At 45.0% G+C, this 51,702-nt stretch carries 47 protein-coding genes and 1 pseudogene; 36 read left to right on the top strand and 12 right to left on the bottom strand.

Annotated features, from left to right (window positions below):
* From R7190_RS23265 to R7190_RS23250, 4 genes and pseudogenes are all read left to right on the top strand, one after another.
* A pseudogene (locus R7190_RS23265) lies at positions 1-71 on the top strand (elongation factor Tu); the annotation flags it as partial.
* Positions 72-402: 331 nt separating this feature from the next.
* Positions 403-591 carry a (2Fe-2S)-binding protein gene (locus tag R7190_RS23260; RefSeq protein WP_005381360.1) on the top strand — a complete coding sequence of 63 codons (189 nt, stop codon included), beginning with the start codon at positions 403-405 and terminating at the stop codon, positions 589-591.
* 93 nt (positions 592-684) lie between these two features.
* Positions 685-1,161, top strand: coding sequence for a bacterioferritin (gene bfr / locus R7190_RS23255; RefSeq protein ID WP_005381359.1), 477 nt, complete (start codon positions 685-687; stop codon positions 1,159-1,161).
* 206 nt (positions 1,162-1,367) lie between these two features.
* The gene (locus tag R7190_RS23250; protein WP_005381358.1) at positions 1,368-2,645 is read left to right on the top strand and encodes a malic enzyme-like NAD(P)-binding protein; all 1,278 of its coding nucleotides are present in this window, start codon (positions 1,368-1,370) and stop codon (positions 2,643-2,645) included.
* Positions 2,646-2,757: 112 nt separating this feature from the next.
* Here the strand turns inward: R7190_RS23250 and metJ are convergent, their stop codons facing one another.
* Positions 2,758-3,078, bottom strand: a complete 321-nt coding sequence (metJ, locus tag R7190_RS23245) for a met regulon transcriptional regulator MetJ (protein WP_005381353.1) — start codon at positions 3,076-3,078, stop codon at positions 2,758-2,760.
* A gap of 225 nt (positions 3,079-3,303) precedes the next feature.
* Here metJ and R7190_RS23240 point away from each other — a divergent pair, with 225 nt between their 5' ends.
* The 3 genes from R7190_RS23240 to metF all read left to right on the top strand — a co-directional run bounded on the left by R7190_RS23240 (position 3,304) and on the right by metF (position 8,053).
* Entirely contained in the window at positions 3,304-4,464 is a 1,161-nt protein-coding gene (locus tag R7190_RS23240; protein ID WP_005381350.1) for an O-succinylhomoserine (thiol)-lyase, read from the top strand.
* Between the two features lie 15 nt (positions 4,465-4,479).
* On the top strand, positions 4,480-6,888 hold the full coding sequence (locus R7190_RS23235; protein WP_186584614.1) for a bifunctional aspartate kinase/homoserine dehydrogenase II: 2,409 nt from the start codon (positions 4,480-4,482) through the stop codon (positions 6,886-6,888).
* Between the two features lie 262 nt (positions 6,889-7,150).
* Positions 7,151-8,053 (top strand): methylenetetrahydrofolate reductase, encoded by a 903-nt coding sequence (metF, locus tag R7190_RS23230; RefSeq protein ID WP_005381345.1) that lies wholly within the window; start codon positions 7,151-7,153, stop codon positions 8,051-8,053.
* Between the two features lie 70 nt (positions 8,054-8,123).
* Here the strand turns inward: metF and R7190_RS23225 are convergent, their stop codons facing one another.
* From R7190_RS23225 to argE, 3 genes are all read right to left on the bottom strand, one after another.
* Entirely contained in the window at positions 8,124-8,663 is a 540-nt protein-coding gene (locus R7190_RS23225; protein WP_005382791.1) for a PadR family transcriptional regulator, read from the bottom strand.
* Positions 8,664-9,088: 425 nt separating this feature from the next.
* The gene (gene ppc, locus R7190_RS23220; RefSeq protein WP_005381336.1) at positions 9,089-11,722 is read right to left on the bottom strand and encodes a phosphoenolpyruvate carboxylase; all 2,634 of its coding nucleotides are present in this window, start codon (positions 11,720-11,722) and stop codon (positions 9,089-9,091) included.
* Between the two features lie 272 nt (positions 11,723-11,994).
* The gene (gene argE / locus R7190_RS23215; RefSeq protein WP_005381335.1) at positions 11,995-13,131 is read right to left on the bottom strand and encodes an acetylornithine deacetylase; all 1,137 of its coding nucleotides are present in this window, start codon (positions 13,129-13,131) and stop codon (positions 11,995-11,997) included.
* 144 nt (positions 13,132-13,275) lie between these two features.
* On the opposite strand from argE, the gene argC reads away from it, so the two are divergent.
* From argC to argH, 4 genes are all read left to right on the top strand, one after another.
* Complete coding sequence (gene argC / locus R7190_RS23210) at positions 13,276-14,280, top strand: N-acetyl-gamma-glutamyl-phosphate reductase (protein WP_149191986.1); 1,005 nt, start codon at positions 13,276-13,278, stop codon at positions 14,278-14,280.
* Between the two features lie 21 nt (positions 14,281-14,301).
* The gene (argB, locus tag R7190_RS23205) at positions 14,302-15,093 is read left to right on the top strand and encodes an acetylglutamate kinase (RefSeq protein WP_149191987.1); all 792 of its coding nucleotides are present in this window, start codon (positions 14,302-14,304) and stop codon (positions 15,091-15,093) included.
* Between the two features lie 84 nt (positions 15,094-15,177).
* Positions 15,178-16,392, top strand: coding sequence for an argininosuccinate synthase (locus R7190_RS23200; protein ID WP_017821738.1), 1,215 nt, complete (start codon positions 15,178-15,180; stop codon positions 16,390-16,392).
* A gap of 242 nt (positions 16,393-16,634) precedes the next feature.
* Complete coding sequence (argH, locus tag R7190_RS23195; protein WP_186584616.1) at positions 16,635-18,509, top strand: argininosuccinate lyase; 1,875 nt, start codon at positions 16,635-16,637, stop codon at positions 18,507-18,509.
* Between the two features lie 194 nt (positions 18,510-18,703).
* Here argH and R7190_RS23190 read toward each other — a convergent pair whose 3' ends face one another.
* The 3 genes from R7190_RS23190 to R7190_RS23180 all read right to left on the bottom strand — a co-directional run bounded on the left by R7190_RS23190 (position 18,704) and on the right by R7190_RS23180 (position 21,750).
* On the bottom strand, positions 18,704-18,985 hold the full coding sequence (locus tag R7190_RS23190) for a DUF3624 domain-containing protein (protein WP_025768083.1): 282 nt from the start codon (positions 18,983-18,985) through the stop codon (positions 18,704-18,706).
* 372 nt (positions 18,986-19,357) lie between these two features.
* On the bottom strand, positions 19,358-20,830 hold the full coding sequence (locus R7190_RS23185; RefSeq protein WP_086047069.1) for a dihydrolipoyl dehydrogenase: 1,473 nt from the start codon (positions 20,828-20,830) through the stop codon (positions 19,358-19,360).
* 191 nt (positions 20,831-21,021) lie between these two features.
* On the bottom strand, positions 21,022-21,750 hold the full coding sequence (locus R7190_RS23180) for a redoxin family protein (RefSeq protein WP_005382781.1): 729 nt from the start codon (positions 21,748-21,750) through the stop codon (positions 21,022-21,024).
* A 169-nt stretch (positions 21,751-21,919) separates the two neighbouring features.
* On the opposite strand from R7190_RS23180, the gene oxyR reads away from it, so the two are divergent.
* Positions 21,920-22,831: a DNA-binding transcriptional regulator OxyR gene (gene oxyR, locus R7190_RS23175; RefSeq protein WP_005381326.1), complete on the top strand. Its 912-nt coding sequence runs from the start codon at positions 21,920-21,922 to the stop codon at positions 22,829-22,831.
* A 52-nt stretch (positions 22,832-22,883) separates the two neighbouring features.
* On the opposite strand, the gene R7190_RS23170 is transcribed toward oxyR, so the two are convergent.
* On the bottom strand, positions 22,884-25,445 hold the full coding sequence (locus R7190_RS23170) for a penicillin-binding protein 1A (protein ID WP_085570127.1): 2,562 nt from the start codon (positions 25,443-25,445) through the stop codon (positions 22,884-22,886).
* Positions 25,446-25,589: 144 nt separating this feature from the next.
* On the opposite strand from R7190_RS23170, the gene pilM reads away from it, so the two are divergent.
* The 14 genes from pilM to rplI all read left to right on the top strand — a co-directional run bounded on the left by pilM (position 25,590) and on the right by rplI (position 36,778).
* The gene (gene pilM, locus R7190_RS23165; protein ID WP_017821733.1) at positions 25,590-26,606 is read left to right on the top strand and encodes a type IV pilus biogenesis protein PilM; all 1,017 of its coding nucleotides are present in this window, start codon (positions 25,590-25,592) and stop codon (positions 26,604-26,606) included.
* Positions 26,590-27,165: a PilN domain-containing protein gene (locus R7190_RS23160; RefSeq protein WP_054577259.1), complete on the top strand. Its 576-nt coding sequence runs from the start codon at positions 26,590-26,592 to the stop codon at positions 27,163-27,165. Before pilM ends, R7190_RS23160 begins: the two co-directional genes overlap by 17 nt.
* On the top strand, positions 27,158-27,751 hold the full coding sequence (locus tag R7190_RS23155; RefSeq protein ID WP_033907305.1) for a type 4a pilus biogenesis protein PilO: 594 nt from the start codon (positions 27,158-27,160) through the stop codon (positions 27,749-27,751). The genes R7190_RS23160 and R7190_RS23155 overlap by 8 nt, the downstream gene beginning before the upstream one ends.
* Positions 27,741-28,256 (top strand): pilus assembly protein PilP, encoded by a 516-nt coding sequence (locus R7190_RS23150; RefSeq protein WP_005382766.1) that lies wholly within the window; start codon positions 27,741-27,743, stop codon positions 28,254-28,256. Before R7190_RS23155 ends, R7190_RS23150 begins: the two co-directional genes overlap by 11 nt.
* A 25-nt stretch (positions 28,257-28,281) precedes the next feature.
* On the top strand, positions 28,282-30,027 hold the full coding sequence (locus R7190_RS23145) for a type IV pilus secretin PilQ (protein WP_005382765.1): 1,746 nt from the start codon (positions 28,282-28,284) through the stop codon (positions 30,025-30,027).
* 187 nt (positions 30,028-30,214) lie between these two features.
* A complete protein-coding gene (gene aroK / locus R7190_RS23140) occupies positions 30,215-30,733 on the top strand; it encodes a shikimate kinase AroK (protein WP_005381319.1) in 519 nt (172 codons plus the stop codon).
* Positions 30,734-30,765: 32 nt separating this feature from the next.
* A complete protein-coding gene (gene aroB / locus R7190_RS23135) occupies positions 30,766-31,866 on the top strand; it encodes a 3-dehydroquinate synthase (RefSeq protein WP_005381318.1) in 1,101 nt (366 codons plus the stop codon).
* 52 nt (positions 31,867-31,918) lie between these two features.
* Positions 31,919-33,430 (top strand): SPOR domain-containing protein, encoded by a 1,512-nt coding sequence (locus R7190_RS23130; protein WP_115386332.1) that lies wholly within the window; start codon positions 31,919-31,921, stop codon positions 33,428-33,430.
* A gap of 69 nt (positions 33,431-33,499) precedes the next feature.
* On the top strand, positions 33,500-34,339 hold the full coding sequence (locus R7190_RS23125) for a Dam family site-specific DNA-(adenine-N6)-methyltransferase (RefSeq protein ID WP_005381301.1): 840 nt from the start codon (positions 33,500-33,502) through the stop codon (positions 34,337-34,339).
* Positions 34,340-34,431: 92 nt separating this feature from the next.
* Entirely contained in the window at positions 34,432-35,103 is a 672-nt protein-coding gene (gene rpe, locus R7190_RS23120) for a ribulose-phosphate 3-epimerase (protein WP_005381300.1), read from the top strand.
* Positions 35,104-35,347: 244 nt separating this feature from the next.
* On the top strand, positions 35,348-35,737 hold the full coding sequence (rpsF, locus tag R7190_RS23115; RefSeq protein ID WP_005381299.1) for a 30S ribosomal protein S6: 390 nt from the start codon (positions 35,348-35,350) through the stop codon (positions 35,735-35,737).
* 8 nt (positions 35,738-35,745) lie between these two features.
* Positions 35,746-36,048, top strand: coding sequence for a primosomal replication protein N (priB, locus tag R7190_RS23110; protein ID WP_005381298.1), 303 nt, complete (start codon positions 35,746-35,748; stop codon positions 36,046-36,048).
* 16 nt (positions 36,049-36,064) lie between these two features.
* Positions 36,065-36,292, top strand: coding sequence for a 30S ribosomal protein S18 (gene rpsR / locus R7190_RS23105; RefSeq protein ID WP_000090472.1), 228 nt, complete (start codon positions 36,065-36,067; stop codon positions 36,290-36,292).
* A 33-nt stretch (positions 36,293-36,325) separates the two neighbouring features.
* Positions 36,326-36,778, top strand: coding sequence for a 50S ribosomal protein L9 (rplI, locus tag R7190_RS23100; RefSeq protein WP_005382760.1), 453 nt, complete (start codon positions 36,326-36,328; stop codon positions 36,776-36,778).
* 77 nt (positions 36,779-36,855) lie between these two features.
* On the opposite strand, the gene R7190_RS23095 is transcribed toward rplI, so the two are convergent.
* Positions 36,856-37,620, bottom strand: coding sequence for a DUF481 domain-containing protein (locus tag R7190_RS23095; RefSeq protein WP_186584618.1), 765 nt, complete (start codon positions 37,618-37,620; stop codon positions 36,856-36,858).
* A gap of 221 nt (positions 37,621-37,841) precedes the next feature.
* Here R7190_RS23095 and R7190_RS23090 point away from each other — a divergent pair, with 221 nt between their 5' ends.
* Positions 37,842-39,242: a replicative DNA helicase gene (locus tag R7190_RS23090; RefSeq protein ID WP_005382759.1), complete on the top strand. Its 1,401-nt coding sequence runs from the start codon at positions 37,842-37,844 to the stop codon at positions 39,240-39,242.
* A gap of 13 nt (positions 39,243-39,255) precedes the next feature.
* Complete coding sequence (alr, locus tag R7190_RS23085; RefSeq protein WP_005381272.1) at positions 39,256-40,332, top strand: alanine racemase; 1,077 nt, start codon at positions 39,256-39,258, stop codon at positions 40,330-40,332.
* A 38-nt stretch (positions 40,333-40,370) separates the two neighbouring features.
* Here the strand turns inward: alr and R7190_RS23080 are convergent, their stop codons facing one another.
* A complete protein-coding gene (locus R7190_RS23080) occupies positions 40,371-40,790 on the bottom strand; it encodes a secondary thiamine-phosphate synthase enzyme YjbQ (RefSeq protein WP_005381271.1) in 420 nt (139 codons plus the stop codon).
* 306 nt (positions 40,791-41,096) lie between these two features.
* Here R7190_RS23080 and pgi point away from each other — a divergent pair, with 306 nt between their 5' ends.
* A complete protein-coding gene (gene pgi, locus R7190_RS23075) occupies positions 41,097-42,749 on the top strand; it encodes a glucose-6-phosphate isomerase (protein WP_005381270.1) in 1,653 nt (550 codons plus the stop codon).
* Positions 42,750-42,848: 99 nt separating this feature from the next.
* Here pgi and R7190_RS23070 read toward each other — a convergent pair whose 3' ends face one another.
* Together R7190_RS23070 and zur are read right to left on the bottom strand one after the other, a co-directional pair.
* Positions 42,849-43,310 (bottom strand): chemotaxis protein CheX, encoded by a 462-nt coding sequence (locus R7190_RS23070; RefSeq protein WP_005381269.1) that lies wholly within the window; start codon positions 43,308-43,310, stop codon positions 42,849-42,851.
* A 9-nt stretch (positions 43,311-43,319) separates the two neighbouring features.
* Positions 43,320-43,784, bottom strand: a complete 465-nt coding sequence (gene zur, locus R7190_RS23065; protein ID WP_005381268.1) for a zinc uptake transcriptional repressor Zur — start codon at positions 43,782-43,784, stop codon at positions 43,320-43,322.
* Between the two features lie 321 nt (positions 43,785-44,105).
* Between zur and dusA the strand changes: the two genes are divergently transcribed.
* The 7 genes from dusA to R7190_RS23030 all read left to right on the top strand — a co-directional run bounded on the left by dusA (position 44,106) and on the right by R7190_RS23030 (position 51,109).
* A complete protein-coding gene (gene dusA, locus R7190_RS23060; protein ID WP_186584620.1) occupies positions 44,106-45,086 on the top strand; it encodes a tRNA dihydrouridine(20/20a) synthase DusA in 981 nt (326 codons plus the stop codon).
* A gap of 164 nt (positions 45,087-45,250) precedes the next feature.
* Complete coding sequence (pspG, locus tag R7190_RS23055) at positions 45,251-45,466, top strand: envelope stress response protein PspG (protein ID WP_005381266.1); 216 nt, start codon at positions 45,251-45,253, stop codon at positions 45,464-45,466.
* 98 nt (positions 45,467-45,564) lie between these two features.
* Positions 45,565-46,224 (top strand): TIGR04219 family outer membrane beta-barrel protein, encoded by a 660-nt coding sequence (locus R7190_RS23050; protein WP_130545458.1) that lies wholly within the window; start codon positions 45,565-45,567, stop codon positions 46,222-46,224.
* 157 nt (positions 46,225-46,381) lie between these two features.
* Positions 46,382-46,612 (top strand): hypothetical protein, encoded by a 231-nt coding sequence (locus tag R7190_RS23045; protein ID WP_005381264.1) that lies wholly within the window; start codon positions 46,382-46,384, stop codon positions 46,610-46,612.
* Between the two features lie 117 nt (positions 46,613-46,729).
* A complete protein-coding gene (locus tag R7190_RS23040; RefSeq protein WP_005381262.1) occupies positions 46,730-48,601 on the top strand; it encodes an assimilatory sulfite reductase (NADPH) flavoprotein subunit in 1,872 nt (623 codons plus the stop codon).
* Positions 48,601-50,337 (top strand): assimilatory sulfite reductase (NADPH) hemoprotein subunit, encoded by a 1,737-nt coding sequence (cysI, locus tag R7190_RS23035; protein ID WP_186584628.1) that lies wholly within the window; start codon positions 48,601-48,603, stop codon positions 50,335-50,337. Before R7190_RS23040 ends, cysI begins: the two co-directional genes overlap by 1 nt.
* Positions 50,330-51,109 carry a phosphoadenylyl-sulfate reductase gene (locus R7190_RS23030; RefSeq protein ID WP_005382748.1) on the top strand — a complete coding sequence of 260 codons (780 nt, stop codon included), beginning with the start codon at positions 50,330-50,332 and terminating at the stop codon, positions 51,107-51,109. The genes cysI and R7190_RS23030 overlap by 8 nt, the downstream gene beginning before the upstream one ends.
* Positions 51,110-51,702 lie beyond the last annotated feature (593 nt).

The raw sequence follows: 51,702 nt of genomic DNA, 5'->3' as shown, positions 1-51,702 counted from the left end.
GTCTACGTTTCGCGATCCGTGAAGGTGGCCGTACAGTAGGTGCTGGTGTTGTTGCTAAGATCTTCGACTAATTCATAACGAATTAAACGAAATCTTGCACTGTTCTTCTTTTTGAAGAAAGCGCATCGAAAAGGGAAGCTTAGGCTTCCCTTTTTCATTTCTAGATTACATTTAGTTATAAGTGTTGAAATAAAAGACGTCACTTTTTCGATTTAAAAACAGAGTTTTACCGGCTTTGTTTCTTAACGCTTTTACTCACCCCTCTTAACCCTTTGATCTTTTCCTGCAGCGGTAAAATCTTTATAACCAAATATTCTGAGCGGACACCATAATGCGACTGGTAACAAGAACTATTCTTGTTTATATTGTTTGTCACAGATTAGTTTTATAGGTTTTTTGAGTATGTACGTTTGTCTTTGCCATGGTGTCTCCGACAAAAAAATTAGGAAGTTGGCGATAGATGAAGGCGTAACAGATATTAAAGGAATCAAAAAGTGCACGGCATTGGGCAGCCAATGTGGTAAGTGCATCAGACAGGCCAAGGAAATTTTAGCGGAAACTAGTTACACGGAATTTAAACAAGCCAGCTAATTGCTGTAAGTATGCAGTAATTATTTGCCTTACATTTTGACACCTTCTCATTTGCTTCTACATTTAAATGAAGCCAAAGAGGAGGGTTTTGTCATGAAAGGCGATCCAATCATCATTCAACATCTCAATAAAGTGCTCGGTAACGAGCTCGTCGCTATTAATCAGTATTTTCTTCACGCCCGAATGTATAAAGACTGGGGCTTAAAGCACCTAGCAGACAAGGAATATCACGAATCTATCGATGAGATGAAGCATGCCGATCATCTAATTGAGCGTATTTTGTTCCTTGAAGGCCTACCGAACCTACAAGATTTAGGTAAGTTGATGATTGGTGAAGATACCAAGGAAATGCTCGAGTGTGACTTAAAGCTTGAAATGGCGGCTATTCCAGATTTAAAAGATGCGATTGCCTACGCTGAAGACATTCGAGATTATGTGTCTCGAGATCTCTTCCAAGATATTCTTGAAGATGAAGAAGAACATGTTGATTGGCTAGAGACGCAACTTGGCTTGATTGAAATGTCTGGTATTGAGAATTATCTCCAAGCGCAATACGTGGACGAAGAGTAACGATACTTTCTGAGTTTGCATACTCCAATAATAGTAAGAAGAAAGAGCACCTGACTCGAAAATCAGGTGCTTAACCCCGTTATCTGGTCTAATCTCTTTTATTATCGGCTTTTTAAGGATATTGCTCGCAATCTTGCCTATGAAGTTTGATTTCTATCCGATAGAATTTATGCCCCCTTACCTAAAAATAAAAAAGAGAAACGTCCATGTCTGAAGACAACCACCAAGCAGCCACTCCAGAAGAAGAACATCGCCAAAAAGCATTGGATTACCATGCTTATCCAACTCCAGGAAAGATTGCTGTCGAACTTACAAAGCCTGCGGAAACGGCGGGTGATCTTGCCCTTGCTTACAGCCCTGGTGTTGCAGAGCCAGTGCGTGAAATCGCACAAAACCCGGATAACGTGTACAAGTACACTGCAAAAGGGAACATGGTTGCTGTTATTTCTAACGGTACCGCTATTCTAGGTCTAGGTAACCTAGGTCCACTTGCATCTAAGCCAGTGATGGAAGGTAAAGCGTTACTGTTTAAGCGTTTCGCAGGTCTTGACTCTATTGATATTGAAGTTAAGCACCGCACGATCGATGAATTTGTTGATACTGTTGCGAGCATTGCAGACACTTTTGGCGGTATCAACCTTGAAGATATTAAAGCACCAGACTGTTTTGAGATTGAAAAGCGTCTGATTGAGCGTTGTGATGTACCAGTATTCCACGATGATCAACATGGTACTGCTATTGTAACGGCAGCGGGTATGCTGAATGCAATCGAACTTCAAGGTAAGAAACTTGAAGATTCAACAATTGTTTGTCTTGGCGCTGGCGCTGCCGCTGTAGCGTGTATGGAGCTTCTGATCAAATGCGGTGCAATGCGCGAAAAAATCTACATGCTAGATCGCAAAGGTGTGATTCACACTCGTCGTGATGACCTTAATGAATATAAGCAGTTATTTGCGAACAATACAGATAAGCGCACACTAGAAGACGTAATTGAAGGTGCAGATCTGTTCCTAGGTGTATCTGGTCCAAACCTGTTGCCAGCGGAAGCGTTGAAGTTGATGGCTGATAAGCCAATCGTATTCGCATGTTCTAACCCGGATCCTGAAATCAAGCCGGAACTTGCTCACGCAGTTCGTGATGACTTGATCATGGGTACTGGCCGTAGTGATTATCCTAACCAAGTTAACAACGTATTGTGTTTCCCATTCATTTTCCGTGGTGCTCTTGATGTGCGTGCAAGTGAAATCAATGATGAAATGAAACTTGCAGCCGTTGAGGCGATTCGCGAGCTAGCAAAAGAGCCTGTACCTGAAGCCGTATTGAAGGCTGCCGGTGTTGATAAGCTAGAGTTTGGTGCGGACTATATTATTCCAAAACCAATGGATTCACGTTTGCTACCACGTGTTGCAAAAGCGGTTGCTCAGGCGGCGGTTAATTCAGGTGTAGCTCGTATCGAGATGCCTGAAAACTACATGGCAGAGTAATATATCTTTCAGATGTGATACACAAAAATGGGACGCTATTGCGTCCCATTTTTTATGTCATTCATTTGGCTCGAGGCAAGAGTTATTACCTGAAACCTCTTATCAGGCTTTTTTATTCTTCGTCGAATGACTCAAATTCGATGCCCATTTCCGTCATCAGCGCTTTTACTTCTGTTGGAATATCATCAGGACGGTCTTTACGAAGGTCTTCATCTGTCGGAAGTGGCTGACCTGTGTACGCGTGCAAAAATGCCTCGCATAGCAATTCACTATTGGTTGCATGGCGTAAGTTATTGATCTGACGGCGAGTACGCTCATCAGTTAGCACCTTTAAAACTTTTAGCGGGATAGAGACGGTAATTTTTTTTACTTGTTCGCTTTTTTTGCCGTGCTCTGCATATGGGCTAATGTATTCGCCATTCCAGTCAGCCATTGCACACCTTCATTTATGTAATCGGTTAAAAATAATTTAGGTGCTGATTTTAGCTGCATTTACCGCCATAAGCAAAGACATATAGACGTCTAGAAGTGTTGACGTCTCATTTTTTGACGAGTAAAGTGAACATAACAGCAAAGGAAGCGTGTTGATCACTTTATGTTACTCATTAGATATAGCGCATTCCTATTTAGAAGTCATTACCCGTGAAAGGATACACCCATGAGCACTCGCAAACCTGCGACCATTGCAGTACGCACTGGTATTGAATCAGACAGCCAATATCATGCTGTCGTTCCACCTATTTATCTTTCCACTAACTATGGTTTTCCTGCTTTTGGTGAAGTGCCCAAGTATGATTACACACGATCTGGTAATCCAAACCGCGGACTGTTGGAAAGTGCGCTATCTGAACTTGAGTCTGGAAAAGGAGCGGTTGTTACTAACTGCGGTACGTCGGCATTAAATTTATGGGTTTCCGCTTTTCTCGGCCCAGATGATCTCATTATTGCTCCTCACGATTGTTATGGTGGTACCTATCGTCTTTTTAATACCCGAGCTAACAAAGGCGATTTTAAGGTTCAGTTTGTCGATCAATCAGACGAACAGGCTTTAGATGCTGCATTGGCACAAAAACCAAAACTCATTTTGCTAGAAACTCCGTCAAACCCTCTGGTTCGCGTAGTGGATATTGCAGCTACTTGTGAAAAAGCGAAACAAGTCGGCGCGTTAGTTGCGGTGGACAATACCTTTTTGACACCCGTGTACCAAAAACCTTTAGAGCTAGGTGCGGATTTTGTTATCCACTCCACAACAAAGTACATCAACGGTCATTCGGACGTAATTGGTGGGGTAATCATCACCAACACAGAAGCGCATGCAGAAGAGCTTGCATGGTGGGGCAATTGTATTGGTGCAACGGGCACACCTTTCGATAGTTACATGACACTGCGAGGTATTCGTACGCTTGGTGCTCGTATGAAAGTACATGAAGAGAGCTCACAGCAGGTACTGGCTTACCTACAGAAACAAGCGTTAGTTAAAACTATCTATCATCCAAGCCTGCCGGAACATCCAGGTCATGACATCGCTAAAAAGCAGCAAACGGGCTTTGGCTCTATGTTGAGTTTTGAGTTTGCTGGTTCGTTTGAGCAGTTAAAGGTGTTTGTGAAAGAGCTCCAACTGTTTTCATTAGCTGAATCATTAGGTGGTGTAGAAAGTTTGATTTGCCACCCAGCATCCATGACGCACCGTGCAATGGGTGAGGAGGCGCTGGCGGAGGCTGGGGTCTCTCATCAACTATTGCGTTTGTCTGTCGGTTTGGAAGATGCACAAGACCTCATCACAGATTTAGAACAAGCGTTCGCTAAAGCTACCCAGTAATAGGAGACGATAACAATGACTGTACAACGTCAGCTGCATAAGTTTGGTGGCAGTAGCTTAGCAAACCCAGAATGCTACTTACGCGTTGTGGGTATTCTCAAGGAGTATTCGACAGAAAATGATCTTGTGGTCGTCTCAGCCGCAGGAAAAACCACTAACCGCTTGATTGAGTTTTTGGAAGGGTTAAATAAAGATGGCCGAATTGCGCATGAAGCGCTTCAAAGCTTAAGACAGTTTCAAACTGAGCTAATAGAAAGCTTGTTGGAGAGTGAAGCAAAAGAAGAGCTGTTAGCTTTATTACATGATGAGTTCAGTACTCTCTCGGAGCTGACTGCACCACTCACTAATGCGCAAAAAGCCGCGGTACTGGGGCACGGAGAAGTATGGTCTGCTCGCCTATTGGCCGCGTTATTATCTCAACGTTCTATCCCTGCGGTTGCACAAGATGCACGAGCGTTTTTACGTGCAGAAGCGGGAACTCAACCAGAGGTTGATCGCGCTCGTTCACACCCTTTAATTAAAGAGATCCTCGCGCAGCATAACCATAAACGTGTGGTAATTACTGGCTTTATGGCTCAGAACGAGGCAGGAGAAACCATCCTACTTGGTCGTAACGGCTCTGACTATTCTGCAACGGTCATAGGCGCGCTTGCTGAAGTCAGTACTGTCACGATTTGGAGTGATGTTGCTGGTGTCTATAGTGCTGATCCACGTTTGGTGTCTGACGCTTGTTTATTACCGTTACTTCGATTGGATGAAGCCAGTGAACTTGCTCGCTTAGCTGCCCCAGTGCTACACAGTCGTACGCTTCAGCCTGTGGCGCAAAGTACCATGGACCTTAATCTCAAGTGTAGCTATCTGCCAGAGTCGGGTTCTACTCGTATTGAGCGTGTATTGGCATCTGGTCGTGGCGCTAAAATTATTACTTCATTGGATGATGTTTTATTGGTGCAGTTGTCTTTCATGCATGGGCACGACTTCGAAAAAACACAGAGTGATGTATTACAAGCGTTGCAGCGCGCGCAATTAGAGCCATTGGCATTTGAAGCTCAATCCGATCAGCATACGCTACGCTTGGCTTACACCGCAGAAATCGCCGGTGGTGCATTGAAACACTTGCAAGAGCTTGCGGTAGAGGCAGAAATTAAGCTAAAAGAAGGTTACTCGCTCTTAGCTGCGGTAGGTGCAGGCGTTACGAAAAACGCCAATCATTGCTTTGGCTTTTATCAGAAGCTAAAGCACTCTCCGGTAGAATTTATCTCTGAAACAGACTCAGGGCTGAGCCTAGTCGCTGTTTTGCGCCGTACTGATACCGAGGCGTTGGTTCAAACGATTCATAGCCAGTTGTTCCAAGCGCAAAAACGCGTGGCAGTGGCTTTATGTGGCAAGGGTAATATTGGTTCTAGTTGGTTAAATTTATTTGCGACGCAAAAAAGTGAGCTCGAAAAACGTCATGGTATGAGCTTTGATCTTGTCGCGGTTGTGGATAGCCAAACCTATTGGTTCGATGAGCAAGGTATTGAGGCGGTGAGTGTTGCTGAACGATTTGATGATGAAAGCATAGCAAACAATGGGGATTGGCTGGCACGTTTGGGAGCGCTTAAAAGCTACGATGAAGCCGTCGTGCTTGATGTTACCGCGAGTAAAGATTTGGCTCAGCGCTACGTAGAAATCGCACAGCAAGGCATTCATTTGATTTCCGCCAACAAAGTGGCCGGTTCCGCAGATAGTCAGTACTACCATCAGGTTCAAGATGCATTCGCTAAAATTGGTCGTCATTGGCTATACAACGCAACGGTTGGTGCTGGGTTACCGATAAACCATACCGTGCGAGATCTTCGTGAAAGTGGGGATGAAATCGTCGCTCTATCGGGTATTTTCTCGGGGACGCTATCATGGCTGTTCCAACAGTTTGATGGTTCTGTGCCATTTAATGATTTAGTCGATCTTGCTTGGCAGCAAGGGTTAACCGAACCTGACCCTCGTTCTGATTTAGATGGCTCCGATGTAATGCGTAAGTTAGTCATCTTGGCTCGAGAATCGGGCCTAGATATAGAACCAGACAGCGTTAAAGTTGAGTCTTTGGTGCCAGAAGAATTAAGAGAACTGAGCTTAGATGATTTCTTCGATAATGGAGCGTTGTTGAGTGAAATACTTCAAGAGCGTCTGACAAAAGCACAGAGAAACGATCAAGTGCTTCGCTATGTGGCGCGTTTAGAAAAAAATGGTAAAGCAACGGTGGGAGTCGAAGCGTTATCTCGTGAGCACGCGCTCGCCAACTTATTGCCATGCGATAACATTTTTGCCATAGAGAGCAAGTGGTACAAAGATAACCCTCTGGTCATTCGAGGACCAGGCGCAGGCAGAGAAGTGACAGCCGGCGCTATTCAATCCGACCTCAACCGATTGGCTGGTTTATTTTAAAGTTGCGATTGACCTAAAAACCCTGGAATTAATCCAGGGTTTTTTATTCCCCTATCAGTGCCATACTGAAGTCATAACCCGTGCAAAATGGCGAGATGATGCTCAAGTAGAAACTTGAACTATCTTCATTATTAACTTGAGAAAAATTCATAATTACAAGGTTGACATTAAATCGTATTCAATACATTCTGTAGACATATAGACGTCTAAACGTCGATTTTAAGGATTTGTTTTCGTGGCGGAGTGCCGCAGGGAGAGTAAGATGGGATATACGCACGCAGGCCATATCGACGCCTTGAACCAGAATATTGCTGAGTTATCAGATAACATCAATGTATCGTTTGAGTTTTTTCCGCCAAGCAGCGCTAAGATGGAAGAAACACTTTGGAATTCAGTGCACCGTCTTAAAACGCTTCAACCTAAATTTGTTTCTGTGACTTACGGTGCGAACTCCGGCGAGCGTGACAGAACACACTCCATCATTAAAGAAATTAAAGCAACAACCGGATTGGTTGCCGCTCCCCATCTCACTTGTATTGATGCGACTCGTGAAGAGTTGATTAATATTGCCGATGATTATTGGAACAATGGTATTGAAAATATCGTCGCTTTGCGTGGTGATATTCCTCCAGGTGGCGGTGCGCCTGATATGTATGCCTCGGATTTGGTTGAGCTGCTGAAATCACGCCACGATTTCGATATCTCCGTTGCAGCATTCCCTGAGGTTCACCCTGAAGCTAAAAGCGCACAGTCTGACTTATTGAACCTAAAACGTAAGGTAGATGCAGGTGCAAACCGTGCTATTACTCAGTTCTTTTTTGACGTTGAGTCTTACCTGCGATTCCGTGACCGTTGTGTAGCGGCAGGAATTGACGTAGAAATTGTGCCAGGAATTTTGCCTGTATCGAACTTTAAGCAAGCGTCTCGCTTTGCGGCACAGAACAACGTGAAAGTACCAGGATGGATGAGCAAACAATTCGATGGCTTGGATGATGATCCGGTGACTCGCCAGCTTGTAGGAGCTAGCCAAGCTATTGATATGGTGCGTGTACTGAGTCGTGAAGGAGTTAAGGATTTTCACTTCTACACACTAAACCGTGCAGAGATGACTTACGCGTTATGCCATACGTTGGGTGTTCGTCCTCGCGCAGTAGTCGGTGCGTAAATCTGGTTTCAAAAAGATAAAAGGCTTGCCAAGTGGCAAGCCTTTTTCGTTTTATCAAAGCAAAAGGAGTTTAACCAATCACTTCAAGTTCAGTTAGAACTTCTTCTGCCCAAGTGATCCAAGTTTCACGTAACAGAAGGTTACGGCGAAGCGTTAGACGTTCTAGGCGAGCTTGTTTATCTAAAGTTGACGGCGTTGCGTAGTAAGCCGCTTCAATTTCTTTGTAGTGAGAAACCAGTTTGCGAGACTCTTCAACTAGCTCGGCGAGTTGGTCACGGAATGGAGCCGCAGGTTGAACGGCACATGCCATCAATTTCGCTGAAAACTCATCACGAACTGTTGGGTGTGCAGTTGGTTGATCAAACCACTCTCCTAAAGCGCTGCGACCAGCGTCTGTAATGGAGTAAACCTTGCGGTCTGGTTTGCCTTCTTGGGGTTCTAATACGCAAGTAACCAGTTCTTTCTCAGCCATTTTGTTGAGTTCACGGTACACCTGTTGGTGGCTTGCTTTCCAGAAGTAACCGATGCTAGCAGAGAATTCTTTAGTGATATCGTAACCGGTTGCGTCGCGAGTGCTAAGAACAGTTAAGATTACGTGTGGTAATGACATGTCTTCAATCCAAATGGTCAATAAACTTGTAAACAAGCTACTTATACTTTCAGCTGCGCTCTTACTGGCACTTGAGTTTTTTAATGTATAAGTAGCACCAACAATGTTGGTCCTGTCACCTTAAAGCCGTTTATCACCTAGAGAGATGGGGAGTCCCATCAAGGCTGGAGCAGGTATGATTGGATTTATGAGCTCTCAGCAGGCAAGTAGTATATAAATAATAAGCATGAAGTGGAATAGTAGGACAAAATTACCCTAAAAAACTAACATAATAATCAATAGTGTTAACTTGTGGTTTTTTGTTCTTTTATTTTGGTATTTTTTGGGTCTATTATGGTTTATTTGACTGCTTTTGTTTTGGTGAGATTATCCTGTGATAAAAAAAAGCTGAGCATTTGCCCAGCTTTTTATTAAAAATGAAATGATTAGCCTGTGTTACGCATACCAGCAGCAATACCAGCAATCGTCACCATCAACGCTTCTTCCAAGTTTGCAGAAGCTTCTTCGGTTTGACGCGTGCGGTATAGTAGCTCTGCTTGTAGCATATTCAATGGCTCAACGTAGATATTGCGTAAGCGAATCGACTCGAGTCCCCAAGGGTCATGCTGCATCAAGTTTTCGTTGTTCTCTACATTCAGTACCGCTTTGATGTCTTCTTGAAGCTGAGCACGAAGTTTTTCACCGAGTGGACGGAGCGACTCATCCACCAATCGCTCATCGTAGTAGCGAGAGATATCAATATTACACTTCGAGTACACCATCTCTAGCATGCCGAGACGAGTAGAGAAAAACGGCCATTCGCGGCACATCTCTTCGAGCAATGCTTGGTGGCCTTTATCGATCGAGTATTGAATCGCTTCACCTGCGCCTAGCCATGCAGGAAGTACCAAACGGTTTTGACTCCATGAGAAGATCCACGGGATTGCACGTAAGCTCTCTACTCCGCCCTTAGGGTTTCGTTTTGCAGGACGAGAACCAAGTGGCAACTTGCCGAGTTCGAGTTCTGGTGTTGCTTGGCGGAAGTAAGGCACGAAATCTGGCTCGCCACGAACCACATTTCGGTAAGACTCACAGCTTACTTCTGATAGCACTTCCATCAAGTCGCGCCATTCTTGTTTTGGCTCTGGTGGCGGTAACAAGTTGGCTTCCAGAATCGCACTTGCATATAGGTTAAAGCTGTTTACTGCGACATCTGGGAGTCCCAGTTTAAAGCGGATCATCTCGCCTTGCTCTGTTACACGTAAACCGCCTTTCAAGCTTTTTGGTGGTTGCGACAAAAGCGCAGCATGCGCAGGCGCACCACCGCGACCGACTGTGCCCCCACGACCATGGAATAGAGTTAGCTCAACGCCTTCTTCTTCAGCCACTTTAACTAACGATTCCATCGCATGATACTGAGCCCAACCTGCAGACATAACACCTGCATCTTTCGCTGAGTCAGAGTAACCAATCATGACCATCTGGTGGTTTTGGATAAAACCACGGTAAAGGTCAATCCCCATAAGCTGCTTGATGACCGATTCTGCGTTGTTCAAATCGTCTAGCGTTTCGAACAGAGGACACACATCCATGCGGTAAGGGCAACCAGCTTCTTGTAGCAGTAGATGAACGGCTAGTACGTCAGAGGCGGTACGTGCCATTGAAATAACGTAAGCGCCAAACGCTTCACGCGGTTGTGCTGCAACAATCTTACAGGTATCCAAAACCTCTTTGACGGGTTCAGACGGTTCCCAATCACGAGGGAGAAGCGGACGTTTAGATGCCAGCTCGTTAGTTAGAAAAGCAATCTTATCTTGCTCACTCCATTGTTCGTAATCACCAATACCTAAGTAGCGAGTTAGTTCAGACAAGACGTCTGAGTGACGCGTGCTCTCTTGGCGGATATCAAGACGTACAAGATGGATACCAAATGCTTTTACGCGGCGTAGTGTATCCAGTAGTGAGCCGTTGGCTATTACACCCATGCCACATTCGTTTAGTGACTGGTAGCAGGCATACAGCGGTTCCCAAAGTTGCTCGACTTTTTGCAGTGGTGCTTTAACGGCCAGTTTTTGACCGTGGATCTTAGCATCGAGAATATCTTTGGTTTCATTGAGCAGAGTGCGTAATTGCTTCAGGATCGCACGGTATGGTTCGTGCTGATCTTCGCCAGCAAGTTCACGGACTTGATCGTTTGAAACTGTCATAGACAGCTCGCTGATCAACTCGTTGATGTCATTGAGATAAAGATCGGCGGCTTTCCAACGAGACAATAGTAAGACTTCACGCGTAACGTTGTGAGTAACAAACGGGTTACCGTCACGGTCACCGCCCATCCAAGAGGAGAAGTGCACTGGGCGAGCATCAATGGGTAAACCTTCTCCAAGGTAAGATTTTAGACGGTCATTCATCTCACGTAGGAAGTCCGGTACTGCTTCCCATAGCGAGTTTTCAACGACCGCAAAGCCCCACTTTGCTTCATCCAACGGAGTAGGGCGTTGTTGTCGAATCACGTCTGAATGCCAGCCTTGGGCAATCAGTTGCTCTAGGCGGCGTTCGGTTTTTCTGCGCTCTTTAGAAGAAAGATCGCTTAGCTCCAACTTTGATAAGCACTCGTTTATCTTGACCAGTTTGTTGATCATCGTACGGCGCGTAATTTCTGTTGGGTGAGCCGTCAATACCAATTCAATATTTAGATCACGAACCGCTTGGGCAGTGTCCAGTTTGCTCACATCGTTTTGTACCAGTTTAGAAAACAGCGAGTTAATCGCGTCTGGTTCACAAATGTGCTCTTCACAATGGCGTGAAATCGTGTGGTATTGCTCAGCGATATTGGTGAGGTTTAGAAATTGGTTAAACGCGCGAGTAACGGGCGTTAGCTGCTCATCAGGTAGATGTTTGATTTCTTCGATCAAGCTGTCCCTGTCTGCTTGATTCCCTGCTTGAGCTGATTTGGATAATTTACGAATGGTTTCCACTTTCTCGAAGATTTCTTCGCCATGGGCATCGCGAATGGTGTTACCCAATAAGTGGCCTAACATGCGCACATTACTTTTGAGTGCGGCGTATTTCTCGTTCATTGTCGTCCTGCCTCGTAAAAAAACTACATCCATTGTCCTTGTTAAGACTCCAATCTAGCGAAAAGCACCAGTTATAGTCAAATAAAGCAGACTAAGTTTGCAATTATTCCGCTGTCTCCTGATTTAGAGCAAATTTACGGCAGCCATAGAGTAAGAAGTGAAAATTAATTACAAAATAACAAGTTAAATAAGTGTTAAGACTAGCGCTAAATTGTGAAGATAAAAAGATGCAGCTCAATCGAGCTGCACAGACTTTCGAGCTTAAACGCGTATTAACAGCAGTACTTGACCATCGCCTTTGAAAGCACATCAATTGTGGGGTCGATAAAGTCGAAGGATAGAAACTCATCCGGTTGATGGGCTTGGTCGATTGACCCAGGGCCGAGCACCAAGGTTGGACACAACTGTTGTAGAAATGGTGCTTCAGTACAGTAGTTCACGGTTTCTGAACTGGTTTGGCAGATCTCTTCAACACCACCGATAAATGGGTGGTCATGTTGGCATTCGTAACCCGGAATAGGCTCATGCAATGGAATAATCTCCAGTCTCCCAGGCCATTTCGCTTCGACTTCTTTTAATGCTCCGCGCAACATGTTCTCTAAACCATCAAGGCTAATGCCGGGAAGAGGACGCACGTCGTAATGCAGCTCACAGCAACCACAAATACGGTTAGCGCTGTCACCACCGTGAATGTGTCCAAGATTTAGGGTAGGGCTTGGAATGGCAAAACCCGGATGGTGATATTCTTTAATCAATTTGTCACGCAGTTGCATCATGGCGAACATGACTTCATGCATGATCTCAATAGCGTTAACGCCAAGCGCTGGGTCCGATGAGTGACCGGACTTGCCTGTTACGCGAATGGCATTTGCCACATGCCCTTTATGACCTCGAATTGGTACAAGGCTGGTGGGTTCACCAATGATGCAGTAATCCGGCTTAAATGGGGCGTTTGCTGTGAAATGTCGCGCGCCCAACATGGTGGTCTCTTCGTCACAAGTGGCTAATACGTAAAGTGGTTTGCTCTGCTTGCTCCAATCGACTTTCTTCACTGCTTCATAAATAAAGGCGAAAAAGCCTTTCATGTCTGCTGTGCCTAAACCGTAGAAGCGGTTGTCTTTTTCCGTCAGTTTATGCGGATCAAAATTCCATCGCCCTTGATCGAATGGCACGGTATCACTATGGCCAGCAAGTAAAAGGCCACCTTCTCCCTCTCCCATACGTGCGATCATATTGTGCTTGCCTGGCTCGACTTCGATCACTTCAACGCTAAAACCCAGATCTTTAAACCAAGATGCGAGTTTTTCGATGACTTTTGCATTGCCCTGATCCCAGCTCGGATCCGTGGAGCTGATAGAAGAGGTGCTGATGAGTCCTTCATAGACCTCTAGAAAAGTTGGTAATTGCATGGATTCTTCAAATCTCCTGTTGACAGACAGACCACAAAAATGTAAAACACATATTAAATCATATTTAATGAATAAAAAATCAAAATAAAGCAAAAATTAAATATGAATAGTCATTTGAGCCTTTAAGTATATGGATGTCACACAATGCTAAAAACCACGATTATTGGAGCCAGCGGTTACACCGGCGCAGAGTTAGCGTTAATGGTTAATAAACACCCACAACTCACGCTATCAGGTTTATACGTTTCCGCCAACAGTGTTGATGCGGGAAAGAGCATCGCGCAGCTACACGGTAAGCTAGCGGGCATCATTGATATGCCAGTTTTACCACTAACGGATCCACTGCAAATCGCTCAAGAATCGGACGTGGTGTTTTTGGCAACGGCTCACGAAGTCAGCCATGATTTAGCCCCAACTTTCTTGGAGGCAGGCTGTGAGGTATTCGATTTATCGGGTGCATTCCGTGTGAAAAGTGAAGGCTTTTACGACACTTTTTATGGCTTCGCACATCAACATAACAACTGGCTAGATAAAGCAGCATACGGCTTAGCAGAGTGGAACCAAGAATCAATAAAAACCACTCCTTTGATTGCAGTAGCAGGTTGCTACCCAACCGCTTCACAGCTTGCAATCAAACCTTTATTAGAACATGCGTTGCTCGATACCAACCAATGGCCAGTGATCAACGCAACCAGTGGTGTATCTGGTGCAGGGCGTAAAGCCTCCATGGTTAACAGCTTCTGTGAAGTGAGCTTGCAACCTTATGGTGTATTTAACCATCGTCACCAGCCAGAGATTGCTCAGCACTTGGGTTGCGATGTGATTTTTACTCCGCACCTCGGCAACTTTAAACGCGGCATTCTTGCCACTATCACCATGAAGCTTGCGCAAGGTGTGACAGAAGCACAAGTGGCACAGGCGTTTGAACAAGCTTATCAAGGCAAGCCTGCGGTGCGTCTTAAAGGCGACGGTATTCCACGTATTCAGGATGTCGAAAATACCCCTTTCTGTGATATCGGCTGGAAGGTACAAGGCGAACACATCATTGTGATTTCAGCTATCGACAACCTACTTAAAGGTGCATCGAGTCAAGCGATGCAATGTCTCAATATTCATTACGGTTACCCAGAACTGACAGCGTTGCTGTAGTCGTTGAAAGAGGGAAATGCGATGACGCAAACCAATCAAGCTCCTTTAGTCATTAAGCTAGGTGGTGCAGCTCTATCATGCACTCAAACCTTAAGCCAACTTTTTGGTGCCATTGCGGCTTACCAAAAATCGGCACAGCGACAAATCGCCATCGTTCATGGCGGTGGCTACCTAGTTGATGAGTTGATGGCAAAGCTTCAGCTTGAAACCGTTAAGAAAAACGGTTTACGCGTAACGCCTTACGATCAAATTCCTGTGATTGCAGGCGCGCTTGCAGGCACTGCGAATAAGTTACTTCAAGGTCAAGCGATTGCGGACGGTCTTAACGCTGTGGGCCTTAGCCTTGCGGATGGTGGTTTGTGTCTTGTTGAAGAACTTGACCCAGAACTCGGCGCGGTAGGCAAAGCATCACCGGGTGACTCAGCACTATTACAAGCGGTGCTAAACACAGGTGCACTGCCGATCATCAGTTCAATTGGTTTAACCAAAGATGGCCAGATGATGAATGTGAATGCTGATCAAGCAGCAGTCGCGGTTGCGGGCGCATTAGATGCGGAGTTAGTCCTGTTATCAGACGTGAGTGGTGTATTAGATGGAAAAGGCCATTTGATCAAAACCCTGTCAGAGCAGCAAGCTAACTCGTTGATCGATGGACATGTGATCACCGATGGCATGATCGTCAAAGTTAAAGCCGCTTTGGACGCCGCCAATGATCTTGGCCGTCCAATTGAAGTCGCGACCTGGCGTTACCCAGAAAAATTAGCACAGTTATTCGCTGGTGAAAGTATTGGTACTCAATTCTTGCCTCAATAAGCATCAGCAAAAGAATTCAATATTAGGAAGTCGTAGTTGGCACTGACCGCCGAGCGCAGCGCCAGTTAAGTTTGGAGAAAAAACATGAGCAAAGTGAACGTAAATAAAGTGGTAGTCGCATACTCAGGCGGTCTAGATACTTCAGTAATTATCCCGTGGCTAAAAGAGAACTACGATTGTGAAGTAGTGGCTTTCGTTGCCGATGTTGGTCAAGGTGCCGAAGAGCTAGAAGGCATTGAAGCGAAAGCAAAAGCCTCCGGTGCTTCTGAATGCTACATCGCTGACCTGAAAGAAGAAATGGTCGCAGACTACATTTACCCAACGCTAAAAACCGGCGCGTACTACGAAGGTAAGTACCTGCTAGGTACATCAATGGCGCGTCCAATCATTGCTAAAGCGCAGGTTGAAGTGGCACGTAAAGTGGGCGCGGATGCACTGTGTCATGGCTGTACAGGTAAAGGTAACGACCAAGTGCGTTTCGAAGGTGCATTCGCAGCACTAGCACCGGACTTACAAGTGATTGCACCTTGGCGTGAGTGGGACCTAGTGAGCCGTGAAGAGTGTTTGGATTACCTCGCTGAGCGTAACATTCCTTGCTCTGCGTCTCTTACTAAGATCTATTCACGTGATGCAAACGCATGGCACATTTCGACGGAAGGCGGCGTTTTAGAAGATACGTGGAACGCACCAAACGAAGACTGCTGGGTGTGGACTGTCGACCCAGAGCAAGCGCCAAATGAAGCGGAATACGTCACGCTGAAAGTAGAAAAAGGTGAAGTGGTCGAAGTTGATGGTGAAGCGATGACACCATACAACGCACTGGTTTACCTAAACGAGAAGGGCGCTAAGCACGGTGTTGGCCGTATCGATATCGTGGAAAACCGTCTTGTTGGAATGAAGTCTCGTGGTTGCTATGAAACACCGGGAGGCACCATCATGATGGAAGCGCTGCGCGCTGTAGAGCAGCTTGTGCTAGACAAATCATCATTCGAGTTCCGTGAGGAGCTAGGTCTAAAAGCGTCTCACCTTGTATACGATGGCCGTTGGTTTACGCCACTATGTAAATCGATCCTTGCTGCTTCAGAAGAGCTAGCGCAAGACGTTAACGGTGAAGTGGTTGTTAAGCTTTACAAAGGTCAAGCGACAGTCACGCAAAAACGTTCTGACAACAGCTTGTATTCAGAAGAGTTCGCGACTTTTGGTGAAGATGAAGTTTACGACCAAAGCCATGCAGGTGGGTTCATCCGTCTTTACTCGCTATCAAGCCGTATTCGTGCATTGAACAGCCAGAAGAAATAATCCCTTAACATCCATCTTGGATTGAATAAAGACCCGCCATTTATAGGCGGGTCTTTTGGTTTCTAAAAGCGGGTACCTAAATTTGTATTGAATATATATGTAAAAATATTGAATTTATACTTTATTTTTTATCGAAATTGCCGTAACGTTGACCCATAAGAAAAAGTGAGCAAATGACCATCAAATTGGTTACTACTCATTCGAGAACGTTAGAGTAAGCAATAGTCATCAGGAGAGACGCAATGGCATTATGGGGCGGAAGATTTACCCAAGCGGCAGACACCAGATTTAAAGAGTTCAATGATTCGTTGCGTTTTGACTACCGATTGGCTGAGCAAGACATCGTAGGTTCAATCGCATGGTCTAAAGCTCTGCTTTCTGTTGATGTGCTATCGGCAGAAGAACAGCAAAAACTGGAACTTGCTTTAAATGAGTTGAAGTTAGAAGTGATGGAAGACCCTCACCAAATTCTTCGCTCTGATGCAGAAGATATCCACTCTTGGGTTGAACAGCAGCTAATCAGTAAAGTGGGAGATTTAGGTAAAAAACTCCACACTGGGCGTTCTCGGAATGACCAAGTCGCCACAGACTTGAAACTTTGGTGTCGTCAGCAAGGTCAGCAATTATTGATTGCTTTAGATCGCCTACAAGCACAAATGGTCCATGTTGCTAAACAGCACCAAGGCACCGTATTGCCAGGCTATACTCATCTTCAGCGTGCTCAACCTGTAACCTTTGCTCACTGGTGCTTGGCTTATGTTGAAATGTTCGAGCGTGACTACTCTCGTCTGAATGATGCCTTACAGCGTCTCGACACTTGTCCACTTGGCTCGGGTGCGTTAGCGGGAACGGCTTATCCGATTGATCGCGAACAATTAGCACATAATCTCGGTTTCTACCGTGCTACGCGTAATTCACTCGATTCGGTTTCAGATCGTGATCATGTGATGGAACTGATGTCGGTGGCGTCGATTTCTATGCTTCACCTTTCTCGTCTTGCAGAAGATATGATCTTCTACAATTCAGGCGAGTCAAACTTCATTGAGTTAGCGGATACGGTGACATCTGGTTCGTCATTAATGCCACAGAAGAAAAACCCAGATGCACTTGAGTTGATCCGTGGTAAGACAGGGCGTGTCTATGGCGCATTATCGAGCATGATGATGACAGTTAAAGCTTTGCCATTGGCGTACAACAAAGACATGCAGGAAGATAAAGAAGGGTTGTTTGACGCTTTAGATACATGGAACGACTGCATGGAAATGGCAGCTCTGTGTTTTGACGGTATTAAAGTGAATGGCGAGCGCACACTAGAAGCGGCGAAACAAGGTTACGCAAACTCGACGGAGTTAGCTGATTACCTAGTGGCGAAAGGCATCCCATTCCGTGAAGCTCACCACATCGTCGGTGTCGCGGTCGTTGGTGCTATTGCTAAAGGTTGTGCGCTAGAAGAGCTGTCTATCGAAGAGTTAAAAGCCTTCTCAGAAGTCATTGAAGCGGATGTGTATGACATTCTGACTATCGATTCGTGTTTGGAAAAGCGTTGTGCTTTGGGGGGTGTTTCGCCTCACCAGGTCGCTTACGCGGTAGAACAAGCGGATAAGCGCCTGAGCCAGCGTGACAGCTCGGCGGTGAAAGTGCGTCCTGCACGTTTGACGGACATTGAAACGTTGGAAGGTATGGTTGCTTACTGGGCGAACCTTGGTGAGAATCTTCCGCGCTCTCGTAATGAGCTCGTGAGAGATATTGGCTCTTTTGCGGTGGCTGAGCATCATGGTGAAGTGACGGGTTGCGCTTCTCTATATGTGTATGACTCAGGGTTGGCTGAAATACGCTCTCTTGGTATCGAAGCGGGCTGGCAAGGCCAAGGGCAGGGCAGTGCGATTGTGAACTATTTGGTTGAGAAAGCGCGCCAGATGGCGATCAAGAAAGTCTTTGTTCTAACGCGAACGCCTGAGTTCTTTATGAAGCAAAGCTTTTTACCGACATCGAAGTCATTACTGCCGGAGAAAGTTCTGAAAGATTGCGATCAGTGCCCACGTCAACATGCATGTGATGAGGTAGCGCTTGAGATCAATTTAATGGAGCAAGTGATCCAAAAAACGCATGTGGCATGAACTGAAGTTGTGGAGTGATTTTATTAGCATTCAATGACATAGTCATTTTCCTGTTTACTTACATCAGTATTCGCTAAAAAAATCGAAAAAATTTGGAACCTTTGAGAGGAAGCCCGGTCTATTAAAGTACCACTGCTTTTTCTTAGAAGAATCTAAGAGAGCCCCAGAACTGACATTGGTTTTGGGGCTTTTTTCTATCTGTCACTTTTCTCTTTTTTATTCGCCTTTTTTTGTCCCTTTCGACGCTGCCAAGGCAAGATGACAAAACGCATCCATAAGTGTAGAAACAACAAAACGTTGAAAGCGAAGCCGGCAAAGATCAAAGCGATCGACTCGATGCTTTGTGGATCATCTTTGAGCGTAAACCACCACACAATCCAACACAGTACAGAAAGCACCGTCAATTGATCCAAGCATCGTTGGCAACGTCCAAGTTTTTTCCAAAACCAATGTTCCTCGCAGCGGCGACAAGTCATAGTGTTTTCCAAACCATTAGTGTTGCTTCAGATTATATATCTAACTAAATGGTGGAAAGCGTTTCTTACACGGGCTTAGATCGCCATGACACAACCAAAAATGGAAAGTTAGCTTTGTAAAAGCTTTGTGGCACGTAATTGATGTATGGTGCGCTGTCAGTCTTTAACAGGAAATATAATGATGTCGACAGAGTTGAAACTTGCGCTGAGTATCGCTGGTGGGTTCTTTATGATCGGTGTTGTCGCGATTTGTATGGTCAGCCGCTATGCAATGATGGCAGCGTAAGAGAGATTTCATTGCGCCGAAGTAGTAAAGCAAAGCCTCGTTGATGACGAGGCTTTGCTTTATATTTAGATAGAAGCCTGAAAGCGTTAGCAGCCAGGGCCGCAGTCAAGACAATGTTTCACCATTTCTGGCCCTAAGTGTAGTTTTGCATTCAAATCACGTAGAGCGGTGCGGACGCCTTCTTCAATCACTGGGTGATAGAAGGGCATATCTAACATCTCAGAAATCGTCATCCTATTTTGGTGCGCCCATGCTAAAAGGTGAGCAAGATGCTCTGCATTCGGGCCCATCATTTCTGCACCTAAAAAACGTCCAGTGCCTTGCTCTCCGTAGACATGCAGAATGCCTTTATTACGAAGCATGACGCGCGAACGTCCTTGATTTTCAAACGAGACTTCACCGGTTGCGAAACATCCACATGTGCCTAGACGTGTTTCTAGTTGTTTATATGTTTCGCCAACCATAGCAATTTGAGGGTCGGAGAACACGGCTGAAATTGGTGAGCGACGCAGACCCGCACGAATATCTGGGAAACGGCCTGCGTTGTCTCCAGCAATACGGCCTTGGTCAGCGGCTTCGTGCAGCAGTGGAATTTGGTTACTTGCATCACCTGCGATGAAGATGCTCTCTACCGAAGTTTGCAATGTATAGTGATCCGCCGTTGGTACGCCACGTTCATCGAGCGCCACATTGGTGTTCTCGATCGTCAGCTTATCTACGTTTGGACGACGACCCGTTGCAGCCAATACGTAATCGACAACGAAAGTTTCTAATTCGCCATCATGGTTGATGAATTGGATTTCGACCTTGTCTTCGCCGTCATTGTCTGACGAAGCAATGCGTTTCATGCTTTCGACTTTTACATCTGCATCAAGGTAGAACTCTTCCTTAAAGGCTTTATCTGCATACGCCATCACCTCTGGGTCTGTCAGTGGGCCCACTTGTCCTCCAATGCCAAAGAGCTTCACGTTTACTCCTAGGCGGTGTAAAGCCTGACCCAATTCAAGGCCGATGACTCCTGGGCCAAATACTGCCACGGACTCTGGTAAGTCATCCCAGTCAAATACATCATCGTTAATCACTAGGCGATCACCCAGTTCATTCCAAGCTGCCGGATATGCTGGACGAGATCCTGTCGCAATAACAATGCGCTGTGCGGTGACCTGAGTATGATCATCTATGATGAGAGTGTGGTCACCGGCAAACTTCGCGTAGCCCGATAGTTTGTCTTCAGCGGGAATATCATCGACACTTTCAAGCACAAAGCCAACAAAACGATCGCGTTCGCGCTTTACACGATCCATAACTTCTCGTCCGTTAATTAGTACTTCACCTTGCGGGTGTATCCCAAATCCAGGTGCTTTTTCGATTTGATGAACACTTTCTGCTGCCGCAATTAACAGCTTAGACGGCATGCATCCGACACGAGCACAGGTTGTTCCGTAGGGACCGCCCTCAATCATTACCACGCTGTTGGTATGAGCTTTTGCTGCTCGATAAGCACCAAGACCAGCCGTCCCGCCACCAATAATCGCTACGTCGACATTAACTTGTTTCATCGTGAACTCTCGCTTTTGTTTTAAGCCAAGCTAGCTACATTGAGCTTGGAGAGTGAATTGGATAGTTGAATCTGGATAAGTAGTCACCTTATTGGCAGATGACTACTTATCTAGACTAGTAGAAGAAGTGGTTTAGGGTTGGCCTCCGAGCCAAAAGGCACCGGAGACCGAGGGTGTAGGCTATGGACAGCTTAGCCTAGATACGCTTCTAGCTCTTCGCTACCGCCGATGTGCTTGCCACCGATAAAGACTTGTGGAACAGTCGTGCGACCAGATATAGCTCGTAGACTAACTGTTGTTGCGTCTTTACCCAGAATTACTTCTTCATATTGAAGACCGTGGTCAATCAGATTTTGTTTCGCTTTCATACAGAAAGGGCAGCCTGGTTTAGTGAACACCGTGATGGATTCTTGCGTTTTGTAGTCAGGCGCTATGTAGTTCAGCATCGTATCTGCGTCTGACACCTTGAATGGGTCGCCTGGTTCGTTTGGCTCAATGAACATTTTTTCCACTACGCCATCTTTTACTAGCATGCTGTAACGCCATGAACGTTTGCCAAAGCCGATGTCGTTTTTATCCACTAACATACCCATGCCATCGGTGAATTCACCATTACCATCCGGGATGAAGGTAATGTTTTCTGCTTCTTGGTCTTGTTTCCATGCATTCATCACGAACGTATCATTGACCGAGACACAAATAATCTCATCCACTCCGTGCTCTTTAAATACAGGGAACAATTCGTTGTAACGAGGTAGATGGCTTGATGAACAGGTTGGAGTAAATGCACCCGGTAAGCTAAATACGATAACGGTCTTACCTTTAAATAGCTCATCGGTCGTTACATTCACCCAAGAGTCACCTTGACGAACTGGAAAAGTAACTTGAGGGACTTGTTGACCTTCTTTAGATACAAACATAATGATTTCCTTTAACTATTTTAAACTATGCGTATAGAGCTTAGCGTTTTTCGTCGCTCTGTTTCGTTTTGTTGAGCCCATTATTGTAAAAATCCTTTGATAGCTCTAATCGTTTGGTGTTATGGTTTTGATAGGTATTAGCTATTGTTAAAGAAGCGAAGCGTGAATTATGAATATTCGAGATTTTGAGTACTTAGTTGCACTTGCGGAACATAAGCACTTTCGTAAAGCGGCAGAGGCATGTTTTGTTAGCCAGCCAACATTGAGTGGGCAAATTCGTAAACTAGAGGATGAACTCGGGACCACGCTTTTAGAGCGAAGCAGCCGACGTGTTTTGTTTACCGATTCAGGGTTACAGCTGGTGGAGCAGGCTAAACGCATCTTAAGTGAAGTGAAAACCTTCAGAGATATGGCAAGCGGTCAAAGCGGAGCTATGACTGGACCGATGCATATTGGTTTCATCCCGACGGTTGGGCCTTATCTACTACCCAAAATTCTGCCGCAGATAAAAGAAGCATTTCCTGAGTTGGAACTATTTCTGCACGAAGCTCAAACACATCAATTAGTGCGTCAATTGGAAGAAGGCAAACTAGATTGCTTAGTTTTAGCTTCGGTTGATGAAACTGCGCCATTTAAAGAGATCGAAGTGTATCAAGAGCCATTAAGTGTCGCAGTGCCATGTGACCACGAGTGGGCCTCTCTCGACCATGTTGATATGTTGGAGCTGAATGGTAAAACCGTTTTAGCGTTGGGAGACGGCCACTGTCTGCGAGATCAAGCGTTAGGTTTTTGTTTTGCCGCTGGTGCAAAAGACGATGAGCGTTTTAAAGCCACCAGCTTGGAGACGTTACGCAACATGGTTGCTGCCGGTGCGGGGATTACGTTATTGCCTCAGCTTTCTATCCCTAATGAGAAGCAAAAAGATGGCGTATGCTACGTACCAGCTGTTAACCCAACCCCCTCGCGTAATATCGTGCTCGTATACCGTCCGGGCTCACCATTACGAGCTAGGTTTGAAGCTTTAGCAGCGAAGATTAAAGAGGTGTTGGCTTCTTATCCATCATTGAATGCTGCAGCATAAAAAGCAGAAATAAAAAGGGAGAGCTTGATGCTCTCCCTTGTGCTTTTGTGATTTAGAACAGTTCTTCTGCGCCAGAACCTGAAGAATAAATACTATCTTCTAAACGGTCGCCAGCGTATTCGGTAGGCTCCGTGCCTTTTTCAAAGTATTCGAACATTGATGTGCTATCTACCTTGTGCGTTAGCATACCGCTGTTGCGATCAATACGAACTCGAATAATATCCTCTGGAATATTTTTACTTTGCTCCGGCGTCCCTTCTAGCGCAACACGCATGAAGTCAATCCAAGCAGGCTCTGCGGTTTTCGCACCCGACTCGGCACCAGAAATTTGGCCTTGCCCTAGGTTGCTGTTAACGGTGGTGCGGCCAAGTGCACGTGAGTGATCATCAAAGCCAACCCAAGCTATGGCAACGACACCAGGTCCATAGCCATTGTACCAAGCATCCTTGGAATCATTCGTTGTACCCGTTTTACCCCCGATATCACGACGACCAAGTTTTTGCGCGCGCCAGCCTGTACCATTCCAACCTGTGCCTTCACGCCAGTTACCGCCACCCCAAATGTTGCTGTACATCATCTCACGCATTAAGAATGCATTCTGTTCAGAGATAACTTGCGGTGCATATTGAGGTTCATCATTTTCAAGGGCATTGTCTGTTGCAAGGCCATCAATCGCGACGTCTTGTTCGCCAAATTCATCAGCGTAGCGATTTTCTGGCTGCTCGCTCATTTGCGGACAATCCTTATGACAAACACTCTTTGGATTGGCTTTAAACAGTACTTCACCGAATGCATCTTCCACGCGTTCTACATAGAATGGTTCAACGTAATAACCACCGTTCGCAAACACAGAGTAACCTTGTGCCACTTTCATTGGTGTTAAGCTGCCAGCTCCGAGTGCGATGGTCTCAGAGCGTGGTACTTGGTTAATATCAAAACCGAAACGAGTAAGGTACTGACGTGTCTCCTCGAGGCCAACTTCACGGAGTGTACGCACTGCCATGACGTTTTTTGATTGAGCTAAGCCGAGGCGAAGACGTGTTGGACCACCATAAGTTGGTGGTGAGTTTTTTGGTCGCCAAGCTGAACCAGAACCTGCATCCCACTTGTTAATCGGCGCATCGTTAATCAAAGTGGCTAGAGTCAGTCCTTTGTCAATTGCTGCCGAGTAGATGAAAGGCTTGATACTTGAACCAACCTGACGCACTGACATGGTTGCACGGTTAAACTTGCTGTGAACAAAGTTGAAACCACCAACCAGCGACAATATCGCGCCATTTTCTGGGTTCATCGCAACAAACGCGGTGTTTGCTGTCGGCACTTGGCTCAGTTTCCAGCTCAGTGTTTTGTTGTCATCTTCATCGGTTTCACTTACTTCGCGAACCCAAACTTGTTGACCTGTCGCTAGCACATCATGCGCTGACTTTGGTGTTGAGCCTTGGCGGTTATCGGTAATGTACTTACGCGCCCAGTGCATTCCAGTCCAAGGGATGGTTTGCTCTTCATGGTTCTTAACCCATACTTGCGCGGTCTTATCATCGACTTTCGTCACAACCGCAGGGTAAAGGTCACCATAAGTTGGCTGTTTCTTCAGGTGCTTTTCTATTTGCTCATTGTCCCAGGCCGCTTCCCCTTCTTTCCAAAGCACACTTTCTGCACCACGGTAGCCATGACGTTCATCGTATGACAAGAGGTTATTTACCGCAGACGTATTTGCAGCATCTTGCAGTTTAGAATCCACAGTCATGTAGATATTCAAGCCAGAGGTGTAAGCTTCTTCTTCACCGTATTCTTTTACTGCCCATGCACGAGCCAACTCTGCTACGTAAGGTGCGGAAAGCTCAATCTCAGCGCTATGATAACGCGCCACAATAGGCTCATTGCGTGCTTCGTCATACTGCTCTTGTGTAATGTATTTCTCATCAAGCATTCGCATTAATACAACGTTACGGCGTTTTGTTGCGCGCTCAAGAGAGTAAATTGGGTTCATGGTTGATGGCGCTTTTGGCATACCTGCGAGTGTTGCAATCTCACTTAACGTCAATTCATCAAGGCTCTTGCCAAAATACACTTGAGCGGCAGCACCAAAGCCATATGAGCGGTAACCAAGGAAGATTTTATTGACATAAAGCTCCATGATTTCTTGCTTACTTAAAAGCTGCTCAATATGGATAGCAATAAAAATCTCTTTAATCTTACGCATGATCTTCTTCTCATTAGATAAGAAGAAGTTACGAGCTAGCTGTTGCGTAATCGTACTTGCACCCTGTTTAGCCGAGCCTGAAACCGCAACAACAACCGCTGCACGAGTGATGCCGATAGGGTCGATACCGGGATGCTCGTAGAAACGGCTATCTTCGGTTGCGATGAGCGCGTGAATTAAGTCTTGAGGAATTTCGTCATAAGTAACAGGAATACGACGCTTTTCACCGAACTGTGCGATCAGCTTCCCGTCTTGACTAAACACCTTCATAGGTGTTTGTAATTCAACGTCTTTTAGAGTTGCAACATCTGGCAATTCAGGCTTCACGTACTGATAGAAGCCAAATATTGTGGTGACTCCAAGAATTATGCAAATCAATGTTAAAAATAATAAACGCTTTATGAACTTCACCGGAGAATCCCTGATTGGTTGAGGCTGTGTAACGGCAAACCCTTGTACTCTTAGGTCAAAAATTTAGCACATAAGAGATATTAACTCTTATTTGGATGCTAATAACAACCTTTGCACGAAGAAATTTCGGAGCGAGAGTAAGAGATGGATAAGCTAATCGTTACCGGCATCGATATAGGCCATAACAGCCTCAAAGCCGTAGTACTTAAACCCACAGGCAACAATTACGCTCTGTTGGGTTACAAAGAAATATTACTAAAGGAAGGTATTGTCGCTGAAAATAACACCATAAATCATCAAGAAATTGTAAAGACCCTCAAGCAGATAAAAAAAGAACTGCCTTTTGGCGCTAAAAAAGTTGCGATTTCAGTTCCTGATAACTCGGTAATTAGCAAGAAACTGCAAATAGAACAAAATCTTGAAGAGAGTGAAGTTGAGTTTGCAGTGATACAAGCCTTTTCTCATCAATCGCCATTCCCTGTCGAAGAGCTGAGTTTAGACTTCGTTCGTCTTCGCGCTGAGGGCGGGCAGAGTGGCAGTGATAGCTATCAAGTGTTTGCGACAAGAAAAGATGTGGTAGAAGGCCGAGTCGATGCATTACAAAAGTCCGGACTAAAACCTGTTTTAGTGGACGTGCATTCGCAAAGCCTTGGTCATATCTGGAAGCTCACCGCCGATCGCTTTCCTGACAAAAACAAATACTGCTTACTCGATATTGGCACCTTATCGAGCTCCTTCACCATGTTTACCGAACAAGGTGAACTGTTTCACAAAGAGTTTGCTTACGGCACACGCGGAGCAAACAGCGCTTCTCCAGTCGATTTTCTGTCCGATGATGCTCAGGAGAAAACAGAGCTGTTTAACCGTCAAATCATAGAGCGAGTAAAGCGCCAGATGCAGCTCTATACCTCAATCAATGGCTCACAAAACATCAAGGGTATCTGGTTATCAGGGGAAGGGGCCTCCACTCCCATGCTCGCAGAGGAGTTGTCTCAACAATTGTCGTTAGAGTGTGAATTGCTAAATCCGCTAGGGCTATTTGAGATGAAGGTGTCTAAGCGTAAGCGTCGTGCTGTGGATTGGCAGCATTTCTCAACAGCAGCCGGACTGGCCGTTCGTGGCATTCATTGGCTAGGAGGCGCCCGTGCTTTATCGCATTAATTTACTTCCTTGGCGAGAGAATCAAAGAGAAGAGCACCGACGTCGTTTCATCAGTTTGGTCGCATTAGGCATGTTGGTCGCTGTTGGCATCCAGTGGGGTATTGGAAAGTTTTTTGAGTACCAACAAGATCAACAACAGGATCGGCTCGATTACCTCACTCACTACATTGCCGAACTCGACCAGCGTATTGAAGCAATGAAAATTGCAGAGCAAGAGCACAGCAAAATCCTCGAACGTCTAAAGGTCGTTGAAGGTTTACAAAACGGACGAAACAAAACGACCGAGTTCATGAACTTAATGCCTGCCGTTATCCCTGAAGGTGTATATGTCGACAAGATCAAAATGAATGATCTGGAAATTGAGATCTCTGGGATCTCAGATAGCACTCCAAAACTTGCCACGATGCTGGACAACATGGAGCGCTCGGCCAAGTTGAACGACGTAGAAATGCATTCCATCGTTCACGGCAAAGCCCGTTTTGGGAAAGAGTTTCAAACATTCAAAGTGTCTTTCATGTTCAAAGTAACGGAGAAGAAATTGGAGGCTCAACGTGGTTGATTGGCAGGATCTCGAAATAGATGAAATGGCCGAGTGGCCATTGTTGCCCCAGATTGTAGTAATCGCGCTTCTGATCATGGCGATTCAAGGCTTAGGTTATTGGTTTTACCTTAAACCGAAAGAAGAACAGTTGAATCACTTGATCCAGCAGGAGCAGACACTCAAGGTGGCATTGAAGATCAAAGCGAACAAAGTGGCAGCGTTGCCTCAGCTTCAATCTCAATTGGATGAACTTACCACTCGTTACGAGTTATTACTGCAACAACTGCCTGCGCAAAAAGAGCTGGCTACAATGCTCGCTTCAGTGAATGAGCTTGGCATCGACAATAAGCTGACTTTCACCCGAATCGACTGGGGCGAAAAACAATCAGAGCACTTCCTTTATCGTCTTCCTTTAAACATAGAGTTAACGGGCGACTTTCATGACATCGGCCATTTTTCTCAGGCGATAGCGACGCTACCTCGAATCATCACGTTTAAAGATGTGACTTGGCAACGTGTCAGCCAAGAGAGTGAAACCCTGCACTTTCGGGTGCGCGCTAACACCTATCAGTTTAAGCCGGAGGAGACGAAAAATGACAAGTAAGTCTTTGTTGCTGGTACTGATGGGTTCTCTATTGATGGGTTGCCAGGCGAATGATGAATCATTGACGGATTTTATTCGAGGAGTGGAAACACAGGCGCGTCGAGAGGTCGAGAAGCTTAAGCCCGCAGACAAATATGTTGCAGTCACGTACGCACCGGAAGTACAGCGTGCACCCTTTGAATTACCCAAAGAAGCCACTATCGCGACTCAGCCAGTTGCAAGAAAAGATTGTTGGCAACCGCCCTCAAGAAGGCGAACTGGTAAATTAGAAAAATTCCCATTAAGCCAATTACGTTTGAAAGGTGTCATGGGCATGGATAACACGGTTTCTGGCCTTGTTCAGGCTCCCAATGGCACCGTCTATAAAGTTAAGCCGGGTCAATACCTTGGACGCAATAATGGCAAAGTGACCCATGTCAGCCACTCCTACTTGTTGATTAATGAAACGTTGCCCGACGGCTTAGGATGTTGGCAAAAACGTAAAGTTAAGTTGGCTTTGAGATAGCCCCATTTATTTTTGATATTGAGTAATGAAAATGAGACAAGGATTAACACGTACACCAAGGATACTTACTGGGCTCTTCTCCTTATGGTTGTTTGTATTTTTAGCCCCTTTAGCGGCAGCTGAAGAAGTTTCGTCCAATGCCCTAAAAAGTATCGACTTTCGAACTAATAAAGATAAAGACGCCGTGATTGTCGTCGAATTGGCGTCACCGGCCGCGATTGTAGATATCAAGCGTGTACAGGAAGGGTTAAGTATCGATTTGCTTAACACTTCAGTAAAAGACGAGCAATTGTATCTCCTAGACGTGAAAGACTTTTCGACTGTGGTTGAGAGCGTAGAAGTGTTTCGCGACACCTCGACGACGCGCTTGGTTGCGCACATCAATGAAGAATACATGCATGATTACCGTTTAACGGGGCGTTTTTTGGAAATCAAAGTAGCGAAGATCAAACCCAATGAGAAAGCCCCAGATAAAAGCATTTTAGAAAGAGAAGGTAAGCTTATTTCGATTAACTTCCAAGATATTCCTGTGCGAAACGTCTTGCAGCTTATTGCTGATTACAACCAATTCAATTTGGTTGTCTCCGACTCTGTAGAAGGCAACCTCACGCTTCGTCTTGATGGTGTCCCTTGGCAGCAAGTGCTGGATATTATTTTGCAAGTTAAGGGGTTAGATAAGCGTGTTGATGGCAACGTGATTTTAGTTGCTCCGACTGATGAGCTGGACTTGCGTGAGAAGCAGCAGTTAGAAAAACAAAAACTGACGGAAGAAATGGGAGAGCTTTCATCTGAAATCATCAAAGTTAATTTTGCTAAAGCATCAGACATTGCGGAGATGATCAATGGTGAAGGAAATATCAGCATGCTGTCAGAGCGCGGCAGTATGACCATTGATGAGCGAACTAACTCGTTATTGATTAGAGAGTTACCTGAAAACATCGAGGTGATTCGAGAAATTATTGAGTCTTTGGATATTCCAGTTAAACAGGTTCAAATTGAGGCGCGTATTGTGACCATCAATGAAGGTAACATGGACGAGTTAGGGATTCGTTGGGGTTTTACGTCTATTAATGGCAGTAATACAGTGGGTGGTTCTATTGAGAACAACCTCGCCACGATCGGTCTCTATAATGGAGAAGGGGGTGATGACGGTGGTGACGGTGATGGAGTAGGGATCGATGACTTCCTAAATGTAAACTTAGCTGCAACCAGCCCGAATGCGACCAGCATTGCTTTTCAGGTCGCAAAGTTAGGTTCAGACACCTTGTTGGATCTTGAGCTTTCTGCGCTGCAACAAGAGTCTAAAGCTGAGATTATCTCGAGCCCACGTTTGATCACTACCAATAAGAAACCTGCCTATATCGAACAAGGTACAGAGATTCCTTACCTAGAGTCATCATCAAGTGGTGCAACGACGGTGACGTTCAAAAAGGCGGTATTAAGTTTGAAGGTAACCCCGCAAATCACACCGGATAACCGCTTAGTATTGGATTTAAGTGTCACGCAAGATAGACCAGGACAAGTCGTGAAGACAGGCACTGGTGAAGCTGTTGCGATTGATACTCAACGTATCGGGACGCAAGTGTTAGTGAATAACGGTGAAACGGTCGTTCTTGGTGGTATTTTTCAGCACAGCATTACTAACTCGGTGGACAAAGTGCCTTTGTTGGGCGACCTGCCGCTATTAGGTGCTCTTTTTCGTCGAAGTTATGAGAATGTTGGCAAAAGTGAGCTGTTAATTTTCGTCACGCCTAAGGTGGTGATTCAGTAGTTCTGTCTCGGGAAAAACTGATTAAATCAAAAATAAAGTTGCAATAGTGGCACCATGCTTGGATAATTTCGGGTCTTATCACGAATTATCTGTGAGGAACTGGTGCCACAAGCCTTGTAGAACAGCAGTTTAGCTGTGTTTTCTTGTGGCGATCTTATTGAATCAATGTTGTAAATTACTGCTAAACATGGCTGAGAAACGTAATATTTTCCTTGTTGGCCCAATGGGCGCCGGCAAAAGTACAATTGGTAGACATCTAGCACAGCAACTGCATATGGAGTTTGTTGACTCCGATACAGTGATCGAAGAACGCACTGGTGCAGACATCTCTTGGGTTTTTGATGTAGAAGGTGAAGAAGGCTTCCGCAAGCGTGAAGAAGCGGTACTTGAAGACCTAACACAAGAGCAAGGCATCGTGCTTGCGACTGGCGGTGGCTCTGTTAAGAGCAAAGAAAACCGCAATCGTCTTTCGGCACGTGGTGTTGTTGTTTACTTAGAAACGACGATTGAAAAGCAACTTGCGCGTACAAACCGCGACAAGAAGCGTCCTTTACTTCAAACGGATAACCCTCGCGAAGTACTGGAGCAATTAGCTGAAGAACGTAATCCTTTATATGAAGAAGTAGCGGATTACACTGTTCGCACTGACGATCAAAGTGCAAAAGTGGTAGCCAACCAGATCGTAAAAATGCTAGAAGAGAGATAAGTCTTTATCTTTTTTTTAATTGGAGCAAACCGATGGAACGGATTACGGTCAACCTAGCTGAGCGTAGCTACCCAATCTCTATTGGCGCCGGGTTATTTGAGGACCCGGCGTACCTCTCTCAAGTTCTCTCAAACAAAAATGCAAAACAAAAAGTTGTTGTGATCAGTAATGTCACAGTGGCGCCTTTGTATGCAGACAAAATTTTAAAGCAACTCGAGCAGCTCGGTTGTAGTGCATCCTTGTTAGAATTGCCTGACGGTGAACAGTACAAAAACTTGGATGTATTTAATCAAGTAATGAACTTCTTACTGGAAGGGAGTTATGCTCGTGATGTTGTGATCATCGCGTTAGGTGGTGGTGTTATTGGCGATCTTGTGGGTTTTGCGTCTGCCTGTTACCAGCGTGGGGTCGACTTTATTCAAATACCGACCACATTACTATCCCAAGTGGACTCTTCGGTTGGTGGAAAAACCGCGGTTAACCATCCGTTGGGTAAGAACATGATAGGTGCGTTTTACCAACCTAAAGCAGTGATCATTGATACCAACTGCCTGTCGACGTTGCCTGAACGTGAGTTCGCTGCGGGTATCGCCGAAGTCATTAAGTACGGCATTATTTACGATGCAGATTTTTTTGTATGGTTAGAAGACAATCTTGAGCGCTTGTATGCGTTGGATGAAGAAGCACTAACTTATGCGATCGCACGTTGCTGTGAAATAAAAGCGGAAGTGGTGGCTCAGGATGAGAAAGAGTCGGGCATCCGTGCTTTGCTTAACTTAGGTCACACCTTTGGTCATGCGATTGAAGCGGAACTTGGCTATGGCAATTGGCTGCATGGTGAAGCGGTATCTTCCGGCACTGTTATGGCGGCCAAAACGTCGCATCTACGTGGTCTGATCTCGGAAGAGCAATTTGAGCGTATTGTTGCGATTTTGCGTCGTGCAAAACTGCCTGTGCATACTCCAGACAGTATGAATTTCGATGACTTCATCAAGCACATGATGCGAGATAAGAAAGTCCTCTCTGGTCAATTACGATTGGTTTTGCCTACAGGCATTGGCACTGCCGAGGTAATTGCTGATACGACACAAGACGTACTCAAACAGGCAATAGACTTCGGTCGCGATATTTAACCTTGTAATGGCGCCTTTGGGCGTCATTCTTGTAGTGTATTAAGGTTATTAGATGAGTGTTGCTCACGTACTGGAATTAGATTCTCAAATCGAGTTGCTTGATAGATTAGGTCTACTGACTAACTTTGGTTCCAATCTCATTGCGATTAATGGTCATGATGGGTACGGGAAATCTTGGTTAGCGCAGCGATACCTTGAAGTGGGTGCCAGTAACAAGAATCAATGTTTGTTACTTTGTCATTCTAATCAAGACGATGTGCAGCATCGCGTCCTTATTTTGAATCAACTGGTTTCAGACGCATTGTTTAATCAGCAAGAGCCTTTACTTGATAGCCTTGAAAGGCTTTTAGGTGATGAGCCGTGTGACATTGCAATTGTTGTAGATGATGCGCATTTATTGAGTGAGACACTTATCTCTGAGCTTTGGATGCTGGTCTTAGAGGCGCACCATAAGCCAAATTGGACCATCAATGTCTTACTGTTTACACAGTCTGGACGTTTAGACGGTTTGCTAGCACGTCTCAGTTATGGACAAGAGATAAAGCCTGTTGAGCTTGATATTGATATGTTGTCCGAAGTGGAAGCTCGTCGTTTCTTTGAGTCACTTGTTGCGCGCTACGTCGATGATGAGTCTGAGAAACGGGTTAGAGATGCATTTAAAAAAGTCGACCCAGTACCGGGTGACATCATGGCGTTAGGAGAGATGAAAGTGGAAAAAAGGATCATTATCCGCTCGATTGTCGGTTCACCCCTGAATATTGCGTTGGTGGTATTAGTATTACTGTTGCTTGCTGCGGGTGGCTATTGGTGGATGCTTAGTCAACCAAGTCCTGATGATAAAGCGCAGCAAATTGCTGGCGGTTTAGAGCAAACGGCTATTCCAACTTTTGAAGAGTCAGTAATCAGTGCAGCGCAATCTTCACTGCAACCTGTAACCGATGGCTCTAGCAGTCTTGATAACTCTGGTGCGGTTGATGATTCTGATTCATTACCACCAGCAGTGACAGAAGAAGTAGCGAGCGTAGGCAGTGATGACAATCAACAAAGAGTGGTGATTGAGTCGAATGTGGTCGATGCATTGCTTGAAGGTAAAACTGATTCAGCAGACACAAAAGCGATTGATGACGTCGTAGGTACTGAGAAAACAGAAACCGCCGATGAAACTAGCTCTCCTTTGATTAAAGTCGTAAAACCGAATCAAGATATGGCGCAAGCACCTGCTCAGTCAGAAGAGGGTGAGGCAAACCAACCTGTTGTGAAGTTTTCATTTGCTCGTGAAGAACTAAAAGCGCTATCGCCAAGAGCTTATACTTTACAACTCGCAGCTATGACCTCAATGGAAGATGTACAATCCTTTCTCAATGAGCATAAACTGAATAATCAAGTGCGAATTTATCCTACCGTTCGTAATGACACCGAGTGGTATATCATCACATATCAAGATTATCCGACAATTCAAATGGCTCGTGATGCCGTCGCAAGCTTGCCAGATTCGGTTAAGTCGGTGAGTCCTTGGGCAAAATCACTCCGTCAGGTTCACCGTGAAATTGAACGAGTGAAATAAACCTGAGCTTCCCTGAAAAATATGTTACATTCCGCAGCCTTAATTTTTGGTCGATAGATAGAGCAGTAGATGAAAAAGCAACGAGCCTTTCTTAAATGGGCAGGAGGAAAATACGGACTGGTTGAAGACATCCAACGTCATTTGCCGCCGGCTCGAAAGCTAGTTGAACCTTTTGTTGGTGCGGGCTCAGTGTTTCTGAATACCGATTATGACCATTATCTACTTGCAGATATCAATCCAGATTTGATCAATCTGTACAACCTGCTGAAAGAACGCCCTGAAGAGTATATCTCTGAAGCGAAGCGTTGGTTTGTCGCTGAGAACAACCGCAAAGAAGCCTACCTACACATTCGCGCTGAATTTAATAAAACCGATGACGTGATGTACCGCTCTTTAGCGTTTTTGTACATGAACCGCTTTGGTTTTAATGGCCTATGCCGTTACAACAAAAAAGGTGGCTTCAATGTACCGTTTGGCTCTTACAAAAAGCCGTATTTCCCTGAGGCGGAATTGGAGTTTTTTGCAGAAAAAGCCAAAAAAGCTACGTTCGTTTGTGAAGGTTATCCTGAAACATTTCGTCGTGCGCGCAAAGGGAGCGTCGTGTATTGCGATCCACCTTATGCGCCGCTTTCAAATACGGCAAATTTCACCTCATACGCAGGTAATGGTTTCACGTTGGACGACCAAGCTGCATTAGCCGACATTGCTGAAAGAACAGCGACTGAACGTGGCATTCCTGTGTTGATTTCTAACCACGACACTACCTTGACACGTCGGTTGTATCACGGCGCGGATCTTAATGTGGTAAAAGTAAAGCGTACCATTAGCCGTAATGGTAACGGTCGTAATAAAGTTGATGAGCTACTTGCGCTTTTTCATGCCCCAGACATGGATAAATCAAACTCTTAATTCTCACACTATTATATCTAAATAGTGGATCTCCCCACTGGCTTCGGTAGAATTGCGCGCAGATTGTTTGCTCATTACTACTGAGGTCAGGTATGAAAGATTTTCTTATTGCTCCATCCATTTTATCGGCAGATTTTGCTCGTCTCGGTGAAGATGTAGAAAAAGTACTCGCAGCGGGTGCGGATGTGGTGCATTTCGACGTTATGGATAACCACTATGTACCAAACCTGACTTTTGGTGCGCCTGTGTGTAAAGCACTACGCGATTATGGCATCACAGCGCCAATCGATGTTCACCTAATGGTGAAACCCGTTGACCGTATTATTCCTGATTTCGCAAAAGCGGGTGCGTCGATGATTACGTTCCATGTAGAAGCTTCTGATCATGTAGACCGTACACTGCAGTTAATTAAAGAGCACGGCTGTCAGGCTGGTGTGGTACTAAACCCAGCAACGCCACTTGCAAGTCTTGAATTTATTATGGATAAAGTCGACATGATTCTACTGATGTCGGTAAACCCTGGTTTTGGTGGTCAATCATTCATTCCTCATACACTAGATAAACTGCGTGCCGTTCGTAAGATGATTGACGAGTCTGGTCGTGATATCCGCTTAGAAATCGATGGCGGTGTGAAGGTTGACAACATTCGTGAAATTGCAGAAGCGGGCGCAGACATGTTTGTTGCAGGCTCGGCGATTTTCGGTGAGCCAGATTACAAACAAGTGATCGATCAAATGCGCGCTGAACTGGCTGAAGTTAAATAAGCACCGATAAGCCAGCGCAATAACACGCTGATTTTAAAGGCTGCCAGCTTGTTGGCAGCCTTTGTGTTTTCTAGTATTAGAAGAAATTAAGTATCCACTGCGCTGAGCAAATAATCACTTGCCTATTTTACGCCCTTTCTGTACTATTCGTGCTCCTTAAACTCAGTCAATTATCTTTAGTTCCTTGCTTCCTCTGGACGACTGAGCCATTTGTGGAAGCTGAATAATCCGTAAGGAGCAACCAATGCGTCATTACGAAATCGTATTCATGGTGCACCCAGATCAAAGCGAGCAAGTTGCTGGCATGATCGAGCGTTACACTGGTTCAATCACTGAAGCTGGCGGTAAAATCCACCGTCTAGAAGACTGGGGCCGTCGTCAACTGGCTTACCCAATCAACAAGCTTCACAAAGCTCACTACGTTCTTATGAACGTTGAAGCTGACCAAGCTGTAATTGATGAGCTAGAAACTGCTTTCCGTTTCAACGATGCAGTTCTACGTAACATGATCATGCGTACTAAAGCAGCGATCACTGAGCAATCTATCATGCTTAAGCAAAAAGAAGAGCGTGCTCCACGTCGTGAAGAGCGTTCTGAAGCTAAGCCTGAAGCTAAGTCAGAAGCTGCTGAGTAAGTTTTCTTATGGCCAATCGAATGGAGCTGAGCGGCACCATTGCCAAACCGCCCATTCGTAGTAAAAGCCCTGGTGGCATTGAACACTGTCGGTTTTGGCTGGAGCATCGCTCTACTATTATCGAAGCTGACTTACCTCGACAAGTTTATTGTCGTATGCCGGTAGTCGTCAGCGGGCTTGGGTCACAAGCACTAACTCAGAATTTAGTTCAAGGCAGTAACATTAAGGTAAGTGGTTTTGTCACTTATCAAACCGGCCGAAATGGCGTGGGAAAATTAGTGTTACACGCCGACAACATTACTCAAATTTAAGATCAGGAGATAGCCCATGGCTCGTTTCTTCCGTCGTCGTAAATTCTGCCGTTTCACTGCAGAAGGCGTACAAGAGATTGATTACAAAGACGTAGCAACTCTTAAAAACTACATCACTGAAGCTGGTAAAATCGTACCTAGCCGTATCACTGGTACAAGCGCTAAGTACCAGCGTCAACTAGCACGTGCTATCAAGCGTTCACGCTACCTAGCTCTACTACCGTACACTGACAAGCATCAGTAATCGGTTCATTTTATTAAGAAAGAGGATTAAGCAATGCAAGTTATTCTACTTGATAAAATTGGTAACCTAGGTGGTCTTGGCGATACTGCAAACGTTAAATCTGGCTACGCTCGTAACTTCCTTATCCCACAAGGTAAAGCAGTTATGGCAACTAAAGCTAACGTTGAAATGTTTGAAGCTCGTCGTGCTGAACTAGAAGCTAAAGTTGCTGAGCAACTAGCTGCTGCAGAAGCTCGCGCAGAGAAAGTTAACGCTCTAGAAGCGGTAGTTATCGCTTCTAAAGCTGGTGACGAAGGCAAACTATTCGGTTCTATCGGTACTCGTGACATCGCTGACGCTATCACAGCTGCAGGCGTTGAAGTTGCTAAGAGCGAAGTTCGCCTTCCTGAAGGTGCTCTACGTAACACTGGTGAGTTCGAGATCAGCGTTCAACTTCACTCTGAAGTTTTCGCGACAGTTAACCTACAAGTTGTTGCTGCTGAGTAATTCAGTATCAAGACGAAATACTAAAAAGCACCTCCTTGGAGGTGCTTTTTTTATTTCTAAAACTGAGAGAAAAAGGGTTAAAAAGCGAAAAGTAAATTAACGGAAAATACGCTGTCCGCTTTGCTTAAGCCTTCAGGCACTTTATCGTGATACTGACGAGAGTGCGCCAGTTTCAGTGCAATATCTTCAGTAATATCATTGGTTACACTGAGTTCACTATCAGTACGTGTGTTACTTCTACCTGTTACCAACGTAATATCAGCTGCGAGACTTAAATTATCCAACGCATGCCAAGTTGTGTTGATATTTCCTCGAAAAATGCCTTCTCTAACGATATCGGGAAAGACAATATCGTCATCATCTATTTCGTCTAAGTTTGGCTCTTGATAGCGAAAACCAGGGCCTACTTCTACCTCTAAAATGAAGTTCTCAGTGTAGGAGAACTGGTAACCCAAACCACCTGACAACGTATAGTCTTTAAAATAAGCACTGTAGCGAGAATCCACTCCTTTAAAGCTGCCATACAAATACGTCTTAGGGCCTAACTTGTAGTCACTCTGTAGGGAATAGGTGGATGAGCGTTTGTCTTCTTCACCGTCTTTGTACAAGTTGTAGTACTTCCACTCACCATTAGAACGGTGTCGACCTGACGTATATTCAGCACTCAAACGAGCATTCAGGGAACGAGAGTCCGTGTTACCTGTGTGAGCTTGATAGCCGAACTCCACCTCGGTTTTTAGTGGGTCGGGTACATCAATATTTTGCTCTGGCTGTACTGATTCGTCAGCATACGATGCACTAGCGCACAGTAGGCTAAAGCTAAGTAACCAGTATCGGGACACATCAACCTCGAACGTAATCAAAAAGGAGGGGCATGATACTGATACAGATATTTGGTTGGGTCAATGGTAGGTTAATTTTTATTAGAGCTAGGCGGAAGAACCAGGCTATTACCCGGGTGGTTCACATGATGATTTCTTAACAAGTAATTGTCGCTTCGGGGAAGCATCTCAGCTAGGTTAAGGTTATAATCGTGGGTCAATAGTAGTTATCGAGCAAAGTCATGGCGGAAAACAGAAATCGCAAACCTTCAGACAGTCAGGTCGACGCAATCAAAGTGCCACCTCACTCACTAGAAGCCGAGCAATCAGTAATTGGTGGTCTTTTACTGGATAATGAACGTTGGGACACCGTTGCCGAACGTGTTGTGAGCAGTGATTTCTATAGTCGTCCACACCGCCTGATTTTTGAAGGTGTAAAAACCATTCTTGAAGCGGGTAAACCTCTCGATCTTATTACTTTATCGGAGTATCTAGAGCGTCACGAGTTGTTAGAAGATGTAGGCGGTTTTGCTTACCTCGCTGACTTGGCGAAGAATACGCCAAGTGCAGCTAACATCAATGCGTATGCTGATATTGTCGCTGAGCGTGCGATTGTTCGTGGCCTTATTGGTGTCGCGAATGAAATTGCGGACGCGGGCTATGACCCTCAAGGTCGCAGTTCTGAAGATTTAATAGACATGGCGGAGAGTAAAGTTTTTGCTATCGCCGAGTCTCGAACTAGTGAAAACGAAGGACCACAAAACGTCGACAACATCCTCGAAAAGACGTTAGAACGTATCGAGTTGTTGTATAAAACGCCACAAGATGGTGTTACGGGGGTCGATACCGGTTTCACAGATCTCAATAAGAAAACCGCAGGTTTGCAAGGCTCTGATTTGGTGATTGTCGCAGCGCGTCCATCGATGGGTAAAACGACCTTTGCGATGAACTTGTGTGAAAATGCGGCCATGCAACAAGAAAAGCCCGTACTTATTTTCTCGTTAGAGATGCCAGCTGAACAGTTGATGATGCGTATGTTGGCCTCTTTGTCTCGTGTAGACCAAACCAAGATCCGTACGGGTCAGCTAGATGACGAAGATTGGGCGCGTATTTCTTCTACTATGGGTATCCTGATGCAGAAGAAAAATATGTACATTGATGATAGCTCTGGTCTAACTCCGACCGAAGTGCGTTCGCGCGCTCGCCGTATCGCTCGTGAACATGGCGGTCTATCGATGATCATGGTCGACTACCTTCAGTTGATGCGCGTGCCTTCGTTAACCGATAACCGTACTCTTGAGATTGCTGAGATCTCTCGCTCTCTTAAGGCGCTGGCAAAAGAGCTAAATGTGCCTGTTGTGGCACTGTCGCAGCTAAACCGTTCCCTAGAGCAACGTGCGGATAAACGACCAGTAAACTCGGACTTGCGTGAATCCGGTTCCATCGAGCAGGATGCCGACTTGATCATGTTCATCTACCGTGATGAGGTTTATCACCCAGATAGTCCGTACAAAGGTACGGCCGAAATCATTATTGGTAAACAGCGTAACGGTCCTATCGGCTCTGTTCGCCTCACTTTCCAAGGTCAACATTCGCGTTTCGACAACTACGCGGGTCCTGCATTCGATATTGATGATGAGTAATTCCATGAGCTATATGAAAGCGGCCAAGGCGTGCATTGATTTGTCTGCGTTGCAGCACAACTTACAGCGCGTAAAAGCTCAAGCGCCACAAAGTAAAGTGATGGCTGTCGTCAAGGCCAATGGTTATGGTCACGGATTACGTCATGTCGCAAAACATGCTAACCATGCGGATGCGTTTGGCGTGGCTCGCATTGAAGAAGCATTGCAACTGCGCGCTTGTGGAGTAGTAAAGCCGATTCTATTGCTAGAAGGTTTTTACTCTCCTGGTGATTTACCTGTTCTTGTGACGAACAACATCCAAACCGTGGTGCACTGTGAAGAGCAGCTTATCGCCTTGGAGCAAGCAGACCTTGAAACTCCGGTTGTCGTGTGGCTGAAGATTGACAGTGGCATGCACCGCCTTGGGGTTCGTCCTGAACAATATGACGACTTTGTAACGCGGCTGAAGGAGTGTCCAAATGTAGCGAAACCGTTGCGTTACATGAGCCACTTTGGCTGTGCAGATGAGCTGGATAGCGATATTACCCCACAACAGATTGAGCTGTTTAAATCGTTGACTTCTGGTTGCCAAGGGGAACGTTCACTGGCGGCATCTGCGGGGTTATTGGCATGGCCTCAAAGCCATTTAGATTGGGTTCGTCCGGGTATTATCATGTATGGTGTGTCGCCATTCGATGACAAAACGGCGCAAGATCTTGGGTATCAGCCTGTCATGACACTTAAATCCCACCTTATTGCGGTACGTGAAGTGAAGAAGGGCGAAAGTGTTGGCTATGGTGGTATTTGGACCAGTGAGCGAGATACAAAAGTTGGGGTCATCGCTGTAGGGTATGGCGACGGTTACCCAAGAAGTGCTCCAAACGGTACGCCGGTGTGGGTTAATGGCCGTAAAGTACCTATTGCAGGTCGAGTTTCCATGGATATGCTGACGGTCGATTTGGGACCAGACGCAACGGATAAAGTCAGCGACGAAGCGATTCTTTGGGGGAAAGAGCTCCCAGTAGAAGAAGTGGCGGGTCACATTGGTACGATTGCGTATGAACTCGTGACTAAGCTAACGCCTCGCGTCGAGATGGAATACTCCAAATAAACAACGAAAGGCTAACCCAAGGTTAGCCTTTGTTTTATCTACTCACCGTTAATCGTAGCAATAACGCGGCGGCCACCACCAAAGTCTCGATGCTCACCCAAGTAAATACCTTGCCATGTTCCTAAAGCTAATCGACCATTTTGGATTGGTACCGTCACACTACTGCCAAGCAGTGATGCTTTAATATGTGCCGGCATGTCGTCGTCACCTTCATAGGTGTGCTGATAATAAGGAGCACGCTCTGGCACAAACTTATTGAAGTGCGCTTCCATGTCCATACGCACGGTTGGATCAGCATTCTCATTTAAGGTCAAACTGGCGGAGGTGTGCTGAATAAATAAGTGTAATAAACCTACTGAAAGTTCGTTTATTTGTGGTAATTGTTGTTCAATTTCATCAGTTATCAGGTGAAAACCGCGGCTTCTCGCTTTTAATTGCAGTGTTTTTTGTGCCCACATACGTGTTCCTTTGGAAATTTATAAATTGGCGTCTATCCTATTCCAATTAGAGCCTGTCATTAGTAAATGATATGATTCTTGTCATCGTAAATGAATTGTTCAATTTCAGGGCAGGGAACGTGACCTAACTCAATGTGAGTGTAAAAGCTCTCGGTCATAATTGGCGCCTGAAAAAAAATTACAAAGACTTGTTTTGTGGCAATTTGCCCAAACATCTAATTTATATTCTATTTGCTAAATCGGGGATTCCACAGTTTTCGCTAGACTGTAAGGAATGGAACCTACTGTAACATCGGGATAAAGACCATGTTGAAAAATATCAATCCAACGCAAACACAAGCTTGGAAAGCGCTAACGGCGCATTTCGAATCTGCACAAGATATGGATCTTAAAGAGCTGTTTGCTCAAGACGCAGCGCGTTTCGACAAATACTCTGCACGTTTCGGCTCAGACATCCTAGTCGATTACTCAAAGAACCTCATCAATGAGGAAACTCTGAAGCACCTGTTTGCTCTTGCGAAAGAGACCGAGCTGAAATCTGCAATTGAAGCGATGTTCAGTGGTGAAGCGATCAACCAAACAGAAGGTCGCGCTGTTCTTCACACTGCACTACGTAACCGTGCTAATACTCCAGTTATGGTAGATGGCGAAGACGTAATGCCAGCAGTGAACGCGGTTCTAGAAAAAATGAAATCATTCACTGAGCGCGTTATCGGCGGTGAATGGAAAGGTTACACAGGCAAAGCAATTACCGATATTGTGAACATCGGTATCGGCGGTTCTGACCTTGGCCCTTACATGGTGACGGAAGCTCTAGCGCCATACAAAAATCATCTAAACCTTCACTTCGTATCTAACGTTGATGGTACACACATCGTTGAAACGTTGAAGAAAGTTAACCCAGAAACGACGTTATTCTTGATCGCGTCTAAGACGTTTACAACGCAAGAAACCATGACTAACGCGCACACTGCTCGTGATTGGTTCCTAGAATCTGCGGGTGATCAGGCTCATGTGGCTAAACACTTTGCTGCGCTTTCAACAAACGCGACAGCCGTGTCTGAATTTGGTATCGATACAGCGAACATGTTTGAATTCTGGGACTGGGTTGGTGGCCGTTACTCACTATGGTCTGCGATCGGTCTATCAATTGCACTAGCAGTAGGTTTCGACAACTTTGTTGAGTTGCTTGATGGTGCTCACGAGATGGACAAGCATTTCGTATCAACAGATCTAGAAAGCAATATTCCAGTGATTCTTGCTTTGATTGGTATTTGGTACAACAACTTCCACGGTGCGGAGTCAGAAGCTATCCTACCTTACGATCAATACATGCACCGTTTTGCAGCATATTTCCAGCAAGGCAACATGGAATCAAACGGTAAATACGTTGACCGTGACGGCAATGCTGTAACTTACCAAACTGGCCCAATCATTTGGGGTGAACCAGGTACCAACGGTCAGCACGCGTTCTACCAGCTAATTCACCAAGGTACTAAGCTTATCCCATGTGACTTCATTGCACCTGCAATTAGCCACAACCCAGCTAGCGATCATCACCAAAAACTGATGTCTAACTTCTTCGCGCAAACTGAAGCTCTAGCGTTTGGTAAAAATGAAGAAACCGTGAAAGAAGAGTTGGTGAAAGTAGGTAAGAATGCTGAAGAAGTGGCAGCGATTGCGCCATTCAAAGTGTTTGAAGGTAACCGTCCAACAAACTCTATTCTAGTGAAGCAAATCACGCCTCGTACGCTAGGTAACTTGATCGCAATGTACGAACACAAAATTTTCGTACAAGGTGTTATCTGGAATATCTTCAGCTTTGACCAGTGGGGCGTGGAGCTAGGTAAACAACTGGCTAACCAAATCCTACCTGAGCTTGCAGACGAGTCTCAAATCAGCTCGCATGACAGCTCAACAAACGGTCTAATCAACGCATTTAAAGCGTTCAAAGCTTAATGTTTGAATAGATAAAGAAAAGGTCAGCAAATGCTGACCTTTTTATTGCCTGAGGCAAAAACAAAATAGGTTGGCCAGTGCCAACCTATTTTTTCTCTTTTATTCGAAGCAAATTTCGATAAAGGCATTTCCCCATTGGGAAGAGAAAGGCATGATAATAATTGAGCCTTCACACTTGTGGCGAATCGTATGACCTCGGCCCGAAACCACAACCGGTGTTGCCATATCAAAGTCAAAACCACTTTCCGCCAGAATGCGTTTCGCACCACCAGTAACCATGTTGGTGATCTCACCCACCATATCGGTCACTTCTTCATTGAGCCCATTTGGACGTTCACCAAGCATGTTCTGCATGATTTCTAGGGCGAGTGCTTCATCAAAGGTGATCGACATTGAACCACGAGTTTGTGGGCCTACCATACCAATCAGACCAGAAACGTCACCTCGTGCGATCTCATCTTTTTTGATTCGCGGTTTTTGTGGCTTCAGCTCAAGAGAAGCCATAGTTTTTAGCACGTTCATTAAAGAAGCTAAAAACGGGTTTACAAATTCAGCGCGCATAACGTTCTTCTATACTTTTTCTTTCGTCTCGGAGGAACAGGCCTGGCATTCACCATGAGTTTCAATAACTTGGTTGGTCAGTTTGAATCCATGCTTCTCGGCGTTTTCGGCTAACAAGGATATCAGCGTCTCATCTTCGAGTTCAACGACATCACCACATTTATCGCAAATTAGTAATTGGAAAAAGTGCTGCTGAGTATTGAAAGAACAACAAGTAATAAAGCTATTTGTCGATTCCACTCGGTGGATGAAGCCTTGTTCTAGGAGAAAATCTAATGCTCGATAAACAGTGGGCGGCTTAGCCTGAGGCTCACTCTCTTTTAGTTGCTCCAATAGCTCATACGCACTTGAGGCGCGGCGATTAGAACAAATGAGTTCAAATACGCGTCGGCGTTGCGGAGTCAGTCGTACTCCACGCTCTGCGCAGATACTTTCAATTTGTTCAATGATTGTTGGGTTCAAACCTTTCACCATAACTATCGGACGTGCTCTATGATAAATCATTTCTATACGAAGTTCGTTTAGAAATGCTTCATTTTACCCACTATCAGAACGAAAATCATGAATTAAAGCAAGTCGGTGGTGGTGTGAAGGCGGAATAATCATCACAGAATGAATCAACGAATGACACATTCGTATTACTTCTGCGTATTCCTAAGCACTTGGCTAGTCAGCCAACCAAATCATTCTCGCTGAAACTAGCACCCAGAGGTGCTTGGGTATACAATACCCGACTTATTTTTTGAGCGTACTGCTGCGCTCGACCTTGGCAACATAAAAACGGGTGTTTATATCATGACTCATTCTTGCAGGCTCTCCGTAGCACCAATGTTAGATTGGACTGATCGTCATTGTCGCTACTTCCATCGCTTAATGACCAAAGAAACCCTGCTGTACACTGAAATGGTGACGACAGGTGCGATCATTCATGGAAAAGGAGATTTCCTGGCTTATAACGAAGAAGAGCATCCGTTAGCCCTTCAACTTGGTGGTTCAAACCCAGCAGATTTGGCTACGTGTGCCAAGCTAGCGCAAGAGCGTGGCTACGATGAGATTAACCTAAATGTGGGGTGTCCATCTGACCGCGTACAAAACGGTCGATTTGGTGCTTGCCTAATGGCTGAACCGCAGTTAGTTGCGGATTGTGTCGCAGCAATGAAAGACGTGGTCGATATCCCTGTAACAGTCAAGACTCGCATTGGTATTGATGATCAAGATTCTTACGAGTTCTTAACGGATTTCGTTTCTATTGTTTCAGAAAAGGGTGGCTGTGAGCAGTTCACTATCCATGCTCGTAAAGCTTGGTTAAGTGGTTTAAGCCCAAAAGAAAACCGTGAGATCCCACCATTGGATTACCCACGCGCTTACCAATTGAAGCAAGACTTCTCACACCTAACGATTGCGATTAACGGTGGCGTGAAGTCATTAGAAGAAGCAAAAGCACATCTTCAGCATCTTGACGGTGTGATGATTGGTCGTGAAGCATACCAAAGCCCATATCTACTGGCATCGGTAGACCAAGAGTTGTTTGGCTCTAACGCTCCAGTGAAGAAACGCAGCGAAATTGTTGAAGAGATGTACCCATACATTGAAGCGCAATTAGCGAAAGGTTCGTACCTTGGTCACATTACCCGTCACATGTTAGGTTTGTTCCAAAGCATGCCCGGTGCTCGTCAATGGCGTCGTCATATCAGTGAAAATGCGCACAAACCAGGTTCTGGTCTAGAAGTATTGCAAGACGCGCTAGCTAAGATTCCAAAAGAATTGAATGTGTAAAATTCGCCAGTGAATGGCTAAAATTACCAACTAAAGAATGATAAAGCCAGAGTGCAGAAATGCCTCTGGCTTTGTTTTTTTATTAAAAATCATAATCTTAACTTCGTTTTTGTAAGTTGGTATGGAAACTGCTCTGTTTATTGAAAACAAATGGAGAAGTGATTATGTTGGAGCTAATCTTTATTTTAGTCTTTGCGGCGACCTTGTTGGTTACGGGTATCACAATGATGACCGTATTCGCAGCAACTGGTATTGCGTTAGTTGTGATGTTTTTACTGGGAATGGTTGGAGCGGTACTCAAGCTATTACCATGGTTAATCGTGATTGCATTGGGTATTTGGTTCTTCAAGAATTACGTTGCTCAGCCCCGCTATAAATAATGAGTAACATCATTTAGTTGATGGAGAGGCGTGAGAATATGGTATATTTCCTCTCACGTCCTCTACGTGAATATCAGCTATCTCGGAGTAAATACTACATGACAAATAAAGCGAACATCGCTTTAACGGCATTATCGTTAGCAGTATCTTTTCCTGTTTTTGCAGAGTACTCTGTATCGACAAAAGTCGGCGCAGAGGTATGGGCTGCCGACACTAAAGTTAATGAAGCGAGACGAGATAGCAGTACCACAGGCACTTTTTACGCGGCGATTGAACATGATGTTAAATACGTCCCTAATGCGCGCCTTCGTTACTCAAGTGTTGATGCGAATTACATGGGGTTCGATAAGCTCGATTTAACCTTGTATTACCACGTTCTAGAGCATGATTTATTGCACTTTGATGCGGGTCTTACGTTCAGTAATTTAAGTGACACTAAATATATTGATGCTGGCTCAAGCAGGCGTGTAGAAGAATTTGATGAGCTGATTTGGGCTTGGTATGGCTACGCAGAAATTCAAGTTCCGGATACAAACTTTGATGTGATTGGTGAGATAAACTTTGGTGACAACAAAGGTATTAAAAGCACCGATTTCATGGCAGGTGTTCAATACAATGTACCGCTCGAAAAAGCTCGACTGGCTTTTCGTGGAGGTTACCGTGTGATTGATTTAGAGTCCGATAAATTCATGTCGGATCTAGGGAAAGAGTTTATTTTTGCTAACGGCTTCTTTGTGAGTGCGGAATACGCGTTCTAAACTCAGCCATGTTAGATATTCGATTTACTTAAAACGTCGCTTTATAAGCGGCGTTTTTTTATATCACTTCATTATATCTAATCGAAATTTCTCCCTATTTGGCTGACTTAGACCATGCTTACCTAGGAGCAATGTGAAAGTTAAAGCAGGGATAGCGATGACAATAAATGAACTAAGACATCTATTCCGTGAAAATCAGCTTATCGAAGCGATTATTGAGCCTGCAATCCAAGAGGGTGGTTGGGTTGTAGAGTTCAGACATGCGCGCGGTGGTTTTGTTTTTCTAACGGACAGTCACGGCGAAGAATGTCTTTATGAAGATTTGGATACTGCGTCAAAATCGGCAATGGCAGTAGGCTTTCAACAAGTCCGCATTGAAGACCGATGAGCAAAAAGTAAGCCGTTCTTACTTCCAAAAAGTTATAAAACATTCACTTCTATTCTTTCTTGTTATTAAGGAGAGTGGGTACTCTATCGTCACGCAATGAATAGGGATGTCGTGATAATGTCTTTTCAAAAGAATGAGTATTCTCACAAGAATGTGTCTGAAGATAATAATGGGCAAGGAGGAAATCCTCCAATCGCAAGCCCTCTGAATGACCAACAAATTAGCTCACTCCAACAAACTGTCTCTGAGTTGTCTTCACAGCAACTTGCTTGGGTCAGTGGGTATTTTTGGGGATTAGCTCAAAATCAACCAAACACAGCGGTAACTCCAATTGCACAAGCAACGGCAGCCGTATCAGCGAAGCCAGCAGGTAAGTTGAGTATTATTTTTGCTTCCCAAACGGGCAATGCTAAAGGTGTTGCTGAAGCTCTGGAACAGGAAGCAAAAGCAGAAGGAATTGCAGTCGAACTTTTTGATGCAAGCGATTACAAAGGTAAAAACTTAGCCAAAGAAACGCATGTCATTATTGTGGCATCGACTAACGGCGAAGGCGAAGCGCCAGACAATGCCATTGAGCTACATGAGTTTTTGCAATCGAAGAAGGCTCCAAAGCTGCCAAACCTGCAATATGGTGTTATTGCATTGGGAGATTCTAGCTACGAGTTCTTCTGTCAGACCGGTAAAGACTTCGACACTTACCTATCAAAGCTAGGCGCGACTCCATTTATCGAGCGTCTTGATTGCGATGTGGATTATGAAGCCCCTGCAACTGAATGGCGTAAGAATGCGTTAGACAAGGTAAAAGATACACTGTCTTCTGGCTCTGAAGCGGATGTGGTTCAACTTCCTGTGGGTCAAGCTGCGACTGCGCACTCTCCTTACAATAAACAAAATCCGTACACTGCGACGTTACTGACCAGTCAAAAAATCACGGGCCGTGACTCTGGAAAAGACGTTCGTCATATAGAAATCGACTTAGAAGGCTCGGGCTTAACGTATCAGCCTGGTGATGCACTGGGTGTGTGGTTTGAAAATAGCTCGGAACTTGCAAATGCCATTCTTGGTAAGGTCGGTTTGTCTGGGGTTGAGACTGTTGACGTTGATGGTGAAAGCTTGTCAATCCACAGTGCTCTTGTGAGTAAATATGAAATCACAACATCTAACCCACAGCTCATCACAAAGTTTGCCGAGTTATCCGGTAGCAAGAAACTACAAAAGTTAGTTGAAGATAAAGATAAGCTTCGCGAGTACTCTGCAAATACTCAAATCGTTGATGTACTGGCAGAAAAGAAAACCAAGTTAACCGCAGATGAATTGATTGGTTTGCTTCGTCGTCTTACTCCACGCCTTTACTCTATTGCATCAAGCCAAGAAGAGGTCGATGAAGAAGTACACCTAACGGTTGCTTTGGTTGAGTACGAACAAAACGACGAAAAACGATATGGTGGAGCGTCTAGTTTCTTAGCACAGCGTCTCGAAGAGGGAGATGAAGTTAAAGTATTTGTTGAGCATAACAACAACTTTAAACTGCCGGAAGATGATAGCACTCCAATTATCATGGTTGGTCCTGGCACAGGTATCGCACCATTCCGAAGCTTTATTCAGGAACGTGAAAACCGTGATGCTGAAGGCAAAAACTGGTTGTTCTTTGGTGATCGCACGTTCACTCAAGACTTCTTATACCAAGTGGAATGGCAAAAGTATCTCAAGTCAGGAGTACTAAGCCGATTGGATGTTGCCTTTAGTCGTGACCAAGTAGAAAAGGTTTACGTACAACATCGCATCTTAGAAAACGCAGCTCAAGTGTGGCAGTGGATCCAAGAAGGCGCTTATATCTATGTCTGCGGTGATGCAACGCGTATGGCAAAAGATGTGCACGACGCATTGGTTATCGTTGCTGAACAAGAAGGCAAGATGCCGCGTGACGATGCAGAACAATTTATTAATGACCTACGTAAAGCGAAACGTTATCAGAGGGATGTGTACTAATGACTTTTTCTACGGACAATAATAAGCAGGTTGTATTAGGTGAAGAGTTAGGGCCGCTATCTGATAACGAGCGCCTGAAGCGAGAAAGCAACTTATTACGTGGCACTATTGAGCAAGATTTACAGGACCGTATTACTGGTGGCTTTACTGCCGACAACTTCCAGTTAATTCGTTTCCACGGTATGTATCAACAAGACGATCGTGATATCCGTAATGAACGCACAAAGCAAAAACTGGAACCATTACATAATGTGATGCTTCGTGCTCGTATGCCTGGAGGCATCATCACGCCAACGCAATGGTTAGCGATCGACAAGTTCGCAACGGAGCACTCTTTATATGGAAGTATTCGTCTGACGACTCGCCAAACGTTCCAGTTTCATGGGGTATTAAAACCGAATATTAAGTTGATGCATCAAACGCTCAACAGTATTGGTATTGATTCGATTGCAACCGCGGGTGATGTAAACCGTAACGTGTTGTGTACCACTAATCCAGTGGAGTCAGAGTTACACCAAGAAGCTTACGAATGGGCGAAGAAGATCAGTGAGCATCTATTACCAAAGACGCGCGCTTATGCAGAGATTTGGCTAGACGGTGAAAAAGTAGAAAGCACGGAAGAAGACGAACCGATTCTAGGCAAGAACTACTTACCACGTAAGTTTAAAACTACAGTGGTTATCCCACCGCAAAATGACGTAGATGTACACGCTAACGATCTCAACTTCGTAGCGATTGCAGATAACGGTAAGCTGGTAGGCTTTAACGTCCTGGTCGGCGGAGGCTTAGCGATGACGCATGGCGATACATCAACTTATCCGCGCCGCGCTGATGACTTTGGCTTTATTCCGCTGGACAAGACACTTGATGTTGCCGCAGCTGTAGTAACAACTCAGCGCGACTGGGGTAACCGTTCAAACCGTAAGAACGCAAAAACCAAATACACATTGGATCGTGTAGGTAGCGATGTCTTTAAAGTGGAAGTCGAGAAACGTGCTGGTGTTAAGTTTGAGCAAAGCCGTCCATATGAATTCACAGAACGTGGTGACCGTATTGGCTGGGTAGAAGGAATTGATGGTAAATATCATTTAGCGCTTTTCATCGAAAACGGTCGCTTATTAGACTTTCCAGGTAAACCACTTAAGACGGGTGTTGCTGAAATTGCCAAAATCCACAAAGGCGATTTCCGCATGACAGCAAACCAAAACCTAATTGTTGCGGGTGTACCTAAAAACGAAAAAGCGAAGATTGAAAAGATCGCTCGTGAACATGGCTTAATGGACGACGGCGTAAGTGAACAGCGTAAGAACTCAATGGCTTGTGTTGCTTTTCCAACTTGTCCGCTAGCGATGGCAGAAGCTGAACGTTTCCTTCCTCAGTTTGTTACTGATGTGGAGGGGATTCTGGAGAAGCACAACCTACCAGAAAATGACAACATCATTTTGCGTGTAACTGGGTGTCCAAATGGTTGTGGCCGCGCAATGTTGGCTGAAATTGGTCTAGTTGGCAAAGCGCCGGGTCGTTACAACTTGCACCTAGGTGGTAACCGTGCTGGTACTCGAGTACCTAAAATGTATAAAGAGAACATCACGGATAAGCAAATCTTAGAAGAGATTGATCTGCTGGTGGCTCGATGGTCGAAAGAGCGTGAAGAAGGCGAAGCCTTTGGCGATTTCACTATTCGTGCTGGCATTATCCAAGAAGTGCTCGTATCAAAGAGGGACTTTCATGCTTGATTCTGTAGCATCCAAGTTGGAGCTTACAGAGTTACTGACATTAACAAAGACGGAGCAAATCCTCCGTCTTGCTCAAATTAATGTCGAGCTCGAAAAGCTTTCAGCACAAGAGAGAGTAGCGTGGGCTTTAGATAATCTAGAAGGCGAGTTCGCGGTTTCTTCTAGTTTTGGTATTCAAGCCGCGGTTATGCTTCATTTAGTTACTCGCGCCAAAGCGGACATCCCCGTCATTCTAACCGATACTGGTTACCTGTTTGCTGAGACGTACCGATTTATTGATGAGCTGACAGATGCTCTCAACCTAAATTTAAAAGTTTATCGAGCCAAAGAAAGTGCGAATTGGCAAGAAGCTCGATATGGAAAATTATGGGAGCAGGGCGTAGAGGGAATTGAAAAATACAACAAGCTCAATAAAGTTGAGCCGATGCGTCGAGCGTTAAAAGAGCTTAATGTTGGAACGTGGTTCTCTGGATTGCGTCGAGAGCAAAGTAAATCTCGTGCAGGTTTACCGATTCTATCAATTCAGAACGGTGTGTTTAAATTTCTACCAGTAATTGATTGGACTAATAAAGACGTTCATTACTACTTAGAACAACACGGCCTTAAATACCACCCATTGTGGGATGAAGGTTACCTTTCAGTTGGTGATACACATACCACTCGTAAATGGGAGCCGGGAATGTCAGAGGAAGAAACTCGATTCTTTGGCTTAAAGCGAGAATGTGGCCTACACGAAGATGATGGCTCTGAACAAGATGGGTCTGGCATATAGCCATAATGCTCTTTAAATAGAGTTTAGGTTAAGTTTAATAAAGATAGCTGCAATAAAGCAGCTTTCTTTATTTATGGTACTTGAAAAAACACGCCTCAAAGAACAATTCTGTGGATAAGTTGTGTGAGAGCTTGGGGTAAAGTTGAATAAATAAAGGTTTGATCGAAAACTCATCGTTTAACCATTATTTTTGCAATTTTTGAAAAATAACACTTGCCAATGTGAGCGCGATCTCTATAATGCCTCCTCGTCGACAGGGCAAGGCCTCACAAGGGGTTAAGCGAAGTTGATAAGGCTGAAAAGAAAAACGAAATAATTTGAAGAAAGTGTTTGACACAATAAATTATCTCGCTAGAATGGCCGCCTCTTCCGAAGTGATGTCAATCACAAAGAAGAGTTGCTCTTTAACAATATAGACCTATCAATCTGTGTGGGCACTCGTTGATGATAATCCAAATAGTTTCTTCGGAAACAATTTAGGTTTCAATGAAACGAAGTGACCATTGAATCTTCGGGTTCAGCACAGTCAATTCAAACATTACTTATGTAATGTTCAGTATTCATTGAGCCGAACAAAATCTTAAATTGAAGAG

Source organism: Vibrio sp. 1078-1, from assembly GCF_033340475.1.
Note: the sequence above shows the minus strand (reverse complement) of the source record. Positions and strands in the feature narration are given on the sequence as shown.

What these genes read in the sequence shown, in the direction of transcription:
- R7190_RS23260 (WP_005381360.1), top strand. Translation starts at nt 403, where the DNA reads ATGTACGTTTGTCTTTGCCATGGTGTCTCCGACAAAAAAATTAGGAAG.
- bfr (WP_005381359.1), top strand. Translation starts at nt 685, where the DNA reads ATGAAAGGCGATCCAATCATCATTCAACATCTCAATAAAGTGCTCGGT.
- R7190_RS23250 (WP_005381358.1), top strand. Translation starts at nt 1,368, where the DNA reads ATGTCTGAAGACAACCACCAAGCAGCCACTCCAGAAGAAGAACATCGC.
- metJ (WP_005381353.1), bottom strand. Translation starts at nt 3,078, where the DNA reads ATGGCTGACTGGAATGGCGAATACATTAGCCCATATGCAGAGCACGGC.
- R7190_RS23240 (WP_005381350.1), top strand. Translation starts at nt 3,304, where the DNA reads ATGAGCACTCGCAAACCTGCGACCATTGCAGTACGCACTGGTATTGAA.
- R7190_RS23235 (WP_186584614.1), top strand. Translation starts at nt 4,480, where the DNA reads ATGACTGTACAACGTCAGCTGCATAAGTTTGGTGGCAGTAGCTTAGCA.
- metF (WP_005381345.1), top strand. Translation starts at nt 7,151, where the DNA reads ATGGGATATACGCACGCAGGCCATATCGACGCCTTGAACCAGAATATT.
- R7190_RS23225 (WP_005382791.1), bottom strand. Translation starts at nt 8,663, where the DNA reads ATGTCATTACCACACGTAATCTTAACTGTTCTTAGCACTCGCGACGCA.
- ppc (WP_005381336.1), bottom strand. Translation starts at nt 11,722, where the DNA reads ATGAACGAGAAATACGCCGCACTCAAAAGTAATGTGCGCATGTTAGGC.
- argE (WP_005381335.1), bottom strand. Translation starts at nt 13,131, where the DNA reads ATGCAATTACCAACTTTTCTAGAGGTCTATGAAGGACTCATCAGCACC.
- argC (WP_149191986.1), top strand. Translation starts at nt 13,276, where the DNA reads ATGCTAAAAACCACGATTATTGGAGCCAGCGGTTACACCGGCGCAGAG.
- argB (WP_149191987.1), top strand. Translation starts at nt 14,302, where the DNA reads ATGACGCAAACCAATCAAGCTCCTTTAGTCATTAAGCTAGGTGGTGCA.
- R7190_RS23200 (WP_017821738.1), top strand. Translation starts at nt 15,178, where the DNA reads ATGAGCAAAGTGAACGTAAATAAAGTGGTAGTCGCATACTCAGGCGGT.
- argH (WP_186584616.1), top strand. Translation starts at nt 16,635, where the DNA reads ATGGCATTATGGGGCGGAAGATTTACCCAAGCGGCAGACACCAGATTT.
- R7190_RS23190 (WP_025768083.1), bottom strand. Translation starts at nt 18,985, where the DNA reads ATGACTTGTCGCCGCTGCGAGGAACATTGGTTTTGGAAAAAACTTGGA.
- R7190_RS23185 (WP_086047069.1), bottom strand. Translation starts at nt 20,830, where the DNA reads ATGAAACAAGTTAATGTCGACGTAGCGATTATTGGTGGCGGGACGGCT.
- R7190_RS23180 (WP_005382781.1), bottom strand. Translation starts at nt 21,750, where the DNA reads ATGTTTGTATCTAAAGAAGGTCAACAAGTCCCTCAAGTTACTTTTCCA.
- oxyR (WP_005381326.1), top strand. Translation starts at nt 21,920, where the DNA reads ATGAATATTCGAGATTTTGAGTACTTAGTTGCACTTGCGGAACATAAG.
- pilM (WP_017821733.1), top strand. Translation starts at nt 25,590, where the DNA reads ATGGATAAGCTAATCGTTACCGGCATCGATATAGGCCATAACAGCCTC.
- R7190_RS23150 (WP_005382766.1), top strand. Translation starts at nt 27,741, where the DNA reads ATGACAAGTAAGTCTTTGTTGCTGGTACTGATGGGTTCTCTATTGATG.
- R7190_RS23145 (WP_005382765.1), top strand. Translation starts at nt 28,282, where the DNA reads ATGAAAATGAGACAAGGATTAACACGTACACCAAGGATACTTACTGGG.
- aroK (WP_005381319.1), top strand. Translation starts at nt 30,215, where the DNA reads ATGGCTGAGAAACGTAATATTTTCCTTGTTGGCCCAATGGGCGCCGGC.
- aroB (WP_005381318.1), top strand. Translation starts at nt 30,766, where the DNA reads ATGGAACGGATTACGGTCAACCTAGCTGAGCGTAGCTACCCAATCTCT.
- R7190_RS23130 (WP_115386332.1), top strand. Translation starts at nt 31,919, where the DNA reads ATGAGTGTTGCTCACGTACTGGAATTAGATTCTCAAATCGAGTTGCTT.
- R7190_RS23125 (WP_005381301.1), top strand. Translation starts at nt 33,500, where the DNA reads ATGAAAAAGCAACGAGCCTTTCTTAAATGGGCAGGAGGAAAATACGGA.
- rpe (WP_005381300.1), top strand. Translation starts at nt 34,432, where the DNA reads ATGAAAGATTTTCTTATTGCTCCATCCATTTTATCGGCAGATTTTGCT.
- rpsF (WP_005381299.1), top strand. Translation starts at nt 35,348, where the DNA reads ATGCGTCATTACGAAATCGTATTCATGGTGCACCCAGATCAAAGCGAG.
- priB (WP_005381298.1), top strand. Translation starts at nt 35,746, where the DNA reads ATGGCCAATCGAATGGAGCTGAGCGGCACCATTGCCAAACCGCCCATT.
- rpsR (WP_000090472.1), top strand. Translation starts at nt 36,065, where the DNA reads ATGGCTCGTTTCTTCCGTCGTCGTAAATTCTGCCGTTTCACTGCAGAA.
- rplI (WP_005382760.1), top strand. Translation starts at nt 36,326, where the DNA reads ATGCAAGTTATTCTACTTGATAAAATTGGTAACCTAGGTGGTCTTGGC.
- R7190_RS23090 (WP_005382759.1), top strand. Translation starts at nt 37,842, where the DNA reads ATGGCGGAAAACAGAAATCGCAAACCTTCAGACAGTCAGGTCGACGCA.
- alr (WP_005381272.1), top strand. Translation starts at nt 39,256, where the DNA reads ATGAAAGCGGCCAAGGCGTGCATTGATTTGTCTGCGTTGCAGCACAAC.
- R7190_RS23080 (WP_005381271.1), bottom strand. Translation starts at nt 40,790, where the DNA reads ATGTGGGCACAAAAAACACTGCAATTAAAAGCGAGAAGCCGCGGTTTT.
- pgi (WP_005381270.1), top strand. Translation starts at nt 41,097, where the DNA reads ATGTTGAAAAATATCAATCCAACGCAAACACAAGCTTGGAAAGCGCTA.
- R7190_RS23070 (WP_005381269.1), bottom strand. Translation starts at nt 43,310, where the DNA reads ATGCGCGCTGAATTTGTAAACCCGTTTTTAGCTTCTTTAATGAACGTG.
- zur (WP_005381268.1), bottom strand. Translation starts at nt 43,784, where the DNA reads ATGGTGAAAGGTTTGAACCCAACAATCATTGAACAAATTGAAAGTATC.
- dusA (WP_186584620.1), top strand. Translation starts at nt 44,106, where the DNA reads ATGACTCATTCTTGCAGGCTCTCCGTAGCACCAATGTTAGATTGGACT.
- pspG (WP_005381266.1), top strand. Translation starts at nt 45,251, where the DNA reads ATGTTGGAGCTAATCTTTATTTTAGTCTTTGCGGCGACCTTGTTGGTT.
- R7190_RS23050 (WP_130545458.1), top strand. Translation starts at nt 45,565, where the DNA reads ATGACAAATAAAGCGAACATCGCTTTAACGGCATTATCGTTAGCAGTA.
- R7190_RS23045 (WP_005381264.1), top strand. Translation starts at nt 46,382, where the DNA reads ATGACAATAAATGAACTAAGACATCTATTCCGTGAAAATCAGCTTATC.
- R7190_RS23040 (WP_005381262.1), top strand. Translation starts at nt 46,730, where the DNA reads ATGTCTTTTCAAAAGAATGAGTATTCTCACAAGAATGTGTCTGAAGAT.
- cysI (WP_186584628.1), top strand. Translation starts at nt 48,601, where the DNA reads ATGACTTTTTCTACGGACAATAATAAGCAGGTTGTATTAGGTGAAGAG.
- R7190_RS23030 (WP_005382748.1), top strand. Translation starts at nt 50,330, where the DNA reads ATGCTTGATTCTGTAGCATCCAAGTTGGAGCTTACAGAGTTACTGACA.